Raw genomic sequence first — 55,912 nt, 5'->3', positions numbered from 1 at the left:
GCTGAGCGCGTCCGCCATCCGGAGAAGGCCCACCGGCCCGACACGGAAGTCCTGCGCAAGCCGGACTGGATCCGCGTGAAGGCGCCGACCTCGAAGGGCTACATGGAAACCCGTTCGATCGTGAAGGGCAACAAGCTCGTCACGGTCTGCGAGGAGGCAGGCTGCCCGAATATTGGCGAATGCTGGGACAAGAAGCACGCCACCTTCATGATCATGGGCGAGATCTGCACCCGCGCCTGTGCCTTCTGCAACGTGGCGACCGGCAAGCCGAATGCGCTCGACCCGGAAGAGCCTGAGAATGTCGCCAAGGCCGTCAAGCAGATGGGACTGAGCCACGTCGTCATCACCTCGGTCGACCGCGACGACCTCGACGACGGCGGCGCGGAACATTTCGAGAAGGTCATCTTCGCGATCCGCGAGGCGTCTCCCGCGACGACGATCGAAATCCTGACGCCCGATTTTTTGAGGAAGCCCGGCGCGCTGGAGCGCGTGGTCGCCGCCAAGCCGGACGTCTTCAACCACAATCTCGAGACCGTTCCCTCCAACTATCTGACGGTCAGGCCGGGCGCGCGCTACTTCCACTCGCTGCGCCTGCTGCAGCGGGTCAAGGAACTCGACCCGTCGATGTTCACCAAGTCCGGCATCATGGTCGGCCTCGGCGAGGAGCGGAACGAAGTCCTGCAACTGATGGACGACCTCAGAACCGCCGAGGTCGACTTCCTGACGATCGGCCAGTACCTGCAGCCGACCCGCAAGCATCACAAGGTCGAGAAATTCGTAACCCCCGACGAGTTCAAGTCCTACGAGACGGTCGCCTACACCAAGGGCTTCCTGATGGTGTCGTCGAGCCCGCTCACCCGCTCGTCGCACCATGCGGGTGACGATTTTGCCCGCCTGAGAGCGGCGCGGGAGCGGAAGCTCGCGGCGGAATAGCCCCGCCCGCTTGCGCGCCTCATCCCGCTGCCGCGAGTCCCTTCTCCCCGTTCAAACGGGGAGAAGGTCCCGGCAGGCGGATGAGGGGCCTTCGCGGCACTTTGCCAATCGCAAGCGGCTTGCGCCAACTACTTTGCGCCGGCCACGGGGCCCATGCTTTCGTTACTCCGCGAAGCGCTGCCACGCTCCGATCTCCCGCAAGAACCCGGGCACAAATGCGCGAACTCCTTGATCTTCTCGGCGCGCACCCTTAACTCAAAATCATGCCGCATTTCGAAACCAACCACGTCGTCAAGCATTCGGCCGAAGAGATGTTCGACCTCGTCGCCGATGTCGAGCGCTATCCGGAGTTCCTGCCGCTTTGCGAGGCGCTGAGCGTGCGCTCGCGCAAGGAGCGCGACGGCAAGGTGCTGCTGCTTGCGGACATGACGGTGGGTTACAAGGCGATCCGCGAAACCTTCACCACCCAGGTGCTGCTGAAGCGGGCGGAGCTGATGATCGATGTGAACTATATCGAGGGACCGTTCAAATATCTCGACAATGTCTGGCGATTCGAGCCGACGAGCGAGAGGCTGTCGATCGTGCATTTCTACATCGATTACGAGTTCAAGAGCCGGATTCTCGGCGCGCTGATGGGCACCATGTTCGACCGCGCCTTCCGGATGTTCTCGGAAGCCTTCGAGAAACGCGCCGACGCGGTCTACGGTACTTAGTCCACTTTCTTAGTTTTCCTCACGCCGCTCCGGCGATCTCCTCTATGAGGGCGAGAGCGGTCCTGACCGTTGCGAGCCGCACCCCGTCGCGACCGAGATCGCCGTAGCGCATCTCGCGATGCAGGAGCGCCCCGTTTCGGCCGGCCGCGGCGAGATGGACGAGCCCGACCGGCTTCTCCGCCGAGCCGCCGCTCGGGCCGGCGATCCCGGTGACCGCGACGGCAATGTCGGCGGCCGAGTGCGAAACCGCGCCGCGGGCCATTTCCAGAGCCGTCTCGCGCGAGACCGCGCCGTGCGCGGCAAGGGTCTCGGGCCCGACGCCGAGCATCGCGATCTTCGCGTCGTTGGAATAGGTGACGAAGCCGCGGTCAACCACGCAAGACGAGCCGGCGATCTCGGTCAGCGCCCCGGCGATCAGGCCGCCGGTGCAGGATTCGGCGGTGGCGAGTTTGAGGCCGCGCGCGGTGAAGTCTGTGATGATCGCCTGCGCCTTCTGCCCGATATCGGCGGGCCACATCAGTGCTCGCTCCTTGGTGAATAGACGACCGTCGCCGTGGCGATCGCCGCAATGCCCTCGTTGCGGCCGACAAAGCCGAGCTTCTCGTTGGTCGTCGCCTTGACCGAGCAGCGGTCGAGCGCGATGCCGAGCATTGCCGCGAGATTCTCGCGCATCTGCTGGCGATGCGGGCCGACCTTCGGCGCCTCGGCGATCAGCGAGACATCCGCATTGGTGATGGTGCCGCCGCGCTCGCGAACGATCCGCGCCGCATGTTCCAGGAAGATGCGCGACGGTGCGCCCTTCCATTGCGGGTCGGATGGCGGGAAGTGATCGCCGATATCGCCGGCGCCGCAAGTCGCGAGGAGCGCGTCGGTGAGCGCATGGAGCGCCACGTCCGCGTCGGAATGGCCGGAGAGCTTGCGGTCATGGGGAATGAACACGCCGCAAAGCGTGACGCCGTCGCCTTCGACGAGCTGGTGCACGTCATAGCCGTTGCCGGTGCGCACGTCCGGAACCGCCCGGCGCGTCAGCCTTTCGTCAGCCATCGCGATATCCCTCTGCAATGTCAGCTTGGTGTTGTCCGCCGATCCCTCCACCAGAACGACCGGGATGCCCGCCCATTCGGCAATCGATGCGTCATCGGTGAAATCCGTTCGGCCGCTCGCCGCCACGGAGCGATGGGCGGTGAGGATCGGCTCCAGCCGGAAACACTGCGGCGTCTGCGCCGCATGGAGATCGGTCCGCGGAACCGTCTCCTCGACTAGGCCTCCCGCTTTCGCCCGCTTCAGCGTGTCGGCAACCGCGACCGCCGGCAGCACGGCCTGCGCACCTCGCTCGAACGCTGCGCGGCAGCGGTCGAGCAGGGCATGGTCGAGAAACGGCCGCACGGCATCGTGGATCATCACGCATCCGACACCCGATCCGGCGATCGCCTCGAGGCCCGCGAGCACTGAGAGCTGGCGCGTGGCGCCGCCGTGAACCACCGTCAACTCGATCTGCCGCGCCATCCGCTTGCGTGCGGAGGCGAAAAGCTCTTCGTCATCGGGGTGAATGACGACGACGATCGGTCCCTTGCCCGGCCACGTCGCGAAAGTGTCAAGCGTATGTGCGATGACGGGGCGGTCGCCGATCGTGCGGTACTGCTTCGGACCTTCTGCCGACTGCCCGGCGCGCTCGCCTCGGCCGGCCGCGACGATGACGACACCACAGGAGAACTGTTCTTCGCGTTGCATTTTCTGTATGTGGTCCCGCCATTCGTCGATCTTCGCCGTGATGTACCGCGAAGCTCCAGCCATTGCCAGCCATCTCTGCACCCTCTGCCGGGAGACATGGGTGACAGAATTTTATCCGGCGCATCGAAATCGCTTGGCAAGTCCGCAATCAATGGCTAAAAATAGTGCAATCATACTATGTGCCCGAAAGATATGCATTTGCCAGCGCCGGCCCTCCCATCCTCGCTTCAGATCGGCAATATCGAAATCCGCAACCGGGTGGCGCTCGCGCCGATGTCCGGGGTGACGGATCTGCCGTTCCGCATGCTGGCCTGGCGCTTCGGCGCGGGCTTCGTCGTGACCGAGATGGTGGCAAGCCGGGAGCTGGTTGGCAATTCGGCCGAATCCTGGGCGAGGCTCAAGAATTCCGGCATTGACCCCCACATCGTCCAGCTCGCGGGGCGCGAGGCGCATTGGATGGCGGAGGCGGCGCGAATCGTCGAAGCCAATGGCGCGGACATCATCGACATCAATATGGGCTGCCCAGCGAAGAAGGTGACGGGAGGGTATTCCGGCTCCGCGCTGATGCGCGATCCCGATCATGCCCTGTCGCTCATCGAGGCGACGGTGAAGGCCGCGACCGTTCCGGTGACGCTGAAGATGCGGCTCGGCTGGGACGAGAATTCGTTGAATGCGCCGCTGATTGCCCGCCGGGCCGAGGAAGCGGGCGTCCAGGCCATCACCATCCACGGCCGCACGCGCATGCAGTTCTACAACGGCAAGGCGGATTGGGATGCGATCCGGGCCGTCCGCGAGGCGGTTTCCGTTCCGCTGATTGCCAATGGCGACGTCGACACGATGGCCGATGCGCTGGAGATCCTGCGCCGCTCCGGGGCAGATGCGGTCATGGTCGGCCGGTCCTGCCAGGGGCGGCCGTGGCATGCCGGCTACCTCGCCGGGGCTGCCGCCCGGCCGGACGCGTCGGCTATCGCCGGCCTCTTCGCCGAGCATTACGAGATGATGCTCGAATTCTATGGGACGGAAATCGGCCTCCGCGCCGCCCGCAAGCATGTGGGCTGGTATCTGGAGCGTTTCGCGCCCGACCTTCCGGCTGGCGAGAAGGCCGCAATCCTGACGTCGACGGACACGAATTTCGTCCGCAAGCGCGTGGCGACCGCAATCGCTTGCTCCGGCGGGGAGACGAGCATGGAGGAGATTGCAGCATGAGCGAAAAGGGTGCGGCACCGGCGTCGGCGGACGGCGCCAACGATCTCTCCATGGCGGTGCTCAACGCCATCCAGAATCCAGTCATCCTGGTCGATGAAAATGGCCACGTCGCCTTTGCCAACTGGGAGGCGGAGTCCTTCTTCGGAGCGAGCGCGAACCACCTGGCACGCCATGAAATCAGTGCCTTCATCCCCTTCGGCAGTCCGCTGCTGACCCTGATCGAGCAGGTGCGCGAGCGGCGGGCGCCGGTCAACGAATATCGTGTCGACCTGAGCTCCCCGCGGCTTGGCGCCGACAAGCTCGTCGATCTCTATGTGGCGCCGGTCCTGTCGCAGCCGGGGTCGGTGGTGATCGTCTTCCAGGAGCGGTCGATGGCCGACAAGATCGACCGGCAGCTGACGCACCGTGCCGCCGCGCGATCGGTCACGGGCCTCGCCTCGATGCTGGCGCATGAGATCAAGAACCCGCTCTCCGGCATCCGCGGCGCGGCGCAGCTCCTCGAGACCTCGGTCAATGACGAGGACCGCGCCCTGACACGGCTCATCTGCGACGAGACCGACCGCATCGTCTCGCTCGTCGATCGCATGGAGGTCTTCTCCGACGAGCGCCCGGTCGATCGCGTGCCGCTCAACATCCATTCCGTGCTCGACCATGTGAAAGCCATCGCCAAGGCCGGCTTTGCCCGCGCCATCAAGATCTCCGAGAACTACGACCCGTCGCTGCCGCCGGTCTTCGCCAACCGCGACCAGCTCGTCCAGGTTTTCCTCAACCTGGTCAAGAACGCCGCCGAGGCGATCGGCGACCGGCCCGAAGGCGAGATCATGCTGACGACGGCTTATCGACCAGGCATCCGGCTTTCGGTCGCTGGGACGCGCGAAAAGATTTCGCTGCCGCTGGAATTCTGTGTGCACGACAACGGCCCGGGCGTTCCGACCGACCTGCTGCCGCACCTTTTCGACCCGTTCATCACCACCAAGACGAATGGCTCCGGCCTCGGCCTTGCGCTCGTGGCCAAGATCATCGGCGGCCACGGCGGCATCGTCGAATGCGACAGCCAGCATAGCCGCACCACCTTCCGCGTCCTGATGCCGGCCTCCAAGGGCATGGCGGCGGACGATGAAACTCCCGTGACAAAAGGATTCCATGGATGACAGGCGCAACGATCCTCGTCGCGGATGACGACGCTGCCATTCGCACCGTGCTCAACCAGGCGCTGAGCCGCGCCGGATACGATGTGCGCATCACCTCCAATGCGGCCACCCTCTGGCGCTGGATCGCCGCCGGCGACGGCGACCTGGTCGTGACCGATGTCGTGATGCCGGACGAAAACGCCTTCGACCTCCTGCCTCGGATCAAGAAGGCCCGGCCGGACCTGCCGGTCCTGGTGATGAGCGCGCAGAACACCTTCATGACGGCGATCAAGGCGTCCGAGAAGGGGGCTTACGACTACCTGCCGAAGCCCTTCGATCTGACCGAACTCATCGGCATCATCGGCCGGGCGCTCGCCGAACCGAAGCGGCGGCCCTCCAAGCTCGACGACGACTCGCAGGACGGCATGCCGCTCGTCGGCCGCTCCGCCGCCATGCAGGAAATCTACCGGGTCCTCGCCCGTCTCATGCAGACCGACCTGACGCTGATGATCACCGGCGAATCCGGGACCGGCAAGGAACTGGTCGCACGCGCGCTGCACGACTACGGCAAGCGCAGGAACGGTCCCTTCGTCGCGATCAACATGGCGGCGATCCCGCGCGACCTGATCGAATCGGAACTGTTCGGTCACGAGAAGGGGGCCTTCACCGGCGCGCAGACCCGCTCCACCGGCCGCTTCGAGCAGGCCGAGGGCGGAACGCTCTTCCTCGACGAGATCGGCGACATGCCAATGGACGCGCAGACGCGGCTCTTGCGCGTGCTGCAGCAGGGCGAATACACGACCGTCGGTGGCCGGACGCCCATCCGCTCGGACGTGCGCATCGTCGCCGCGACCAACAAGGATCTGAAACAGTCGATCAATCAGGGGCTTTTCCGCGAGGACCTCTACTATCGCCTGAACGTGGTGCCGCTGCGCCTGCCGCCGCTCAGGGACCGGGCAGAGGATATTCCGGATCTCGTCCGCCACTTCGTCCAGCAGGCGGAAAAGGAAGGGCTCGACGCCAAGCGCTTCGACCAGGAGGCGCTGGAACTTATGAAGGCGCATCCCTGGCCGGGCAACGTGCGCGAGCTCGAGAACCTCGTTCGCCGGCTGACGGCACTTTATCCACAGGATGTGATCACCCGCGAAATCATCGAGAACGAGCTGCGTTCGGAGGTGCCGGACAGCCCGATCGAAAAGGCCGTGACGCGCAACGGCTCCATGTCCATCTCCCAGGCGGTCGAGGAGAACATGCGGCAGTATTTCGCGAGCTTCGGCGATGCTTTGCCGCCCTCCGGCCTCTATGACCGCGTCCTTGCGGAGATGGAATATCCGTTGATTCTGGCGGCGCTGACGGCAACCCGGGGCAACCAGATCAAGGCGGCCGACCTGCTCGGCCTCAACCGGAACACGCTGCGCAAGAAGATCCGCGAGCTCGGGGTCTCGGTCTACCGCAGCTCGCGCAGCGCTTGACTGCTTTGCAACACCGTTGCATTTTCGCCACAATGCGTTGGTTGAAGGTCCGATAGGCGTCGATTCGACAGCGCCGGCGGCGGCTGGCCGGTTCTAGCCGGACGCTGCGAGTGGCATTGCGGACCGATGCTGCATTTGTTTCGGTCCGGAAACGCAGGCATAGGCCGGTGTCGTCGGTGCGCCGGCTTGGGGGAAGCATTTTTCATGGTGGATGGGATGGCCTTGCCATTGGGCACGGAGGACGGTGTCACTGCTGCCCAGGATCGGCGAGCCTCCTTCGCGCTTCCCGGGCTGATGCTCGCCACCGGCGCGCTGGTCTGCGCCACCCTCTCGCTTCTCGTCCTTCTCGGCCTGACCCCGATCCGGCCCGAGAGGAACATCGTGATCGCCTGTGCGGGCATCAACGGCATCTTCGTCGTCGGCCTGATCTACCTCATCGCCCGCGAAATCCTGCGGCTGCTGAGGGCACGCAGCAAGGGAAGGGCGGCCGCACGGCTGCATGTGCGCATCGTCGCGCTGTTCTCGATCGTCGCGATCACGCCGGCCATTCTCGTTGCGATCTTCGCGAGCATCACGCTCGACGTCGGTCTCGACCGCTGGTTCTCTTTGCGCACGCAGGCGATCGTCAGTTCGTCTCTCAACGTCGCGCAGGCCTATGTGCTGGAGAATGCCAGCTATCTCCAGGGGCAGACGGTCTCGATGGCCAACGACCTCGAGCGCAACCGGCAGCTCTACAGCCTTGACCGCACCGGCTTCGTCGAGCTGATGACGCGCCAAGCGAGGGGCCGCGGCATGCTGGGCGCGTTCCTGGTCCGCGCCGACGGCAGCGCCATACTTCAGGCCAACATCTCGACCGACCGGCCGCTGCCGGCCATCCCGCAGGACGCGCTGAAAAGCACGGTTTCCGGCCAGCCGACCCTCATCCCGCCGGGCGTCACCAACCTCGTCGGCGCCGTCATCCCGCTCGAGAACATTCCGGGGACCTACCTCTACACGGTCCGCAATGTCGATCCGGAAGTCATGCGCTCCATGCGGCTGATGGAGGAGAATACCGCCGAGTACAAGGCGCTCGAGGCGGGTCGCACCTCGCTGCAGATCGCCTTCGGCGTCCTCTATATCGGCTTCGCCCTGATCGTGCTTCTCGCGGCGATCTGGACGGCGATCGCGGTCGCGGACCGCATCGTCCGGCCGATCCGGCAGCTGATCGGCGCGGCCGACAGCGTCGCCTCCGGCAATCTCGATGTGGTGGTGCCCGTGCGCGCCGTCGATGGCGACGTCGGCAACCTGTCGCGCACCTTCAACAAGATGGTGAGCGAAATCCGCACCCAGCAGGACCAGATCCTGGTGGCGAAGGACGAAGTCGACCAGCGCCGTCGCTTCATCGAAGCGGTGCTTTCGGGCGTTACCGCCGCCGTCATCGGCGTCGGCAGGGATCGCCGCATCACCATTTTCAATCCGTCGTCCGAGGGCATGCTCAAGAAGGCAGCCTCCGGGCTCATCGGCGCGAGCCTCAGCGAGGTTGCGCCGGAGATCGAGGCGGTGCTCGTCGAGGCCGAAAGCCGCTATCGCAACGATTACCGCAAGCAGATCAATATCATGCGCGGCGGGACCGAGCGCACCCTGAACGTCCAGGTGACCCGGGAGGAGGGCGACGAGTCGCACGGCTCCTACGTCATCACCATCGACGACATCACCGACCTGGTGATCGCGCAGCGCTCAACCGCCTGGGCGGACGTCGCCCGCCGCATCGCGCACGAGATCAAGAACCCGCTGACGCCGATCCAGCTCTCGGCCGAGCGGCTGAAGCGCCGTTACGGCAAGCAGATCGATCAGGAAGACCGGGCGGTCTTCGATCAATGCACCGATACGATCGTGCGCCAGGTCGAGGACATCGGCCGCATGGTCGATGAATTCTCCGCATTCGCGCGCATGCCGAAGCCGACGAAGGAGAAGTCGGACCTGCGCGCGATCCTCAAGGACGCGGTTTTCCTGCGCGAGATGGGCAACAGCCACATCACGTTCCTGCGCGATTTCGGCGATGAGCCGCTCGAGGGACAGTTCGACGGCCGCATGCTCGGCCAGGCCTTCGGCAACATCGTCAAGAATGCGGTGGAGGCGATCGAAGCGGTGCCGGCGGAGGCGGCGAGGGGCGCACCGACGATCGTCGTTCGCTCGCGTCGCGACGAGGCCACGGGACGTTACGTCGTCGACGTTATCGACAACGGCAAGGGCCTTCCGACCGAGAACCGGCACCGGATTCTGGAGCCGTACATGACGATGCGCGAGAAGGGCACGGGCCTGGGTCTCGCTATCGTCAAGAAGATCATCGAGGACCATGGCGGGCAACTGGAGCTGCACGATGCACCGGCGGATTTCGACGGCGGCGTAGGTGCGATGATCCGGGTGATCCTGCCGCCTGCCGGCGAAACCGGGGGCGAAGATACTTTGAAGGATAAGGGTAATACCAATGGCGGCTGATATTCTGGTTGTGGATGATGAGGAAGATATCCGCGAGATCGTCTCGGGCATCCTGTCGGACGAAGGCCATGAGACGCGGACCGCTTTCGACAGCGACAGCGCGCTCGCCGCGATCAACGACCGGGTGCCGCGTCTCATCTTCCTCGACATATGGATGCAGGGCAGCAAGCTCGACGGGCTTGCCCTTCTCGACGAGATCAAGAGCCGCCATCCCGAGCTGCCGGTGGTGATGATCTCGGGCCACGGCAACATCGAGACGGCCGTTTCCGCCATCAAGCGCGGCGCCTATGATTTCATCGAGAAGCCGTTCAAGGCGGACCGGCTGATCCTGATCGCCGAGCGGGCGCTCGAAAATTCCAAGCTCAGGCGCGAAGTCTCCGAGCTCAAGAAGAAGTCCGGCGATCCGGTGGAACTCATCGGCACCTCGGTTGCGGTGTCGCAGCTGCGCCAGATGATCGACAAGGTCGCCCCGACGAACAGCCGCATCATGATCCAGGGCCCTTCCGGTTCCGGCAAGGAGCTTGTCGCGCGGATGATCCATCGCAAGTCCGCCCGCGCCAACGGCCCCTTCGTCGCCTTGAACGCTGCCGCGATCACGCCGGACCGGATGGAGGTCGCCCTCTTCGGTACCGAAGGCACGGCCGGCCAGCCGCGCCGCACCGGCGCGCTGGAGGAGGCCCATGGCGGCATCCTCTATCTCGACGAAGTCGGCGAAATGCCGCGCGAGACGCAGAACAAGATTCTGCGCGTCCTCGTCGACCAGCAGTTCGAGCGCGTCGGCGGCTCGAAACGGGTCAAGGTGGACGTCCGCATCATCTCCTCGACCGCCTACAACCTGGAGAACATGATCGCCGAGGGCCTTTTCCGAGAGGACCTCTATCACCGGCTCGCCGTCATCCCGGTGCGCGTGCCGGCGCTTGCGGAGCGGCGGGAGGATATCCCCTTCCTCGTCGACATGTTCATGCGCCAGGTGAGCGAGCAGGCGGGCATCCGTCCGCGCAAGATCGGCGAGGATGCGCTCGCCGTGCTGCAGGCGCATGACTGGCCTGGAAATATCCGGCAATTGCGCAACAATATCGAGCGCCTGATGATTCTTGCCCGCAGCGACGGCCCGGATACGCCGATCACCGCCGACATGCTGCCGAACGAGGTTGGAGACACGTTGCCGAAGATCTCCGCCCAGGGCGATCAGCACATCATGACCTTGCCGCTGCGCGAGGCCCGGGAAATGTTCGAGCGCGATTATCTGATCGCCCAGATCAACCGGTTCGGCGGGAACATCTCGCGCACCGCCGAATTCGTCGGCATGGAGCGTTCTGCCCTTCACCGTAAACTGAAGTCTCTGGGTGTCTGATTCGAAAATCGTGATCGCGCGGATGCTTCCAACCGCATCCGCGGACGCGTTGTCGAGGCGAAGGAACGGCGATGAAGGTGGTCATATGCGGGGCGGGACAGGTCGGCTACGGCATCGCCGAACGGCTGTCGCGCGAGGACAACGACGTTTCGGTGATCGATACGTCGGCCGCGCTCATCGCCAACATCACCGAGACGCTCGACGTGCGCGGCTATGTGGGGCATGGGGCGCATCCGGATGTGCTGGCCAAGGCCGGCGCCGACCAGGCCGACATGCTCATCGCCGTAACCTTGTACGACGAGGTCAACATCGTTGCCTGCGAAGTGGCGCATGCGATCTTCAACGTCCCGACCAAGGTCGCCCGCATCCGCGCCCAGAGCTATCTCGCGCCGGAATATTCCGATCTCTTCTCGCGTGAGAACGTGCCGATCGACGTGACGATTTCGCCGGAGATCGAGGTGGGGCGGCTCGTGCTTCGTCGCATCTCCTTCCCCGGTGCGACCGACGTCGTGCGCTTCGCCGAGGACCGGATCGCGATGATCGCCATCGAGTGCATGGAGGATTGTCCGGTCGTCGGCACGCCGCTGCAGCAGCTGAGCGAACTTTTCCCCGACCTGCTCGCGACCGTGACCGGCATCTTCCGCGACGGCAAGCTCATCATTCCGCACTCGACCGACCAATTGCAGACCGGCGACCTCGCCTATGTCGTCTGCGATCGCGACCACGCCCGCCGCACGCTCGCGCTTTTCGGCCACGAGGAGCAGGAGGCGCGCCGGATCGTCATCCTCGGCGCCGGCAATGTCGGCTATTTCGTAGCCCGGACGATCGAGGAGCAGCAGCCGCGCATGCGGGTCAAGCTCATCGAAAGCGACCGCGATCGGGCCGTCCTCGTCGCCGACAAGCTCAACAGCGCGGTGGTCCTGCACGGTTCGGCCATGGACCAGCGCATCCTTTCGCAGGCGGACGTCCAGGACGCCGACCTCGTCGTCGCGCTGACGAACAACGACCAGATCAACATTCTCGGCAGCATGATGGCGAGACGGCTCGGCGCAAAATCGACGCTCGTGCTGATCAACGAACCGGCCTATCAGGACTTCGCCGGCACCGCCGGTATCGACGCCTATATCAACCCGCGCGCCGTCACGATCTCCCGGGTGCTGCAGCATGTGCGCAAGGGCCGCATCCGGTCGGTCTACGCCGTGCAGAACGGCCTGGCCGAAGTGATCGAGGCGGAGGCGCTCGAAACGTCGCCGCTCGTCGGCAAGGCGCTGCGTGAGCTCGAGTTGCCCGACGGCATCCGCATCGGCGCGCTCTATCGCGACAAGGCCTATGTCCGTCCGGACGGCGACACGCGGATCAAGGCGAAGGATCGCGTGGTTCTGCTTGCGATCGCCGAGGCGGTCCGCGACGTCGAACAGCTTTTCCGAGTCAGCATCCAATATTTCTGAGGCCCGAGCCATGCCGCGAATCGCCTATGTCAATGGCGCCTATGTCCCCCATGCCGAAGCCGCCATTCATGTGGAGGATCGCGGCTACCAGTTTGCCGATGGCGTCTACGAGGTCTGCGAGGTGCGTCACGGCTTCATCGTCGACCTCACCCGCCATCTCGATCGCCTCGACCGCTCCCTGCGCGAACTCAGGATAGGCTGGCCGATGAGCCGGGCGGCGCTGACGCTTGTCATTCGCGAGGTGCTGCGCCGGAACCGGGTGAGGAACGGCCTCTTCTACCTGCAGGTGACGCGCGGGGTCGCACGCCGGGATCACGTTTTTCCGAGGAGCGACACGCCGCCCTCGATCGTCGTCACGGCAAAACGCACGGACGCAGCGGCGATCGCTCGAAAGAATGCCGAGGGCATCGCGGCGATAACCGTGCCGGAAAACCGCTGGGATCGGGTCGACATCAAGACCGTCGGCCTGCTGCCGAACGTCCTTGCGCGCCAGCAGGCTAAGGAACTCGGCGCCCAGGAAGCGATCTTCGTCGACGCGGACGGCACCGTTAAAGAGGGGGCGGCGACCAACGTCTGGATCGTCGACGCCAACGGGACCTTGCGCACGCGCCCGGCCGAGCACGGCATCCTGCGCGGCGTGACCCGCACCACGCTGATGGACGTGGCCAGGCCGCTGGGCCTCGAGGTCGAGGAGAGGGCCTTCTCCGTCGAGGAGATGCTCGCCGCCCGCGAAGTCTTCGTCACCGCAGCCACCAGCATCTGCTTTCCGGTCGTTGCGATCGACGGAAAGACGATCGGCAACGGTCATCCGGGAAGCATAGCGCAGAACATTCGGGAAGCCTTTTTCGACATTGCGGAAAAGACATTCATTTGATACCAAACTTGGAGAGGTGTCGGGGACGGTACGTGACGCCTCGAAATCGCAGAATTTGACAAAAACCCCGGCGAAAAAGGCCGGCAAATAAGAAAGAAGCGGCGCGATGGCGGAACGTTCTCAAAACTTGCAGGATCTCTTTCTCAATACGGTCCGCAAGCAAAAGATTTCTTTGACCATTTTCCTCATCAACGGCGTCAAGTTGACGGGTGTCGTAACATCGTTTGACAATTTCTGTGTCCTGTTGCGCCGCGACGGCCATTCGCAGCTCGTCTACAAGCACGCCATCTCGACGATCATGCCGGGTCAGCCGCTGCAGATGTTCGAGAATGAGGAAGCGGCATCCTGACGGGACGTGAGGAACATTACCAAGCGGGATTCAAAATCGTCGTCGATCATTCCGGAGCTCGAAAGGCTCCGCGACGACATGCGCGCGGTCGTTGTCGTCCCGGTCCTGAAGAAGACGGCCAAGGCTTCCGCCGAGATCATGTCCTCGCCGGCGACGCGCTCGGATGAAAGCCGGCTGGAGGAGGCGACCGGGCTGGCGCTCGCCATCGATCTCGACGTTGTCCACGGCACGATCGTTCCCGTCGCCCAGCCGAAACCGGGCACCTTGCTCGGCAGCGGCAAGATCGAGGAGATCGGCCATATCCTGAACGAGAAGGATGCCGGGCTGGTGATCGTCGACCACCCGCTGACGCCGGTCCAGCAGCGCAATCTCGAGAAGGAGTGGAACGCCAAGGTCATCGACCGGACGGGGCTGATCCTCGAGATTTTCGGTCGCCGCGCCTCCACCAAGGAGGGCACGCTGCAGGTCGACCTCGCTCATCTCAACTATCAGAAGGGCCGTCTGGTCCGCAGTTGGACCCACCTCGAGCGCCAACGCGGCGGCGCGGGCTTCATGGGCGGCCCGGGTGAAACGCAGATCGAGGCCGACCGTCGCCTGCTGCAGGAGAGGATCGTGCGGCTGGAGCGCGAGCTGGAGCAGGTGCGGCGCACGCGCCAGCTGCATCGCTCGAAGCGCAAGAAGGTGCCGCATCCGATCGTGGCGCTCGTCGGCTACACCAACGCCGGCAAATCGACGCTCTTCAACCGCATGACCGGGGCCGGCGTGCTCGCCGAGGACATGCTGTTCGCGACGCTCGATCCGACGCTCCGGCGCCTGAAGCTGCCGCATGGGCGCATGGTCATCCTCTCCGACACGGTCGGATTCATCTCCGACCTTCCGACGCATCTCGTCGCGGCCTTCCGGGCGACGCTGGAAGAGGTGCTCGAAGCCGACCTGATCCTGCACGTGCGCGATCTTTCCGATCCGGACAACCAGGCGCAGGCAAGCGACGTGCTGCGCATCCTCGCGGATCTCGGCATTGACGAAAAGGAGAGTGCCGAGCGCATCGTCGAGGTCTGGAACAAGATCGACAAGCTCGAGCCGGAGGTGCGCGAGGCGCTGGTCAACAAGGCGGCGAGCGCCGGCGACACGGTTGCCGTTTCGGCGATAACCGGGGAGGGGGTCGACGCGCTGCTCGCGGAAATCGGCAGCCGCCTTTCCGGCGTCATGACCGAGTGCACCGTCGTCCTGGGGCTCGACCAGCTGCAATTGCTGCCCTGGGTTTACGAGCATGCGATGGTCGACGCTCGCGAGGACCTCGAGGACGGCCGCGTCAGCCTCGACCTGCGCCTGACGGAGGCCGAAGCCGCCGAACTCGAGAGGCGCCTGGGCAACGGCCCGAAGCCGGTCGAAGAGGATTGGTGAGAATCCAATCTCTCCGCGCATTCCATGGCGTTTTTTGCTTGGACGTCGTGTGCTTGGGGTGACGGCTCTTTCGACACTGCATCATGACGCTGCTGGCGGGCATCACCTAACGGCATGCCGTTACGTCAGCTGCCTTTCGATCGCCTTTGCCGCCTGCCAGAGCTCTTCCATGCGCTCCAGCGATGCGGCGTCGAGGGTTTCGCCGCCGGCTTCGAGCTCCTTTTCGATATGGCCGAAGCGGCGGCGGAACTTGGTGTTGGTGCCGCGCAGCGCCATCTCCGGATCGGTGCCGATATGGCGGCCGATATTGACGAGCGCGAAGATCAGATCACCGAGCTCGTCGGCGACCTTTCGCCGGTCGCCATCCTTGAGCGCGTGCCGCAGCTCGGCGATTTCCTCCTCGACCTTGTCGAGGATCGGCTCCGGCTCGGACCAGTCGAACCCGACCTTTGCCGCGCGCTCCTGCAGCTTCAGCGCCTCGACCAGGGCCGGGAAGCTGCGCTGGATGGAGCCGAGATGGCCGGAGGGATCCTCGTGCGCCAATCCGCGCCGCAGGCGCCTCTGCTTCCGGTCGGCTTTCTCCGCCTGCTTGATCTCTTCCCATTGCAGCTTGACCGCCTCCGGCGTGCCGGCGTCGGAGCGGGCGAAAACATGCGGGTGGCGGCGGATCATCTTGCGGGTGATCGCCTCGACCACGTCGCCGAAGGAAAACTCGCCTGCCTCCTCCGCCATGCGGGCGTGAAAGACGACCTGGAGGAGCAGGTCGCCGAGTTCGTCGCAGAGGTCGTCCATATCATGGCGCTCGATCGCATCGGCGACCTCGTAGGCTTCTTCGATCGTATAGGGTTTGATCGTCTCGAAGGTCTGGACGATATCCCAGGGACAGCCCGTCTCCGGCTGGCGGAGCGCGGCCATGATGTCGAGCAGGCTTTGAATGTCGCGAGAAGGTTCCATTGGCTCAGTTCAGCGGTATGGCGTTGTTGTCCTTGCCCGCCTGATAGCTGTCGGACAGGCGATCGTAGCGCGCGCGAATGCGCTTATCCTGGGCGGTGAGCCGCTTCTCGGTTTCCGGGTCGGCACCCTGGAGGAGAACCGCGATCGAGGCCGATTTCCAGAAGGCGTTCGCCCGGGCATAGCCGCCCGGTTCGAGCCGGAAGACCTCCTTGAGGATCCTCAGATCATGCGGGATCGAGAAACTGTCGCGTGAATCCTCGTGACTGAAAAGATAGTAGAAATTGTCGAAACCGGCCCAGGTGATCGCGGAGAGACACATGGAGCAGGGCTCGTGGGTCGAAAGGAAGATCAGGTCTTTCGTGTCCGGCTTCTCGGTCATTTCATAGAAGCGCTTGAGCGCGTGGACCTCGCCGTGCCACAGCGGGTTCTCCGTTTCGTTGTTGGTTTCGGCGAGCACCAGCGACAGATCGGACTTGCGCAGGATGGCGGCGCCGAAGACCTTGTTGCCGGTCGCCACGCCCTTTTCGGTCAACGGCAGGATGTCGTTCTCGATGACGGTCAACAGGCGCTCGGCCAGTTCGTACTGATTCATTCTGCGCTCTCCTGTCCGCCGGCATTTAACTGAGGTCTGAGCGTCCGCGCAATGGCTGGGCGGGCCGAGAGGCCCGTGGCCACCGGAGATATTTGCTCAAAAAGATTGGCTGTCGAGCAAAACAATACGTGGCCATAAAAGCATTGAAATTTCTGTTTCTTCAATTGTTGCCCCCTATAGGGGATATTCGCCGCAGCCTGTAGAAGGAGCCACCCTATCGCCATGTCGCAGCAACTGTCTCTTTTCCCGGCCTTCTTTCGCGTCGCGCAGAAAAGCGTGGCGGTGTTCGGCAACGGGGATGAGGCTTTTGCCAAGGTGCGGCTGCTTCTGAACACGGAGGCGCGCATCGTCGCCTATGCGGATCGGCCGGAGCCGGCCTTCGCCGCCTACCTGAGCGACAACCGCATTGAAACGGTCGGTCAACCCTTTGCCGCCCACCAGGTCGACGGCGCCGCGCTGGTCTTCGCCGCGACCGGTGACGCGCTCGCGGACCGGGTGATCGTCGCGGCCGCGCGCGAGCGGAAAATTCCGGCGAACGCCGTCGACCAGCCGGACTATTGCGATTTCCTGACGCCGGCGCTCGTCAACCGCGCCCCGGTCGCCGTCGCGATCGGCACCGAAGGGGCGGGGCCGGTGCTTGCCCAGATGATCCGTGCGCAGATCGACCAGTTGCTGTCGCCATCGCTTGGCCTCGTCGCCTCGCTCGCCGCGGGCTATCGCGAGGCGGTCGACCGCCTCGTGCCGCGGGGCGTCGCCCGCCGCGTCTTCTGGCGGCGCTTTTTCTCGGGTCCGGTGGCCGACCATGTCGCGCTCGGCGATCTCGCCTCGGCGCGACGCGAGGCTTCCCGCTTGCTCGACGCTGCCGACCGCGTCTCCGGGCATGTCTGGCTCGTCGGTGCCGGCCCTGGTGCCGAGGATCTGCTGACGCTTCGGGCGCAGCGGGTGATGATGGAGGCCGACGCCATCGTTTATGACGCGCTGGTGCCGCAAGCGATCGTCGACATGGGCCGTCGCGACGCCGAGCGCCTCTCCGTCGGCAAGCGCAAGGGCTGCCACACGAAATCGCAGGGCGAGATCAACCAGTTGCTGGTGCGGCTCGCCGGCGAAGGCAAGCGCGTCGTTCGCCTGAAGTCCGGCGATCCGCTGGTCTTCGGGCGCGCCGGCGAGGAGATGGCGGCGCTGCGCGAGGCGGGAATCAGCTATGAGATCGTGCCGGGCATCACCTCGGCCTTCGCGGCAGCCGCCGATTTCGAACTGCCGCTGACGCTGCGCGGCGTTGCGTCGTCGCTGGTCTTCACCACCGGACACGACCTCACCGGCGACGTGCTTCCCGATTGGGCGCGGCTTGCCGTTTCCGGCGCGACGATTGCGGTCTATATGGGACGCTCCGTCGCGGCTTCGGTCGCCGGGCGGCTGATCAAGGCGGGCCTGCCGCGGGAGACGACGGTCGCCGTGGTCGAGAATGCCAGCCGCGCCGGACGTCGGCTCTTGCATGGGACGCTCAGGGACCTGCCGGACCTCGAGGCGCGGAGCGAACTCGACGGGCCGGTCATGGTGATCATCGGCGACGCGGTGGCGGGTGCGAATTTCGAGCGATCGGAGCCGCTTGCGGCCGGCCGCCGTCAGGGCGCAGGGAAGACTTCGGGCGCCGAGCGCGCCGAACAGATTTTGAATTGAGGACGACGCGAATGGTGGACAAGGTTTTGACGGCGAATCGTCTGGCGGATGGCATATCCGTCTGGCTCGACGCCTCCGGCAATTGGGTGGAGTCGCTCCAGGACGCCTTCGTCGCCCGCCATGCCGAGGCCGTCGCGGCGCTGGAGGCAACCGGAAAGCGCGCGTTCGACGAGAATAAAGTCGTGGACGTCAACGTTGTCGACGTCGAGGAAGTCGACGGCACGCTTCGCCCGCTGCGCATGCGCGAGCGGATCCGGGCCGAGGGGCCGACGATCCCCTATGCGCCCGGATATCACGGGCTTGCCGGCCCCAAGAATTTTGCTGCCTGAGGACCTGAGAGCCCATGTACCGTTACGACGAATTCGACCACGCTTTCGTTTCCGCCCGTGTCGAGCAGTTCCGCGACCAGGTCCAGCGGCGGCTGTCCGGCGAACTGGCCGAGGACGCCTTCAAGCCGCTGCGACTGATGAACGGCGTCTATCTGCAATTGCACGCCTACATGCTCCGCGTCGCCGTTCCCTACGGCACGCTGTCGAGCCGCCAATTGCGGATGCTCGCGCATATCGCCCGCAAATACGACCGCGGCTACGGTCACTTCACCACGCGCCAGAACATCCAGTACAATTGGCCGCGCCTTTCCGACACGCCGGACATCCTCCAGGAACTGGCAAGCGTCGAGATGCACGCGCTGCAGACCTCGGGCAACTGCATTCGTAACGTGACCGCGGACCATTTTGCCGGCGCAGCGGCCGACGAGGTCGCCGATCCGCGTCCCTATGCCGAAATCCTCAGGCAGTGGTCGAGCGTCCACCCGGAATTCTCGTACCTGCCGCGCAAGTTCAAGATCGCGGTGACCGGCGCCGAGCGCGACCGCGCCGCGATCCAGGTGCACGACATCGGCCTGCACCTGAAGAAGGACGAGAACGGCAAGCTCGGCTTCGCCGTCTATGTCGGCGGCGGGCAGGGGCGCACGCCGCTGATAGCCAAGAAGATCCGCGACTTCCTGCCGGAGGAGGATCTGCTCTCCTACACCACCGCGATCGTGCGCGTTTACAATCTCTACGGCCGTCGCGACAACAAGTACAAGGCGCGCATCAAGATCCTCGTCCACGAAACCGGTGCGGAGGAAATGGCACGTCAGGTCGAAGCCGAATTCGCCAACCTCAAGGACACGGAACTGAAGCTGCCGGATACCGACATCCAGGCGATCGCCGCCTATTTCGCGCCGCCGGCGCTGACCAACCGCCCGGAAGGCTGGGGCAATCTCGCCGGCTGGAAGAAGGCCGACCCTGCCTTTGCCGCGTGGGTGCACCAGAACGTCCAGCCGCACAAGCACCCCGATTACGGCATGGTGACGATCTCGCTGAAGCCGATCGGCGGCATCCCGGGAGACGCGAGCCACGAGCAGATGGACGCGGTCGCCGATATTGCCGAGGAATACGCCTTCGACGAGATCCGCGTCAGCCACGAGCAGAACCTCATCCTGCCGCATGTCGCGCTTGCCGACCTGGAGCCGGTCTACCGCGCGCTGGTGGCGGCCGGGCTGGCGACCGCCAATGCCGGGCTGATCACCGACATCATTGCCTGCCCGGGGCTCGACTATTGCGCGCTTGCCAATGCGCGCTCCATTCCGGTCGCGCAGGAGATTTCCAGCCGTTTCGGCGACCCCGAGCGGCAAGCCGAGATCGGTGAGCTGAAGATCAAGATTTCCGGCTGCATCAATGCTTGCGGCCACCATCATGTCGGCCATATCGGCCTTCTCGGTGTCGAGAAGAAGGGCGAGGAGCTATATCAGATCACGCTCGGCGGTTCCGGCGACGAGAACACGTCGATCGGCGAGATCATCGGACGCGGCTTCGCACCGGAAAAGGTGACGGATGCGGTGGAGACGATCGTCGATACCTATCTTGGCCTGCGCCGGGACAAGTCGGAAACCTTCCTCGAGGCCTACCGGCGCGTCGGGCCGCAGCCTTTCAAGGATGCGCTCTACGGCGGCAATGCCCAGGCAGCCGCTTGACGCAGGAACAAGGACGCAGGGGACAAGCGCAGATGACGAAAATCTGGAAAGAAACCGGCTTCGTGAACGATGATCCCTGGGTCATTGAAACGGAGGAGACCAAGGCGGGATCGAACGAGAAGGCGATACTGGGGCTTGGCGCCTTCCTGGAGGCGGCCGCCGCCGGCGACGTCTCCGGCCTCGGCGTGCTGATCGCCCCCGCCGACGATGTGACCCGCATTGCGCCCTATCTCGATCGCGTGGCGCTCGTCGCCGTGGCGTTTCCGGCCTTCAACGACGGCCGGTCTTTCAGCCACGCTTCGCTGCTGCGCTCGCGCCTTGGCTTCGCCGGCGAGATCCGCGCCGTCGGCGACGTGCTGATCGACCAGATCCCGCTGATGCTGCGTTGCGGCATCGACAGCTTTGCCGTCACCAACGCTACGGCAATCAAGCGGCTTTCCGAGGGCCGCCTGCCGGGCATCGACAATCATTACCAGCCGACGGCAAAACCGTCTGCCAATACGAACTCTTATAGCTGGCGGCGCGTTTCGTAAAAGAGACGACCGCGACAGTGTGAAGCAAGCCGAAATCCTCGAAAGCGACTATATTTGGAAGGGATTTCCTTTCAATTCGGCGTGGGTTGGAATATCCGCTTGTACTTGATAAAAAGCGTCACCATTACAGGACTGCAGCCACGATGAATGCTCCGGCAAAAAAGGAAGATTTCGCGGTACAGGCACCGGCAGGCGTCTTCGTCGAAACGGTCACGAGCGTCACCCACTACACGGACCGGCTCTTCCGCTTCCGCATGACCCGCCCGCAGGAGTTCCGCTTCCGCTCCGGCGAGTTCGCGATGATCGGCCTGATGGTTGGCGACAAACCCGTCTATCGCGCCTACTCGATCGCTAGCCCGGCCTGGGATGAGGAACTGGAGTTCTTCTCCATCAAGGTGCCGGATGGCCCGCTGACGTCGCACCTGCAGAAGATCAAGCCGGGCGATCAGGTGCTGATGCGCAAGAAGCCGACCGGTACGCTGGTGCTCGACGCGCTCGTGCCCGGCCGCAGGCTCTACATGTTCTCGACCGGTACGGGCATCGCTCCCTTTGCGAGCCTTATCCGTGATCCGGAAACCTACGAGAAGTTCGAGGAGGTTATCCTCACCCATACCTGCCGGGACGTCGCGGAACTGAAATACGGCTTCGACCTGGTCGAGGAAATCCGCAGCCACGAGTTCCTGAACGAGATCGTCGGCGACAAGCTCCGCCACTATGCGACGGTGACGCGCGAGGAGTATCCGTTCAAGGGCCGGATCACCGACCTTATGACGAACGGCAAGTTCTTCGCCGACCTGGGCCTGCCGCCGCTCGATCCGGCGGTCGATCGCGGCATGATCTGCGGCTCGACCGCCATGCTGAAGGATACCAAGGAAATCCTCGAGGCCGCCGGCCTGACGGAAGGCGCCAACAACAAGCCGGCCGAATTCGTCATCGAGCGCGCCTTCGTCGGCTGAACCGCGCCGCCTCTGCACATTGAATGAATAGGATGAGAGGCACGCCGTCAGCGTGCCTCTTTCTCATTGGCGGACGGAGCTTCGGGTAGGGGGTGTCACGGTCATCCCTCCGCGAGATAGTCCATCAGCCGCGACATGGCCGCGGCTGCTTCCGAAGGGTCCGCCGCTTCGATGGCGCGCATCGCCTCGACATGGCGCTCGACCGACCCCCGCATCTTTTCCGGCGAGGCGGACGCGAACCAGATGCGGCGCGCGTGGGTCTGGAGCGGCGCGAGTGCGGCGGTCAGGAAACGGTTGGGACAGGCTTCCTCCATCACCTCGTCGAACATCTTGTCGGCCACGAGGAATTCCTCCAGGTCGCCGCGCTCGGCGCAGCCCATCATTTCCCGGGCGCAGTCGCCGATCGCCCTACGCGCTTCGGCACTTGCCTCATCCGCCACGAGGGCGGCGGCCAGCGGTTCCAGTCGCTTGCGGGTCTCCATCACATGCGCCCGGTCGTCGGGCCGGATGATCGTGATCTGCAGCCCGACGCGTGCGCGGATTTCGATCAGCCCCTGCCAGGCGAGCTTCTGGATCGCTTCGCGGACCGGCGTCCGGCCGCAATTGGCGCGTTCAAGGAGTTGCCGTTCGGTGACGAGCGCTCCCGGCTCCAGCTTCAATGTGACGATAAGACGTTCGAGCGCCAGGTAGGCGAGGTGGGCTTGCGATCGATTTTGCATGAGCATCGCCGAAACTGACATATCAGAGGTTGCCACCATCCAGGATGGCTGGCAAGCACATCGCCGGTGCCTGCAGCGCCGCGCGTCCGCGGAAATCTCGCTGTAGCGCTTTGAATTTGCTGCGTGTCTTCGTCCTTGAATCGGGGTCGATTTACGGAGACATGCAGTAGCGCAGCCGGGCCGGCTCCGGCCACGAATGGAAACGGCCCACCTTCAAGGTGGGCCGTGCCGGTTCGCGAAATGCGCTGCCGTGTCAGTGCAGGATCTGGCTCAGGAACAGCTTGGTGCGCTCGTGCTGCGGATTGTCGAAGAATTCGGCCGGCGAATTCTGTTCGACGATCTGGCCCTGGTCCATGAAGATCACGCGATTGGCAACCTGGCGCGCGAAGCCCATTTCGTGGGTCACGCACAGCATGGTCATGCCTTCCTCGGCGAGGCTGACCATGGTGTCCAGCACTTCCTTCACCATTTCCGGGTCGAGCGCGGAGGTCGGCTCGTCGAACAGCAGGATCTTCGGCCGCATGCACAGGGACCGCGCAATGGCGACGCGCTGCTGCTGGCCACCCGAGAGCTGCCCCGGATATTTGTGGGCCTGCTCGGGAATCTTGACGCGCTTCAGGAAGTGCATCGCGATTTCCTCGGCCTCCTTCTTCGGCATCTTGCGCACCCAGATCGGCGCGAGCGTGCAGTTTTCCAGGATCGTCAGATGCGGGAACAGGTTGAAGTGCTGGAAGACCATGCCGACCTCGCGGCGCACTTCGTCGATCTTCTTGAGGTCGTTTGTGAGTTCGATCCCGTCGACGACGATCTTGCCCTTCTGATGTTCCTCGAGACGGTTGATGCAGCGGATCATCGTCGATTTGCCGGAGCCCGACGGGCCGGCGATGACGATGCGCTCGCCGCGCATCACCTTGAGGTTGATGTCGCGCAGAACGTGGAAATCACCGTACCACTTGTTCATGTTGGTGATTTCGATAGCAACATCCGTCGTCGAGATGGTCATCTTCGATGCGGTGGCAGTGTTTGCCATGGTTTTTTCCCCTTTTTTTATCGTTGGCTTCTGTCGAGCACGCGTTCCATGAAGCCGGAATAGCGCGACATGCCGAAGCAGAAAAGCCAGAAGACGAAGCCCGCGAAAATCAGGCCGGTCAGCGGTGTTACGGCGGATGCCCAGTTCGTGTCGGTGAAGTTCAGCCGGACGATGCCGAGCAGGTCGAACATGCCGATGATCGAGACGAGGGAGGTGTCCTTGAACAGGCCGATGAAGGTGTTGACGATGCCCGGGATCACCAGCTTCAGCGCCTGCGGCAGAACGATGAGGTTCATCTTCTGCCAGTAGCTGAGGCCGAGCGAGTCGGCGCCTTCGTATTGACCCTTCGGGATCGCCTGCAGACCGCCGCGGACCACTTCCGCCATGTAGGCGGAGGCGAAGAGCGACACGCCGATGAGCGCCCGCAGGAACTTGTCGAAGGTGACACCCTGCGGCAGGAACAGCGGCAGCATCACGCTTGCCATGAACAGGACCGTGATCAGCGGAACGCCGCGCACCACCTCGATGAAGACGGTGCAGAGCATCTTGATCACCGGCATGTTCGACCGCCGCCCGAGTGCGAGCAGAATACCCAACGGCAGTGAAACGGCGATGCCGACGAACGACAGTGCCAGGGTGACCATCAGGCCGCCCCAGAGCGGCGTCTCGACGTAAGGAAGGCCAAGCCAGCCGCCGGGCAGCAGGATCGTGGCGATGATCGGCAGGACCACCAGCAGCAATACCGCGTTCAATCCCTTGTAGGGGATCTTGGGAATCAGCATCGGTACGAGGAACAGCACGAAGAGTATGCCGACGAGAGCCGGACGCCACCGTTCTTCGAGCGGATAGCGGCCGAAGATGAACTGGCCGAACTTGGCATTGACGAAGGCCCAGCATGCGCCGCTCCAGCCTTCGGGCTGCGTGCCGCCCTGCGCCAGCGTGGCACAGACGCCGCGGCCGCCGCCGGTCCAGGCGGCATCGATGAACAGCCAGTTTATCGCCGGCGGCACCAGCCATGCCAGGATGAGCAGGCTGATGATCGTCAGGACGGTGTCCTTTGGCGTCGCGAAGAGATTCTTCCTGAGCCAAAGCATGATGCCGGTGTCGAGCGCCGGGGCCGGTGAGGCTTCGATCATTGAAGCACGAACGAAACTTGCCTGATGCGTGCTCATTGTCTCACCTCTCCACCAGCGCCATACGGGCGTTGTACCAGTTCATGAACAGCGAGGTCGCGAGGCTCAGGCTGAGATAGACGATGAGCCAGATGCTGACCACTTCGATGGACTGCCCCGTCTGGTTGAGGATCGTGCCGCCGACGGCGACGAGATCCGCATAGCCGACCGCGACCGCCAGCGACGAGTTCTTGGTCAGGTTGAGATACTGGCTGGTCAATGGCGGAATGATGATGCGCATCGCCTGCGGCACGATGACGAGACGAGTCGTCAGCCGCGGCCGGATGCCAAGTGCATGGGCTGCCTCGGTCTGGCCCTTCGACACGCCGCGGATGCCGGCGCGTACGATCTCGGCGATGAAGGCGGCGGTGTAGAAGGACAGGGCGAGGAAAAGCGACATGAATTCCGGCCCGACGACCGAGCCGCCCGTCAGGTTGAACTTGCCCGCGACCGGCAGGTCGAAGGTGAGCGGCGCGCCTGCGGCAACGAAGGTGACCAGCGGCAGGCCGATGATGAGCCCGAGCACGGTCCAGAGCACGGGCAGCCGCTGGCCGGTCGCCTCCTGCCGCTTGCGCGCATAGCGGGCGAAAAACACGCTCGCGGCGATCGCGACGAGGAACGCCAGCAACGCATATTCCGCGCCTTCCCCGAAAATGGGCCTCGGGAAGGCGACGCCGCGATTGCTCACGAAGATATCGAAGGGCAGGGCGAGCGCGTCGCGCGCCTGCGGCAGGATCGCCAGCACGCCGCTGTACCAGAAGAAGATGACGAGCAGCGGCGGGATGTTGCGGAACACCTCGACATAGGTCAGCGACAGCTTGGCGATGATCCAGTTGTGCGAAAGGCGCCCGATGCCGACGAGAAAGCCGATGATCGTTGCCGTGACGATACCGGTGATCGCCACCAGCAGCGTGTTGACGAAGCCGACGACGAGCGCGCGGCCGTAGCTGGAATCGCTCGTGAACGCGATCAGCGACTGGCCGACATCGAATCCCGCCCGGCTGTTCAGAAATCCGTAGCCGGAGGCGATATTGGCGCGCCTCAGGTTCTCGACGGTGTTGTCGGCGATCCAGTAGACGAGGACCGCGAGTATGATGATGGTGACTGCCTGGTAGAATATTCCGCGCACCTGGGGATCGTTGATGATCGATCCCGAGGACTTGCTTTTTTCAGGCGCATTCGTGACGCCAATGGCCATGCAATGCCTCTTTCCCCAATCCGCCCTTTCCGGGCGTTCTTATTTTGGAACGGAGGAGCGGGTGAGCCGCTCCTCCGGTGGAGTCGGTTAGCGGACCGGCGGCGCGTACTGGATGCCGCCCTTGTTCCACAGGGCGTTCAGGCCGCGCTCGATCTTGAGCGGGCTGCCGGCGCCGATGTTGCGGTCGAAGACTTCGCCATAGTTGCCGACGGCCTTGATGATGTTCACGGCCCATTCGTTGGTCAGACCAAGGTCCGTGCCGATCTTGCTGTCGGCTTCAACGCCGAGGAAGCGCTGGACGTCGGGGTTCGTCGACTTCTTCATTTCCTCGACATTCGCCTGCGTGATGCCGAATTCCTCGGCCTGGATCAGCGCGAAGTGAACCCAGCTCACGATGTCGAACCACTGATCGTCGCCCTGGCGGACGGCCGGGCCGAGCGGCTCCTTGGAGATGATTTCCGGCAGGATCATGTGATCGTCCGGATTGGAGAGGGTCAGGCGCAGCGAATAGAGGCCGGACTGGTCGGTGGTGTAAACGTCGCAACGGCCGGCATCATAGGCCGCGTTGACTTCTTCGAGCTTCTCGAACACGACCGGATTGTACTGCAGGTTGTTCGTCTTGAAGTAGTCGGCGAGGTTGAGCTCGGTCGTGGTGCCGGTCTGCACGCAAACGGCCGCGCCGGAAAGTTCGAGGGCCGACTTCACGTTGAGGCTCTTGCGCACCATGAAGCCCTGGCCGTCATAGTAATTGACCGGGCGGAAGTTGAAGCCGAGAGCGGTGTCGCGGTTGATCGTCCAGGTCGTGTTGCGGGCGAGAACGTCCACTTCACCGGACTGCAGCGCCGGGAATCGCTCCTTTGCGGAGGTCGGCGTGTACTTGACCTTGGTCGCGTCGCCAAAAACCGCGGCGGCGATCGCCTTGCAGTAGTCGACGTCGAAACCGCTCCAATTGCCCGAGGCGTCGGGTGCCGCGAAACCGGCGAGGCCGGTGTTGACGCCGCACTGGACAAAGCCCTTGGCCTTCACGTCGTCAAGGGTCGCGGCGGAGGCCGCGTTTGCGCCAATCCCCATGACAGCAGCGCCAACAAGGGCTGTCAGAATTCTTCTTGCCATTTTTGTGAACCTTTTCGGTTGTTGTTAGTTCCCGTCTGCACCGTCGCGCGCATCGGCGCGTGCAGCCTCATGCCACCCTCCTGGCGTGAGTGCAATCTATCTCATGCTCAAAATGTATGAGGGTCAAGAGATGTTGCTGATTTTCTGGTTTTCCATGTGAAAAACCTGAAAGTCGGCGGAAATTTACGCAGAATTTGCGGGAAAACCGGCCGAACCTGAATAAAAAACCGCCAATTGCGCCTTTTCCGCGCGCCTTTGTCTGGGTAATGAATTTCCCCTTGACCTCGCCGGTTCGCCGTTCGATGACGAGCCAACGAGTTTTTAAGAGGCGGATTCCTTCTATGGCAGACAAGCTCAGCGCGCTCGGAAAAATTGGCGTCAACACGCGCCTCGCCCACAGCGGCAACAACCCTTCCGACTTCCATGGTTTCGTCAATCCGCCCGTGGTCCACGCCTCCACCGTGCTCTTTCCCAATGCGAGGACCATGGAGACCCGGGCGCAGAAATATACCTACGGCACGCGCGGCACGCCGACGACCGATGCCCTTTGCGAGGCGATCAACGAGCTCGAGGGGGCGGCCGGAACGATTCTCGTCCCATCCGGCCTCGCGGCGGTCACCGTGCCGTTCCTCGCCTATCTGTCGTCGGGAGATCACGCGCTCATCGTCGATTCGGTCTATTTCCCGACGCGACATTTCTGCGACACGATGCTCACCCGGCTGGGTGTGACGGTCGAATATTACGATCCGATGATCGGTGCCGGTATCGAGAACCTGATCAGGCCGAACACGCGACTAGTCCACACGGAAGCGCCGGGGTCCAATACGTTCGAGATGCAGGATATCCGGGCGATTGCCACGGCGGCGCATCGGCATGGATGCATCGTGACAATGGACAACACCTGGGCGACACCGGTCTATTTCCGGCCGCTCGAGCACGGCGTCGACATTTCCATCCATGCGGCGACCAAATATCCGTCCGGCCATTCGGACGTGCTGCTCGGCACGGTATCGGCCAATGAGAGGCATTGGCCGGCGCTCAGCGAAGCGATGGTGACGCTCGGCGTATGCGTCTCGCCGGATGACAGCTATCAGATTCTGCGCGGCCTGCGCACCATGGGCGTTCGGCTCGAGCGCCATCAGGCAAGCGCGCTGGAGATCGCCAAATGGCTCGAGAGCCGCGATGAGGTGGCGCGCGTGCTGCATCCGGGCTTGCCGAGCTTTCCGGGGCACGAGCTGTGGAAGCGCGATTTCGGCGGTGCGAGCGGCATCTTCTCCTTTGTCCTCAGCTCTGCGCCGGAAAAGAGCAAGGCGAAAGCGCATGCGTTCCTCGACGCGCTGTCGCTGTTCGGGCTCGGCTATTCCTGGGGCGGATTCGAAAGCCTTGCGGTCCATGTGAACCTAGCCGACCGCAAAGTCGCCAAGGCCCCGTCCGAGGGGCCGGTCATCCGGCTGCAGATCGGGCTCGAGGACGTTCCCGACATCCGCCGCGATATCGAGGCGGGACTCGCGGCTGCCAACGCGGTCTGATTTCTCGGGGCGCCGCGCTTCTACCGCCTTGGCGCGCCGTAGCCATAGAGCCAGTCGAGGTCGGCCGCGAGCGCTTCGGGGCCCTTGGTGGCGAGGACCAGGTTGCGGGCGATCCTCACCGGGCCGGCAGCATGGTAGGCGAACCGGTTGAAAGCGGCGCGCTTGCGCACCCGCTCGATCCGCGGCCTGCGGGCGGCGTCGTATCGAGCGAAGGCGGAGGGGATGTCGGAAGCGTCGGTGAGGCAGCGGGCCAGCTCGCGCGCATCCTCGATCGCCATCGCAGCGCCCTGGGCCGCGAAAGGCGTCATGGCATGGGCGGCATCGCCGATCAGGATCGTGTCGCGGCCGTTATGCCAGGAGCCGCCATCGACGGTGCAAAGCGGCCAGTAGGTTGCCGAGGCGGCAACCTCGAGCATGCGGCGCAAATCGGGATGCCAATCCTTGAATGCCGCCGCGAACTCCTGTCGCCTGTCTTCCGAATCGCGGCCCGCCCAGACACTGTCCGACGGCTTGCCGGCAACGATCGCGACCAGGTTGAAGCCGCCGCTTTCCCGGATCGGGTAGGCGACGAGATGCGCGTTCGGCGCCAGGAAGGCGGTGACCGGGTCGGCCGAGAGGCACCCGGCCGCCTGCGCACCGGGCAGCATCAGGCGCCAGGCGATGTTGCCGGAAAATCGGACGGCGGCGGCGCCGGGGATCGATGCGCGCATGCGCGACCAGATGCCGTCCGCGCCGACGATGATGCCTGGCCGGCGCCGGATCGCTTCCGTGATGACCTCTGACGGGTCGCGCTCGATGCGGTATCCGAGATGAAGGCGGCAGAGTGGTTCGGAGGCGACGGCGTCGAGCAGGATCTTCTGCAGACTGGCGCGATGCAGGACGCCGTAGGGTGCCGCCCACCGTTCGCGGGCCCGGGCGCCGGCCGGCACGCTTGCGAGCGGCCGCAGCGAGCGCCCGTCGACGAGCGAGATCGAATCGGGTTCGCTCCAGACGGCTTCGAGCGCCGGGCCCAGCCCGAGTTCGATCAGGATCCGCGAGGCGTTCGGCGAGAGCTGCAGTCCGGCGCCGACTTCCGTGAGCTCGCCGGCCTGCTCGAATACCTCCGTTGCGAGACCCTGCCGTGCAAGGCCGAGCGCCGTCGTCAGGCCGGCGACGCCGGCACCCACGATCGCGACCGGTTCAGCGTTCCGCATCGATGTTGCGCCGCCGACCGCGAAGGGTCAGGCGGCCTTGTTGGCGAACAGGCACCCCGGCGGAATCGTCTCGGTCGCCTTCAGCGAAGGATTGTAGCGGTAGAGCGTCGAGCAGTAGGAACAGACCTTTTCGTTGTCGTCGCCCATGTCGATGAAGATGTGCGGATGGTCGAACGGAACCGATGCGCCGGTGCACATGAATTCCTTCACGCCGATCTCGATGACCCGGTGCCCGCCGTCGTTCTGGAAATGGGGGATGCTGTGGCCGGCCATGTCGTACTCCGAATGGATGCAAGTCTCTGGTGTCGATTTTGCCGGCACCATAGTGAGCTTTAATGCAAATGTGTAGCAGCAAACATGCCGCGCCCCGCGGTTTTTGGACCCGAGCGGTTTTCGCCGTCGCCCCGGGGACTTGTTTTATCTGCGTCGTTGTCACAAAAACCGCTACACACTTCCGCGGCATGCATCAGTTTGCCGCGCAAATCAGGAAAACCAGGAACGCGAGATGGACCTCAACCCTCCGCCATTTTCCCGCTTTGTGCATGACGGACTGGAGATCGCCTTCTTCGACGAGGGCGATCCCTCGGGAGACCCGATTCTTCTCATCCACGGCTTCGCTTCGAGCGCCAACGTCAATTGGGTGTTTCCGGGTTGGCTGAAGACGCTCGGCGACGCCGGCTACAGGGTCATCGCCCTCGACAACCGCGGCCATGGGGCGAGCAGCAAGCCCTACAATCCCTCGCTCTACCATCCGCAAGAGATGGCCGGCGATGCGGCGGCGCTGCTGGTGCACCTCGGCATCGCCGAGGCGCACGTGATGGGCTATTCGATGGGTGCGCGCATTTCCGCTTTTCTCGCCCTGCACCACCCGGCCCGCGTGCGATCGCTGGTCTTCGGCGGCCTCGGCATAGGGATGGTAACGGGCGTGGGTGAGTGGGACCCGATCGCCGACGCGCTGGTGGCGCCGTCGCTCGAAGTCGTGACGCACCCGCGCGGACGGATGTTCCGCGCCTTTGCCGATCAGACGAAAAGCGACCGGCAGGCGCTCGCCGCCTGCATATCGACCTCGCGGGATCTGCTTTCGCCGGAGGAGGTGGCCCGCATCGAAGTGCCGGTCCTGATCGGCGTCGGCACCAAGGACGACATCGCGGGTTCGGCCGAGGAGCTTGCAGCATTGATGCCGCATGCGAGGGCGCTGGATATTCCCGGGCGCGACCATATGCTCGCGGTCGGCGATCGTGTCTTCAAGAGGGCCGTCCTGGAGTTTCTGGCCGAGGTGGGGTGAGCACTGGATCAAGCCACCGGGGGCGAAATGCGGCAAGGCCATTTATGTCGACCGGGATTTGCCCTATATATGAGCCAATGACGGCACAAGTCCTGTGACCGGCGTCCACGGACCGGCGACCAGACTGACCAGCCGAGGACCGACCAGGAAGGGAGAGCGACATGGTCGCCAAGACCGAACTTCGCCATACGGAAACGCTGAAGGCCGTCGATCCGATCTGGGACAGTTTGCGCGAGGAGGCGCGGGCGGCTGCAGAGCGTGACCCGATGCTCGCCGCCTTCCTCTATTCGACGATCGTCAACCAGCACTCGCTGGAAGAATGCGTCATCTACAGGATTTGCGAGCGGCTCGACCATCCCGATCTGCAGGCGAATCTGCTGCACCAGACCTTTGCCGAAATGATCGAGGATTGGCCCGAATGGGGCGCGATCCTGCGCGTCGACATCCAGGCGGTCTACGATCGCGATCCCGCCTGCACCCGCTTCCTCGAACCCGTGCTCTATTTCAAGGGCTTCCATGCCATTCAGACGCATCGTCTGGCCCATTGGCTGTGGAATCGCGGGCGGCGGGATTTCGCGCTTTATCTCCAGAGCCGTTCGTCGAGCGTCTTCCAGACCGATATCAATCCGGCCGCCCGCATCGGGCGCGGCATCTTCCTCGACCACGCGACCGGCCTCGTCGTCGGCGAGACGGCGGTGATCGGCGACAACGTGTCGATCTTGCATGGCGTGACGCTCGGCGGCACCGGCAAGGAGGGCAGCGACCGCCATCCGAAGATCGGCAACGGCGTGCTGATCGGAGCCGGCGCCAAGATTCTCGGCAATATCCATATCGGCCATTGCTCGCGCGTGGCTGCGGGCTCGGTGGTGCTGAAGCCCGTTCCTCCGAAGACGACGGTGGCCGGCGTTCCCGCAAGGGTCGTCGGCGAGGCCGGATGCTCGGAGCCCTCGCGTCAGATGGATCAGATCCTCGCGACCTTCGATATCTGAAACTGCAACTGCGGCGGCAGCGCCGGTTTCGCTCGAACACGAGGAGAAATTCAGGCGGCAATTTCATGTACTTGCGGCCGTTTCTGCATGTCTCCACGGGCGTCGGTGCCGTAATGGGTTTACACCCGGCAATCGCCCATGCGAGAAGCGCCGCAAATCAACCGGCTACGGAGAATAGATTTGAAGCCCGAAGAAATCCGCAAGCTTGAAGCCTATTTCAAGCGCACCCTCAATCAGTCGATGATCGTCAAGGCCCGCCCGAGAAAGGACGAGTCCGCCGAAGTCTATCTTGGCGACGAATTTCTCGGCGTGGTCTTCCGCGACGAGGAGGATGGCGAGCTTTCCTACAATTTCTCGATGGCGATTCTGGACGTCGATATCTAAGTCCGCAACACTTGCTTTCGGGGCCCGGCGCTGAGGATCAGCCCGGGCCTTTTTGTTATAAATCATACTTTTCCGAGAAATTCCGGGAAGGCTTTCCGCCTTTGCCAAGTCGTTGCAAGTGTTGTGCTTTATTGCAATGCACACCGAACTTGACTTTTTGTGTGCGGTGCACCTAAACTAAATTGTCGAGCCGAGCCGTCAAAAGGAGCACCCGATGTTTAACTTCGACGACGCCAACAAGAAGAGCAAGGAAGCCATGGATGTGGCGGTGAAGAGCTATTCCGCCCTGACCAAAGGCCTCCAGGCCATTGCGACAGAAACGGCGGACTACTCCAAGAAGACTTTCGAGGACAGCATTGCCCATCTCGAAAAGCTCGCGAGCACAAAGAGCCTCGAGGCTGCATTCGAGCTTCAGACGAACTATCTGAAGGCAAGCTATGAAGGCTTCGTCACCGAAGCGACGAAGATCGGCGAGATGTATGCGGATCTCGCCAAGGATGCCTACAAGCCCTATGAGGCGCCGGTTGCCAAGGCAGCGGGCCCGGTCAAGGCTGCCGCTGCCGCCTGACGATTTCATGAGATCGCCATCTTCGGAAGGCCGGCCGCGAAAACCGCGGCCGGCCTTTTGGCTTTGAATACCGGTTGTCTTCACGTCCCGGGGCGCGGCGCGCAAAAGTTGCGGCGGCGGCGGAAGAAAAATGATCAATCTTGTGCTTGGCCGTGCGAATATGATTGCAGTGCGTTGGTTCGGTCTTAAAATCCAAGAACGAACCATTAGATAAAGGCAAGCACGTCGTGGCCCGGCTCTCAGGAATCCGCGGCTGTCAAGGGAATGAAGAAGAATGATCGCCAAGTCGATCCGGATGCAGCAGGGAAGCGAAGGAGACAAGGGCGGCCCGGGTCGTGGCACGTCCGTCATCACACGCACCAAGCCGAAGACCAAGAAGCCGAGTTTGTACCGCGTCCTGCTTTTGAATGACGATTACACGCCGATGGAGTTTGTCGTTCATATTCTGGAGCGCTTCTTTCAGAAGAACCGGGAAGAGGCGACCCGCATAATGCTACATGTCCACAACCATGGCGTTGGGGAATGCGGCGTCTTCACCTACGAGGTCGCCGAAACCAAAGTGACGCAGGTGATGGATTTTGCCAGGGAGCATCAACATCCGTTGCAATGCGTCATGGAAAAGAAATGAGGAACTAACGTGCCAACATTTTCGCCCAGCCTCGAAAAGGCGCTGCATCAGGCACTGACTTATGCCAACGAGCGCCATCATGAATATGCGACGCTCGAGCACCTGCTGCTGGCATTGATCGACGATGCCGATGCGGCGGCCGTGATGGGCGCGTGCAACGTCAATCTCGATACGCTTCGCAAGACCGTGACCGATTACGTCGACAATGAATTGTCGAACCTGGTCACCGGCTACGACGAGGATTCGAAGCCGACGGCTGGCTTTCAGCGCGTGATCCAGCGCGCCGTCATCCATGTCCAGTCCTCTGGCCGCGAGGAGGTGACCGGCGCCAACGTGCTCGTCGCGATCTTCGCCGAGCGCGAGAGCCATGCCGCCTATTTCCTGCAGGAGCAGGAGATGACCCGTTACGACGCGGTCAATTTCATTTCGCACGGAATCGGCAAGCGGCCGGGCAGCTCCGAGTCGCGGCCCGTGCGCGGCGCTGAAGACCAGGAGTCCGAGCAGAAGCCATCACGCGAAAGCGAGGAGGCCGGTCCGAAGAAGCAGCAGGATGCGCTGACCGCCTATTGCGTCAACCTCAACGAGAAGGCGAAGTCCGGAAAGATCGATCCGTTGATCGGCCGTCATGCCGAGGTCAACCGGACGATCCAGGTGCTTTGCCGCCGGTCCAAGAACAACCCTCTCTATGTCGGCGACCCGGGCGTCGGAAAGACCGCGATCGCCGAGGGGCTCGCCAAGCGCATCGTCGAGAAGAAGGTGCCCGAGGCGCTTCAGGACGCCACGATCTTCGCGCTCGACATGGGGACGCTTCTGGCCGGAACGCGCTACCGCGGCGACTTCGAGGAACGCCTGAAGCAGGTGGTCAAGGAACTCGAGGACTATCCCGGCGCGGTGCTCTTCATCGACGAGGTCCACACCGTCATCGGCGCAGGCGCGACGTCTGGCGGAGCCATGGACGCGTCGAACCTGCTGAAGCCGGCGCTCTCCTCCGGCTCGATCCGCTGCATCGGATCGACGACCTACAAGGAGTATCGCCAGTTCTTCGAGAAGGACCGGGCGCTTGTCCGGCGCTTCCAGAAGATCGACGTCAACGAGCCGACGATTGCGGACACGATCGAGATCATGAAGGGCTTGAAGCCCTACTTCGAGGATTACCACCAGCTCAAGTACTCGAACGACGCCATCAAGGCGGCGGTCGAGCTCTCGGCCCGTTACATCAATGACCGGAAGCTGCCGGACAAGGCGATCGACGTCATCGACGAGTCCGGCGCCGCGCAAATGCTCCTGCCCCTCAACAAGCGCCGCAAGCTGATCACCGAAAAGGAGATCGAGGCGACGATCGCGACGATGGCACGCATTCCGCCGAAGACGGTTTCCAAGGACGATGAGGCGGTGCTCGCCAATCTGGAGAAGGAACTGCGGTCCGTCGTCTACGGTCAGGATCTGGCGATCGAGGCGCTCGCCTCGTCGATCAAGCTGGCGCGCGCGGGTCTAAGGGAACCCAACAAGCCGATCGGCTGCTATGTCTTCACCGGCCCGACCGGCGTCGGCAAGACGGAGGTGGCCAAGCAATTGGCGGCGTCCCTCGGCGTCGAACTGCTTCGCTTCGACATGTCGGAATACATGGAACGCCATACGGTCTCCAGGCTGATCGGCGCGCCGCCCGGCTATGTCGGCTTCGATCAGGGCGGCCTGCTCACCGACGGGGTCGACCAGCACCCGCACTGCGTGCTGCTGCTCGACGAGATCGAGAAGGCGCATCCGGACCTGTTCAACATTCTGTTGCAGGTGATGGACCATGGCTCGCTGACCGACCATAACGGCAAGAAGATCGACTTCCGCAACGTCATCCTCATCATGACCACCAATGCCGGTGCATCCGACATGGCGCGACCGGCGATCGGCTTCGGTTCGTCGAAGCGGACCGGTGAGGATGTCGAGGCGCTCAATCGGCTGTTCACGCCGGAGTTCCGCAACCGTCTCGATGCGGTCATTCCGTTCGCGTCGCTGCCGACCCCGGTCATCCACAAGGTCGTGCAGAAGTTCGTCATGCAGCTCGAGACGCAGCTTGCCGAACGCAACGTCACCTTCGACCTCGCGCCGGATGCCGTCGCCTGGCTCGCCGAGCAGGGTTATGATGAAAAGATGGGTGCGCGGCCGCTGGCCCGTGTCATCCAGGAAAACATCAAGAAGCCGCTTGCCGACGAAATCCTCTTCGGCAAGCTCAAGAAGGGCGGCGTCGTCAAGGTGACGATCGGGACGAAGGAGGACGGCTCCAAGGGCTTGATGCTCGAGGCCGTTCCGGAAACCGCACCGATCAAGCCGAAGGCCGAGGTGTCTCGCCCGGCAAGCAGGAGCGCCAAGCCCAGGAAGGGTGAGGCGAAGGAGCCTGTCGCTGCCGAGGCGGATCCGAAGGCCAAGCCGAAGAAGACGGCGGCGAAGGCCTCGAAGGACGATGCGGCTCCCCTCAAGGGGCGCACGGTCCCGAAGGTGCCGCGCAAGAAATAACGCAATCGCGACTGTGCCTGACAGTGCCGGGCGGCTCCGCCCGGCACTGTCGTGTTGAGCGGGGAGCGTAGAGTTCGCGTGACGTCCAAGAACCGTGCAAAAGAAGAACGATCCTCCCTCGGCTGGTTTCTGGCCGGTGCGCGCGGGATCGTCAGTCTCCCCGCCATCATTCTGATGCTTTCCTTCGTCGGCTTCTGTGCCCTGACCGTCCAGGCGGGAATCCCGCCGGAACAGGTCGTGTTCATGGTCGGTGCCGTATGGGCCTTGCCGGCAAAGGTCATCCTCGTGAGCTCGATCTTGAGCGGCGCCAGCCTCGCCACGGCCTTTCTTGCCGTGACGCTTTCGTCGGTCCGCCTGATGCCGATGGTCGCCGCGCTCGTTCCAGAACTGCGCACGCCGAAGACGCCGACCTGGCTGCTTCTCGTCTTGTCGCACTTCATCGCGATCACCGCCTGGGTCTTCGCCATGGAGCGTGTGCAGGATGTGCCGCGCCATCATCGCGTGACCTATTTCGCCGGTTTCGGCATCACGCTGGTCGCCACGAACATGATGCTCGTCGGCATCGTCTACCACGTCGTCGCCGAATTCCCGCCGATCATCGCCGGCTGCCTCTTTTTCCTGACGCCGGTCTATTTCCTCGCCTCGATCTGGCATTCGGCGCGCCATCCGGTGGTCTATCTGGCGCTCGCCACCGGCCTCGTCTCCGGGCCACTCTTCTACTGGATCGCACCGGAATTCGACATTCTGCTCGCCGGCGTCGTCGGCGGAACGCTCGCCTGGCTGGCCGAACGCCTGTGGCGCGGGCAGCGGAGGGCGGGCGCATGAGCTGGCAGGATGGATGGTGGGCCTATGCCTTCATCGCGATCGCCGGTTGGCTCGCGACCGACATCTGGCGTTGGCTGGGGGTGCTTGCGGGCAAGCGGCTTCGCGACGATTCCGAAGCCTTGAACTGGGTGAGGGCGGTGGCGACCGCCCTCGTCGCAGCCGTGATCGCGAAGCTCATCCTCTATCCGACGGGCGTTCTGGCGCAATCGCCCCTCGGGCTCCGTCTCGGCGCGGTCATCGTGGGTGCGGTCGCCTTCTTCCTCGCCCGCCAAAAGCCGGCCGCCGGCATCGCGACCGCAATCGCAACGCTGGCTGCAGGGCTCTGGTGGCTCGGCTTTTGAGAGCCCTCGGCGCGAGAACCCTCTTTCAGAGCGCCCGGCGGATCTTCTCCGCATTCGCCGCCAGCACCTCGCCATCCTCCGTTTTTCCGGAATGCGGCTTCAGTGGAACGCCGTCGCGGCGAGGGATGACATGGAAATGCAGGTGGAAAACCGATTGCCCGGCCGGTGGCTCGTTGAACTGCATGATGGTGACGCCGTCCGCGTCGAAGGCGGCCTTCGCCGCGATCGCGATCTTCTGGACCGTGGCGATCAGCGTCGGCAGGGTGGCGGGATCGGCATCGAGAATGTTGCGCGACGGCGCCTTCGGCAGCACGAGCACGTGTCCTTCCGCCTGCGGCATCACGTCCATGAACGCGACCGTCGCCTCGTCCTCGTAGACGCGGTGCGAGGGGATTTCGCCGCGCAATATCTTGGCAAAGATATTGTTGGTGTCATAAGCGCTCATGTCGTTTCCTCTCATTCGCTCGGCGCAGGTGGCCCCGCCGTCCGTCAATCGCTCTGGCGTTCACCTTTGCGGAAAGGTCCGTGCTCCGCAAGGAACTCGCCGGTTTCTTCCACATCCCGGCGTTCCCGTTCGAGATAGTCGGCGACGGCGCGCGCGAGCCCCGGATGGGTGATGAAATGCGCCGAATGCGTCGTCACCGGCATATAGCCGCGCGCGAGCTTGTGCTCCCCTTGCGCACCCGCCTCGACGCGCTGCAAGCCTTTCGCGATCGCGAAGTCGATGGCCTGATGGTAGCAGACCTCGAAATGCAGGAACGGGTGGTCCTCGATGCAGCCCCAATGCCGTCCGTAAAGCGCGTCGCCACCGATGAAATTGATCGCACCGGCGATGTAGCGGCCGCCGCGCCTGGCCATGACGAGCAATATGTCGTCGGCCATCCTCTCGCCGATCAGCGAATAGAACGCGCGCGTCAGGTAGGGGCGGCCCCATTTGCGTCCGCCGGTGTCCATATAGAAGGCGAAGAACTGATCCCAGATCGATTCCGTGAGGTCGTTGCCGGTCAGCCAGTCGATGGTGATCCCGTTGTCGAGGGCCGCCCGTCGCTCCTTCTTGAGCGCCTTGCGCTTTCTGGACGCAAGCGTCGCGAGAAAGTCGTCGTAGGAGCCGTAGCCCTGATTGGCGAAATGAAACTGCTGGTCGGTCCGGTGCAGAAATCCCGCCCGTGCCAAGGTCGGCATTTCCTCTGCCGGTACGAAGGTCACGTGCGCCGAGGAGAGCCGGTGGCGGCGGGCGAGCTCCTTGAGGCCGGCCGCGAGCGCCTCTTGAACTGGTTGCGGGTCGCTTCCTTCAACCGCAAGCAGCCGCGGCCCGGTCACCGGCGTAAAGGGCACGGAGCATTGCAGCTTGGGGTAATAGCGGCCGCCCGCGCGCTCGAAGGCGTCCGCCCAGCCGTGATCGAAGACATATTCTCCCTGGCTGTGGCTCTTGACGTAGCAGGCGAGTGCACCGCGCAGGAAACCGTCCGCATCCTCCAGCAAGAGATGCTGGCCGAGCCAACCGGTCTCCGCCGTTGCCGAACCCGATTCCTCCAGCGCCGACAGGTAGGCATGCGAGACGAAAGGATTGTAGGGCGTGCCGTCGTCACGCTTCGAGGCGCCGGCGAGCCTGTTCCAGCTTGCCGGCGCGATCGCGGTGAACGACTGCTCTATGCGGATGTTGATCGCGTCTGTCATGTCCCTAGGAAATCATGGTCTCCCGCGGATCGAAACCCTCGAAGGTCATCTGGTCGGCATGGGCGAAGGTGTGTTCCTGCGCCTGGCGATCGCGCACCGTCCAGGTGATGACCGTGCAGCCGAGTGCGCGCTCCTTGCCGATGAAGGCATTGGGCAGATCGCCGTAGTGATAGGAGATGAAATCGAGGCCCAGCTGCATGGCCTCCTCGTGCACGAAGAAAGTCTCCGGGTTGGAGCCTTCGGCGGTGAGGCCGAGAGGATAGGGGGCGTCGAGCGCCTTCAGGTCCTTGAGCAGCCAATGATCGAAGCTCATTAGCGCGACGTGCCCGTGGTAGCCTTCGAGCGTGTCGAGCACCGCCGCGGCAAACCCCTCGTCGTCGTCTTTACGGCCCTTGAGTTCGAGGATGATCGGCACACGGCCGTCGACGAGGCGCAGCATCTGCTTGAGGGTCGGCACCTTGTCCTTCGTGCCGCCGATCGAGAGCAGACCGAGTTCGGCCGCCGTCTTCGCTCGCACGTCACCCTTGATGCCGCACAACCGCTGCAGGTCATGGTCGTGAAAGACCACCGGAACGCTGTCGGCGGTGTATTGCAGGTCGCATTCGATGGCGAAACCCGCCTCGGCCGCGCGCGAGAAGGCCGAGAGGGTGTTTTCCCAGACCTCTCTATTCATGTCGTGGTAGCCGCGGTGGGCGATCGGCTGGGCCTTGAGCCAGGAGGTGTCCTTCATGAGAGGTCCCTGTTCACGCGATTTCAAGGATGGCGTCGATCTCGACGGCGGCGTTGAAGGGGAGGGCAGCCATGCCGACGGCTGCGCGCGCGTGCTTGCCGGACTCGCCGAGCACGTTGGCGAAAAAGTTCGAGGCGCCATTGATCACGAGGTGGTGCTCGGTGAAGTCAGGCGTGGAGGCGACGAAACCGTTGATCTTGACGAGGCGGCGGATGCGGCCGAGGTCGCCGCCGAGCGCGGCCTTGGCCTGCGCCAGGATGTTGATCGCGCAGAGCTGCGCGGCCCGCTGGGCGGCCGCGACATCGACGTCGCGGCCGACATGCCCGGTCACCGCGACCTTGCCGCCCTCCATCGGCAATTGCCCGGAAATATAGAGGATCGAACCGGTGACGACGTAGGGCACGTAGTTTGCGACGGGTGCGACCGCCTCGGGAATGACGACACCGAGTTCGGCAAGACGCGTTTCGATCTCTGCGGACATGGAGGGCTCCATTGTTGTCTTTTGTGATAAAATCCTGCATGCAAAGCAGGGGCATGACAGGCGCCAGCCGGAACGGATCTGCCGCGCTTCTGCCGCACGCTTGTTTATCGCATTGCCGGCGAGTCCAACAGGAGGAAACGGATGTTTCGTAAAGGCTTCGGTCTTGTCAGCGTGGGAAGCGTCTGTTTCGCCGTGATGACGGTTGCGGCGGCGGATGCGAGCACGCTCGTCCCCCACCGTGCCGTCTACGACCTGGAACTGAAGGACGCATCGGAACGCTCCGGCATCTCCGGCATGTACGGCCGCATGGTCTACGAGTTCAACGGCTCGGCCTGCGAAGGCTATACCGTGAGCTTCCGCTTCGTCACCCAGGTGGACACCGGCGAGGAGGTCCGCCTGACGGACCAGCAGACCACCACCTACGAGGATATGCGGAACGGCAATTTCCGCTTCCTGACCCGCTCCTTCACCGACGAGAAACTGGACAAGGAGGTGCGGGGCAGCGCGCACGACGAACAATCCGGGGTCAAGGTCGAGCTCACGGCCCCCGACAAGCGCGAGGTGGCGCTGGCGGCAAGCCGGTTCCCGACCGAGCACATGCTGGAAGTGATCGATCGCGCGAAGCGGGGCGAAAGCTTTTTCGAGGCGCGGATTTTCGACGGCTCCGATTCGGGCGACAAGACTCTGATCACATCGACATTCGTCGGCAAGCCGCGAAAACCTGCGCCGGACGACGCCGACGTCGGCAAGGCGGGCAGGCTTGCAGGCGAAAACTATTGGCCGGTGACGATTTCCTACTTCAACGACGATGCCAGTGGCGACGCGCTGCCCATCTACCGCATGTCCTTCAAACTGTACGAGAACGGCGTCACGCGCGACCTGACGATGGACTATGGGGACTTCGTCCTGACCGGCAAGCTCGCCAACCTCGAAGTCTTCAAGGCCGAGGAGTGCAAATAGGGCATTGCATGTCGTTGCCCCGGATTTGCGCAGACTTTCGGGCGATCTGCGCTCCGGCGGCGGTAAAAAACCCACGTTGAGTCTTGATTTGTCGGGCAGTTACGGCTAATGGGCTGCCCATTCCACACGTAAGGCATGGGATTTTCCGGGAGAAATCCGGATCGTTCCGCCGGTGGGCGCCATGCGCTCGACGCCTTGCGGAGGTTAAACCGGAAAAGGAGACAAGGCATGGCATTGCCTGATTTCACCATGCGCCAGCTGCTCGAAGCCGGCGTGCACTTCGGCCACCAGACGCACCGCTGGAACCCGAAGATGAAGCCGTACATCTTCGGCGACCGTAACAACGTTCACATCATCGACCTCGCCCAGACCGTGCCGATGCTGTCGCGCGCCCTCCAGGTCGTCAGCGACACCGTTGCTAGCGGAGGCCGCGTGCTCTTCGTCGGCACCAAGCGCCAGGCCTCGGAAATCATCGCCGACGCCGCCAAGCGCTCCGCCCAGTACTACGTCAATGCCCGCTGGCTCGGCGGCATGATGACCAACTGGAAGACGATCTCCAACTCGATCCAGCGCCTGCGCAAGCTCGACGAGATCCTCGCTTCGGAAGCGTCCGGCTTCACGAAGAAGGAACGCCTGAACCTCGAGCGCGAGCGTGAGAAGCTGAACCGTGCGCTCGGCGGCATCCGCGACATGGGCGGCACGCCGGACCTGATGTTCATCATCGACACCAACAAGGAATCGATTGCCATCGACGAAGCCAAGCGCCTTGGCATTCCGGTCGTTGCCGTCATCGACTCCAATTGCGATCCGGACCTGATCGACTATCCGATCCCGGGCAACGACGACGCATCGCGCGCGATCGCTCTCTACTGCGACCTCATCGCCCGCGCCGCCATTGACGGCATCGCCCGTCAGCAGGGCGCTGCCGGCCGCGACATCGGTGCGTCGGAAGAGGCTCCGGTCGAGCCGGCTCTCGAAGAATCGTCCGAAGCCTGATCGGGCCGCAGGGCAGCGGGATGCTGCCCTATGCATGAAATGTCGGGACGAGGCCGTTTGCGATCGAAAGCGGAACGGCCTTGTTCTTTATCAGCCGGAAATGGCCCGGCCAGCGGCGAGCAGCCGCCCGCACCGTTGCGATGATCGTCCATCGCGACGTCAGAGAGAAAGGCCATTTCCTGCAAAACTTGCTGGCGCCGCGCCGGTCGCGGTCGCCGCTGCCAGCCAAACTGACAAAGAGGCACGAAGATGACTGTTACTGCCGCAATGGTGAAGGATCTGCGCGAAAAGACCGGCGCAGGCATGATGGATTGCAAGAAGGCTCTTGCTGAGACCAATGGTGACATGGAAGCCGCCATCGACTGGCTGCGCGCCAAGGGCATTGCCAAGGCCGACAAGAAGTCCGGCCGCACGGCTGCCGAAGGCCTCATCGGCATCGCCAGCGCCGGCACCAGGGCCGTCGTCGTCGAGATCAACTCCGAGACCGACTTCGTTGCCCGCAACGATGCCTTCCAGGAGCTCGTTCGCGGCGTCGCCAATGTAGCGCTCGGCACCGAGGGTTCCGTCGAAGCCGTCGCCCAGGCGACCTACCCGGCGACCGGCAAGTCCGTCGAGGAATCGATCAAGGATGCGATCGCCACGATCGGCGAGAACATGACGCTGCGCCGTTCTGCCCTGCTCAAGGTCGAAGACGGCGTCGTCGCCACCTATGTGCATAACGCCGCCGGCGACGGCATCGGCAAGCTCGGCGTGCTTGTCGCGCTGAAGTCCACCGGCGACAAGGAAGCGCTGAACGCGATCGGTCGTCAGGTCGCCATGCACATCGCCGCCACCAACCCGCTGGCGATCCGCGCCGAGGAGGTCGACGCCGCCGTCGCCGAGCGTGAGCGCAACGTCTTCATCGAACAGTCGCGCGCCTCGGGCAAGCCGGACAACATCATCGAGAAGATGGTCGAAGGCCGCATGCGCAAGTTCTTCGAAGAGGTCGCGCTGCTGTCGCAGTCCTTCGTCATGAACCCGGACATCACCGTCGGCCAGGCCGTCAAGGATGCCGAGAAGACCGTCGGCGCGCCGATCGAGGTGACCGGCATGGCCCGCCTCCTGCTCGGCGAAGGCGTCGAGAAGGAAGAGACCGACTTCGCGGCGGAAGTGGCTGCAGCCGCAAAGGCTTGATTTCTTCACCCGGATTGGGAAAACGTTGGGGGCATCGCGTGACAACGCGGTGCCCTTCGTGTATCCGGCATGCGTCGATGCGTCGGACCCGCTGGAGCTCAGCCGGAGCGGTTGATACCACGCAACCGGATTTGTCCCCATGCGCTGTGCGCCGAAGTCCGCCCATGCGCGCCGATCTGTTCAGGAGTGATGATGTCGGCCAAGCCAGTCTACAAGCGCGTTCTTCTCAAGGCCTCCGGTGAAGCATTGATGGGGAGCCAGGGATTCGGCATCGATGTCGCCGTGGCCGACCGGATCGCCGCCGACATCGCGCAAGCGCGGGCAATGGGGGTCGAGGTCGGCGTGGTCGTCGGCGGCGGCAATATCTTCCGCGGCGTCGCGGTTGCCTCGAAGGGCGGCGACCGGGTCACGGGCGACCACATGGGCATGCTGGCGACGGTCATCAACGCGCTTGCTCTCGCGACGTCGCTGCGCAAGCTTGACATCGACACCGTGGTGCTTTCGGCCATTGCCATGCCGGAGATCTGCGAGAGCTTCTCGCAGCGCGCAACGCTCTATCATCTTTCGCTCGGCCGGGTCGTGATCTTTGCCGGGGGCACCGGCAATCCGTTCTTCACGACGGATTCCGCCGCGGCGCTGCGCGCGGCCGAGATGGGCGCCGAAGCGATCTTCAAGGGAACGCAGGTCGACGGCATCTATTCGGCCGATCCCAAGAAGGACCCCACGGCCACCCGTTTCGATCGCCTGACCCATAGCGAGGTCCTCGAAAAGGGACTGGCCGTGATGGATGTTGCCGCCGTGGCGCTGGCGCGGGAAAATGCCATTCCGATCATCGTCTTCTCGATCCATGAGAAAGGCGGTTTCGCCGAGATATTGACGGGTGGCGGCCATGCCACCATCGTGACCGACAATTGACAAGCTGCTGGGGCCCCGCAAGGGCCGTTATGTACAGAACGGGAGTGTTCAACCATGAGTGAAGGTGTGGATCTGAAGGAACTCAAGCGCCGCATGGACGGAGCGATCGCTGCCTTCAAGCACGACATCGCATCGCTTCGCACCGGCCGCGCCTCGGCCAATGTTCTCGATCCGGTGACCGTCGAAGCTTACGGTTCGCGCATGCCGCTGAACCAGGTGGCCAACGTCACGGTTCCGGAACCGCGGATGCTTTCGGTATCGGTGTGGGACAAGTCGATGGTCGGCGCCGTCGACCGGGCGATCCGGGAGGCCAATCTCGGCCTCAATCCGATCGTCGACGGACAGAACCTGCGCATTCCGCTGCCGGAACTGAACGAGGAGCGCCGCAAGTCGCTGGTCAAGGTCGCGCATGACTATGCCGAAAAGAGCAAGGTCGCCGTTCGGCATGTTCGCCGGGACGGGATGGACGGTCTGAAAAAAGCCGAAAAGGATGGGGAGATCAGCCAGGATGACAGCCGTGCCCAGTCGGAGCGCGTGCAAAAAATGACCGACGAGGTGATTTCCGAAATCGACCGCTTGCTCGCGGAGAAGGAAAAGGAAATCATGCACGTCTGACTGGCGGATACGTGAGTCTCAATTTTCGGGCGGCCCATGCAAGAATTCCTTCCCACTAACGTACCGACGCACGTCGCCATCATCATGGACGGCAACGGTCGCTGGGCGAATGCGCGTGGACTGCCCCGGACGATGGGACACCGCAAGGGCGTCGAGGCGGTGCGCGACGCGGTCAGGACGGCCACGGAGCTCGGCATTCGCTATCTGACGCTTTTCGCCTTTTCGTCGGAAAACTGGAGCAGGCCGGAGGATGAGGTCAGCGATCTCATGGGCTTGCTCAAGGCCTTCATAAGAAGGGATCTCGCCGATCTGCACCGCGAAAACGTCCGCATCCGCGTCATAGGCGACCGTGCGAACTTGAGCGGCGACATTCTCCCGCTGCTGATCGAGGCCGAGGAGACGACGAGCGCCAATACCGGAATCACCCTGGTGATCGCGTTCAATTACGGCGCACGCGACGAGCTTGCGCGGGCAATGCGCCGCCTGGCGGAGGAAGTGGCAGCCGGCCGGCTGCGCCCCGACGAAATCACAGCCGACCGGATTTCAGCGACGATCGACACGGCGGGCATTCCCGATCCGGATCTCATCCTCAGGACGAGCGGCGAGGAGCGTCTCTCCAATTTTCTGCTCTGGCAAGGAGCCTACTCCGAATTGCTGTTCATTCCTGAACTCTGGCCCGATTTCACCCGCGAGACTTTCCTCGCGGCCATTGAAAAATACGCCTGCCGCGAACGCCGCTTCGGCGGGCTGTCGCAACCGACTCTGGCGGTCGGTTCCTGATGCAAACCGAACTCAAACTTCGTATCGCGTCGGGCGTGGTGCTCGCGGCGATCGCCCTCGGTGCGACCTGGGCCGGCGGCTTCGCTTTCCAGCTTCTGTCCGTAGCGATCGGCCTGCTCGTTTACTATGAGTGGTCGACGATCACGAAGCTGCCCGAGCGGGATTTCCAGGGCAATGCGCTTGGATGGCTGTCGCAGGTCGTCATCGCCGGCCTGGTCCTTCTTGGCTACATGCATGTCAGCTTGCCGGCGCTCGCGGTCTGCGTTGCCGCCGCCGCGCTGTGGGTGGTGATCAGAGGGACCAGTTGGTGGCTGCCGGGCGGCATCGTCTATGCCGGTCTGACCGGCATATCGCTCGCGGCGATCCGCGGCGCGGACGATCTCGGCCTGATGGCGATGCTGTTCGTGTTCGCGGTCGTCTGGGCGACCGACATCTTCGCCTATTTCACCGGCCGGACGCTCGGCGGACCGAAGCTGGCGCCGGCGATCTCGCCGGGCAAGACCTGGTCGGGCGCGATCGGCGGGACCATTTGCGGCGTTCTCGCCGGTGTCGCTGTCTTCATGGCTCACTTCTCGCTCGAGGATCTGCGCATCCCGGCCATCGCCTTTGTGCTCTCGGTCGCGAGTCAGATCGGGGACCTGTTCGAATCCTACGTGAAGCGCCGCTTCGGCGTGAAAGATTCGAGCCGGCTGATTCCCGGTCATGGCGGGGTGATGGACCGGGTCGACGGTTTGATATTCGCCTGCATCGCCGCCTTGGCTCTCGTCCTGGGGCAGACGCTCGTCGCGGGCGGGCGGGAAGTGGTCTTCGGTTCGGTTCTGTTGGGTCCCTGATGGAGCCGCCCAAGGGCACAGCGGTACGGGAGATCGACACCGCTTTCCCTCTGCCGCTCACAAGTCACCGCATAGTTCCTTATATAGAGGTCGAATAAAGGGTAATATGCGGCAACTCGAATTGCGGCGACGGCCTCGATGCCTGACGAACAAGGGACGGCGTGGCGGCGGACGCGTTAGGAATGATCATGGGCCTTCTGCTTGACAATCTCCAGTACACCATCCCCACCTTTTTGTTTCTGTTGACCTTGCTGGTCTTCGTACATGAGATGGGGCACTACCTTGTCGGGCGCTGGTCCGGCATCCGCATCCTCGCCTTTTCCGTTGGCTTCGGCCCGGAGCTCTTCGGCTGGACCGATCGCCGCGGCACCCGCTGGAAGTTCTGCGCGATCCCGCTCGGGGGCTATGTGAAGTTCTTCGGCGACGAGGATGCCGCGAGCACCCCCGATCTTCGGCGCCTTGATACGATCGCGCCGGAAGAGCGCGGCCGCACCTTCCTGGGCGCCAAGCTGTGGAAAAGGGCGGCGACGGTCGCCGCTGGTCCGATCGCGAATTTCCTTCTGGCGATCGCGATCTTCGCGGTCCTCTTTTCCGTCTACGGCCGCGCCGTCGCCGATCCGGTGGTGGCCTTCGTGGCGCCCGGCAGCGCGGCGGAGAAGGCGGGCGTTCTGCCCGGGGACCGGCTGCTGTCGATCGATGGAAAGCCGATTACGACCTTCGATGACGTACGCCGTTATGTGAGCGTGCGCCCCGAATTGCCGATCACCGTTCGCATCGAGCGCGAAGGCGGTACGATCGACCTCCCGATGGTGCCGCAGCGAACCGAATCGGTCGATCCGCTGGGCAACAAGGTGGAAGAGGGCAAGATCGGCATCGGCACCAACCAGGAGGCCGGCAATTTCCGAATCGAGACCTACGGGCCGCTCGAAGCGGTCGGCCAGGGCGCCCTGCAGAGCTGGCACATCGTCACCGGCACCTTCGACTATCTCTCCAATCTGTTCGTAGGCCGCATGAAGGCCGACCAGCTGGGGGGGCCGATCCGTATCGCGCAGATGTCCGGCCAGATGGCGAAACTCGGCATTGCCGAAGTCCTGAATTTCGCCGCCGTCCTTTCGGTTTCCATAGGATTGCTTAACCTCATGCCCGTCCCGGTGCTTGATGGCGGCCATCTCATGTTCTATGCGGTCGAGGCGCTGCGCGGGAAGCCGGTCGGCCCCGCCGCGCAGGATCTCGCATTCCGCATCGGCTTCGCCATGGTGCTCATGCTGACCGCTTTTGCGGCGTGGAACGACATCAACTGGCTCTTCGGATGAAGGGTCGGCCGCCTTTGTGCGGGGATGCGAAGATCCTCATGATTTTGTGAAGGATCGGATTTCACGGGCTTGCTCTGCAACCATTTGTTTACGATAACGCGAAGCCGTAGTGGCTGTTAAGCCACGGTTCGAATTGAAGTAAACAGAAATTAACGAGCTGGCTTGCTTGTATGGCAAAAGCGGGTAAAACGGCAACCGTGACCGGAGTCGGCACGAAATTGCCGCGGGACGTTGGGAAAAGGTAAGATTTAAACATGAAAGCTGGTTCAAGGTTTTTGAACGCGGTGTCGGCGTTTGCGCTGTCAGCAAGCATGGTGGCCACGGGTACCGGTGTCGGGCTGATTGCAGGTACGTCGGTCGCACAGGCCGCGGTCATCAATCGGGTTGAAGTGCGGGGTGCGACGCGCGTGAGCGCCGAAACCGTTCGCGCCAACATCACGATCGTCCCCGGCAAGAGCTTCAGCAACGCGGATATCGACGCTTCCGTTAAGCGCCTTTATGCCACCGGCTATTTCTCCGATGTCAGCATCACGGTCTCCGGCGGCACGCTCCTCGTCAGCGTCAGCGAGAACCAGCTCGTCAACCAGGTCGTCTTCAACGGCAACCGCAAGATCAAGGACGACAAGCTCCAGGGAATCGTGCGCACCCAGCCGCTCGGCCCCTACAGCGAAGCGACCGTCGAGACCGACATCCAGGCCATCAAGGATGCCTACGCCGCCATCGGCCGCAGCGACGTGACGGTGACGACGCAGGTCGTTCCGATCGCCGAAGGCCGCGTCAACCTCGCCTTCGTCATCAATGAAGGCGAGCGCACGAAGATCACGCAGATCAACTTCGTCGGCAACGAAGTCTACAGCGACGGCCGCCTGCAGTCGGTGATCGCGACGAAGGAATCCGGCATCTTTTCGTTCCTGACGCGCAAGGACGTCTACAATCCGGACAAGCTCCGCGCCGACGAGGAACTGCTGAGGCAGTTCTACTACAACCGCGGTTTCGCGGATTTCCGCGTCATTTCCTCCGAGGCGGCGCTGAACGAGGCGACCAACGAATACACGGTGACGATCACCGTCGAGGAAGGTCCGCGTTACGATTTCGGCCCGGTCAATATCGAATCGACCGTTGAAGGTGTCGATGCGGAGGAGCTCAGGGGTCTCGTCCAGAGCCGCGAAGGTTCGGTTTACAAGGCCAAGGATATCCAGGACACGATGAGCGCGATTTCGAAGCGCGTCGCTTCGGAAGGGTATCCCTTCGCTCGCGTGACCCCGCGCGGCAATCGCGACCTCGCCAATCACACGATCGCCGTCGACTACCTCGTCGACCAGGGCGAGCGCGCCTATGTCGAGCGCATCGAGATCCGCGGCAACACCCGCACCCGCGACTACGTCATCCGTCGCGAGTTCGATGTCGGCGAGGGCGATGCCTTCAACCAGGAAATGGTCGCGCGCGCCAAGCGCCGGCTCGAGGCGCTCGGCTACTTCTCGTCCGTGAACATCACGACGCAGCCGGGCAGCGCGGCTGACCGCGTCATCATCATCGTTGACGTGCAGGACCAGTCGACGGGCTCCTTCGGCATCGGTGCCGGCTATGCGGCCGGCAGCGGCGGCGGCTTCCTCGTTGAAGCCTCGATCGAGGAAAAGAACTTCCTGGGTCGCGGCCAGTATATTCGCGTCGCCGCCGGCAAGGGCGAAGACAGCCAGACCTACAATATCTCGTTCACCGAGCCGTATTTCCTCGGCTACCGACTCGCGGCCGGTTTCGATCTCTTCAAAAACGAGAACGACTTCGACGACGACAACTACACCTACAACGACCAGGGCTTCAGCCTGCGCGTCACCGCGCCGATCACCGAGAGCCTGTCGACGACGCTGCGCTACAACTACACGGAACTCGAATATTCCGGCGACAAGGACGAGCTTTCGTCGCCCTATGACCGTGTGATCGACGGCAGCCCGTGGACGCGCTCGTCCGTATCGCACTCCTTCACCTTCAACACGCTCGACGATGCCCAGCTGCCGCATGAGGGCATTCTCGCGTCGGTCACGCAGGAATTCGCCGGTCTCGGCGGTACCTCCGATTTCTACAAGCTGACGGGCAAGGCCAAGTGGTATTACACGCTGCACGACGAGGCGGACATCATCGGCTCGCTCTCCGGCAGCGCCGGTCACCTGTTCAAGACGTCCGGCTCGATGGAGGTCTTCGACCAGTTCCAGCTGGGCAGCAACGATATCCGCGGCTTCGAGCGCAACGGTATCGGTCCGCGCGTCAACAACGGCGACGCTCTCGGCGGTACGACCTATTTCACCGCCTCGGCGGAAGCGACGTTCCCGCTGCCGGGTCTGCCGCGTGACAGCGGCTTCCGTGGTGCGTTGTTCGTCGATGCCGGTACGCTCTTCGGCAACGATGTGAAGTTGACCGGCGCGGGCGAATCCGTTCGCGGCGAAGACGCCTCGTTGCGCGCTTCCGTCGGCGTCAGCCTGATCTGGGCGTCGCCGTTCGGGCCGCTGCGCGTCGACTACGCCGTACCGGTGGCAAAGGAAGACTTCGACGAAATCCAGAACTTCAAGTTCGGTATCAACTCGTCGTTCTGACAAGCGCAGTCCAGAACTGCCAGAAGATTGTTCTGGAGTGTCCATGGAACAGAATTGGTTTTTTCCGCCCCACGAAGGGATTCGCCTGGGCGACCTGGCGGATCGGCTTGGGGCGGAATTGTCGGATGTAAGCGCAGCAGACCGCGCCATCCACGCGGTCGCACCGGTTTATCGCGCCAAGCCGGGCGACGTTTGCTACATGCTTTCCCGCAAGAATCGCGACGAACTGGAGACCTGTCAGGCCTCCGCGATCATCTGCGACAAGGCGATCGCCTCGATCGTTCCCCACACCATTCCAGTGCTGCTGGCGGCAAAGCCGCACACCGCTTTCGCGCTTGCCGGCGCGTTGCTTCATGAGAATGCAATGCGCCCATCGTACAACACGAGCGAAAGGGGCATAGCGCCGGGCGCCTTCGTCGATCCGACGGCACGGCTCGAGGCCGGTGTCGAGGTCGAACCGACGGCCGTCGTCGGCGCCGGAGCCGAGGTCGGCAGCGGCACGCGGATCGCGGCCGGAGCGGTGATCGGACCGGGCGTGCGGATCGGACGCGACTGCACGATCTCCGCGGGCGCGAGCATCCTGTGTGCGCTCGTCGGCAACAATGTCATCATTCATCCCGGCGCGCGCATAGGCCAGGACGGGTTCGGCTACGCACCGGGGCCCAGGGGCGGGATGATCAAGATCGTCCAGGTCGGGCGGGTGATCATCCAGGACCATGTCGAGATCGGGGCCAACACCACGATCGATCGTGGCACCATGGACGACACGGTGATCGGCGAGGGGACGAAGATCGACAATCTCGTGCAGATCGGCCACAACGTCCGCATCGGTCGCTATTGCGGCATCGTCAGCCAGGTCGGCATTGCCGGCAGTACGCGGATCGGCGATGGCGTGATGATCGGCGGCAATGCCGGGGTCAATGGCCATATCAGCATTGGTGATGGAGCGCAGATCGCCGCCATGAGCGGCGTGGCGAGCGATGTTCCGGCCGGCGAGCGCTACGGGGGGATCCCGGCGCGGCCGATGAAGGACTTCCTGCGCGATATCGCGGAGATGGCGATGCGAGCGAGCGAAAGGCAGAAGAAGAAGGGTGGCAAGGATGAATGAGGCTGCAACGGTTCTCGGTACGGCGGATATTCAGGAAATCCTGAAGCTTCTTCCCCACCGCTATCCGTTCCTGCTTGTCGATCGCATCATCGAGATCGATGACGACAATTCCGCGATCGGGATCAAGAACGTGACCGCGAACGAGCCGCACTTCACGGGACACTTCCCGGAAAAGCCGATCATGCCGGGCGTCCTCCTGATTGAAGGCATGGCCCAGACGGCCGGCGCGATCTGCGCGCGCAAGACGGGAATCGGCAGCAACCTCGTCTATTTCATGACGATCGACAATGCCCGCTTCCGCAAGCCCGTCGTGCCGGGCGATCGGGTCGAGTTCCATGTCACGAAGCAGAAGCAGCGCGGCAATATCTGGAAATTTCACTGTGATGCAAAAGTTGACGGGCAACTTGTTGCGGAAGCTGATATCGGCGCGATGATCGTCAGCAAGGAAGACGCCTGAGAATGATAGCATCAAGTGCGAAGATCCACCCGTCCTCGGTCATCGAGGACGGCGCGGTGATCGGCGAAAACGTGAAGATCGGCCCCTTTTGTCATATCGGGCCGAACGCCGTGCTGGCGGATGACGTCGAGCTCCTGAGCCACGTCATCGTCATCGGCCGCACGACCGTCGGCAAGGGGACGAAGATCTTTCCAAGCGCCGTCATCGGCGGCGACTCGCAGAGCGTCCACCACAGCGCCTTGAACACCACCCTGGTGATCGGCGAGAACTGCACGATCCGCGAAGGCGTGACGATGAATACCGGCACCGTCGAGCACGGCGGCACTACCATCGTCGGCAATAACAACCTGTTCCTTGCCTACTCGCACGTGGCGCATGATTGCCGCCTCGGCGACAATATCATCCTGTCCAACAACGTGATGCTCGCCGGCCACGTCACGGTCGGGGACCGCGCCATCCTCGGCGGCGGCTCGGCGGTCCACCAGTTCACCCGCATTGGCCGTCAGGCCTTCATCGGCGGGCTTTCCGCGGTGAGCTATGACGTCATTCCCTACGGCATGCTGAACGGCAATCCGGGCATCCTGGGTGGCCTCAACGTCGTCGGCATGACGCGTGCCGGGGTCGATCGCCAGACGATCCACAAGGTTCGGCGGTGCTACAAGCAGATCTTCGAGGGGCCGGAGTCGGTTCGCGCAAACGCAGCCGCCATCCGTGACGAGTACCTCGATTGCCCGCCGGCGATGGAGATCCTGGATTTCATCGCCGCAGAGAGCGATCGCGCCCTGTCCTCGCCGAAGCGCGGCAGCAAGGGGTGACAGCGATGGCGGTTCACGGCCTGCCGCAGTCGAAGGGCAGGCTGGCAATTATCGCCGGCGCCGGCGCACTTCCCCATCACGTCGCCGAGGCGGCGCGCCGACAGGGAGAAGATCCCTTCATCATCGCACTGTCGCGCGAGGCCGATGCCGACTGGACTGGCTTCGATCACACCGTCCTTGCGATCGGCGATTTCGCGGCGATCAGCCGAACCTTCGCGACGGAAGGCATCGATCGGGTCGTGCTTTCCGGCGCGGTGCGGCGGCGCCCCGAATGGCGCGATATCCGCCCGACCTTCCGGACGCTCGCCAAGGTGCCGAGCGTGCTGAAGACGCTCATGTCCGGCGGCGACGATGCGGTGTTGCGCATGGCGATGGACCTCATCGAGGCGAGCGGCGCCCGGGTCATCGGCGCCCATGAAGTCGTCCCTGATCTGCTCGCCGATCCCGGTCCCCTTGGAGCCCATTCGCCGACCGATGACGATCGTCGGGATATCGCAGCCGGCATCGCCGCCGCCAATGCGCTCGGCGCGCTTGACGTCGGCCAGGGCGCTGTCGCCGTCGGCGGCAGGGTGGTGGCGCTTGAGGGGGCCGAAGGCACCGATGCCATGCTGGCGAGAGTGGCTGACCTCAGGGCCGACGGCCGGATTTCGGCCCGCCGTCGCGGCGTTCTCGTCAAGCTCTGCAAGCCGCAGCAGGACGAGCGGGCGGACCTGCCCTCGATCGGCCCTTCGACGGTCGCAGGCGCCGAAGCGGCCGGTCTTGCCGGCATCGCCGTCGAGGCGGGGCGTGCCCTTGTTCTGGAGCGGCCGCGCCTCGTGGAGGCGGCGGACGAAAGCGGGCTCTTCATCCTCGGCATCGAACGCGATGCCTGGAAGGCAGGCCGATGACGGACCGGGTCTACAGGCTGGCGGTCATCGCCGGTGAAGTCTCGGGCGATCTGCTCGGCGCCGACCTTGTGCGCGCGCTCCGTCCCCGGGTCGAGGGGCGGGTCGAGCTTGTCGGCGTCGGCGGCGATGCGCTGGAGGCGGAGGGCCTCCGCTCGCTGTTCGACTATTCCGAACTCTCGATCATGGGCTTCTCCCAGGTGATCGCGAACCTGCCGAAACTCCTCTTGCGCATCCGGCAGACCGCGCAAGCGATCATTGCCGCGCGCCCCGATGCCCTCGTCATCATCGACAGTCCGGATTTCACCCATCGTGTCGCCCGGCGCGTGCGCGCCGCACTGCCGGAACTGCCGGTCATCAACTATGTCTGCCCGAGCGTCTGGGCGTGGAAGCCCGAACGGGCGCCGCGCATGCGCGCCTACGTCGATCACGTGCTCGCCGTCCTGCCGTTCGAACCGGAGGTGATGAAGCGCCTCGGGGGGCCGCCGACGACCTATGTCGGGCACCGGCTGGCCTCGGACGGCAACGTGCTTGCCGTTCGCGACCGGCAACGCCGGAGACGACAGGCGCCGGAGCGGCCGGGGCCCAGGACCTGCCTGCTGCTGCCGGGATCGCGCGCAAGCGAGATCAGCCGCTTGTTGCCGATCTTCCGCGACACCGTCGAGGAGCTTGCGGAGCGGCACGAGGGCATGCGCTTTCTCCTGCCCACGGTCCCGCGCCAGGAAAAGCTCGTCAGGGCGTTGACGTCCACCTGGAAGATCGTGCCGGAAATCTCGGTCGCCACCGAAAAAAAGTGGGAGGCCTTCGCCGAGGCCGATGCCGCCCTTGCCGCTTCGGGCACGGTGATCCTCGAACTGGCGCTTGCCGGCGTGCCGGTGGTCTCGACCTACTATGCCGATTGGCTCGTCAGCCTGCTGCATGCGCGCATCCGGATATGGACCGCCGCGCTTCCGAACCTCATCGCGGATTTTCCGGTCGTGCCGGAATATTTCAACAAGATGATCCGGCCGGCCGCGCTCACGCGGTGGGTCGAGCGCCTTTCGAGCGACACGGCGCAACGCCGTGCCATGCTCGACGGTTTCGCGATCGTGCAGCAGCGCATGGCGACGGAGCGGCCGCCCGGCGAAAGCGCGGCGGAGATCGTCCTCGCCTACCTCCAAGGAAAAAAGCCCGGCCATTTCTGACCGGGCTTCTTTGTCGGATAGGCTCTTCTCGACTCAGCGCTTGGAAAGCGGCACGTAATCGCGCAGCGGCGCGCCGACATAGAGCTGGCGCGGACGGCCGATTCGCTGTTCCGGATCCTCGATCATCTCGTTCCACTGGGCGATCCAGCCAACGGTGCGGGCGAGCGCGAAGAGCACGGTGAACATGGTCGTGGGGAAGCCCAGTGCCTTCAGCGTGATGCCGGAGTAGAAGTCGATGTTCGGGTAGAGCTTCTTCTCGATGAAGTACTCGTCCGTCAGCGCGATGCGTTCGAGCTCCATCGCCACTTCGAGCAGCGGATCGTCCTTGTGGCCGAGCTCGGCGAGAACCTCATGCGTGGTCTTCTGCATGATCTTCGCCCGCGGATCGTAGTGCTTGTAGACCCGGTGGCCGAAGCCCATCAGGCGGAACGGATCGTTCTTGTCCTTCGCCTTGGCGATATATTCCGGAATGCGGTCGACCGTTCCGATTTCGGCGAGCATGTTGAGCGCCGCTTCGTTGGCGCCGCCATGTGCCGGACCCCAGAGGCAGGCGATGCCGGCCGCGATGCAGGCGAAGGGGTTCGCGCCCGACGAGCCGGCGAGGCGCACCGTCGATGTCGAGGCGTTCTGCTCGTGATCGGCATGCAGGATGAAGATGCGGTCCATGGCGCGTGCAAGGACCGGGTTGACGACATATTCCTCGCACGGCACGGCAAAACACATGCGCAGGAAGTTGGAGGCGTAGTCGAGGTCGTTCTTCGGATAAACAAACGGCTGGCCGATATAGTACTTGTAGGCCATGGCGGCGATCGTCGGCATCTTCGCGATCATGCGCAGCGATGCGACCATGCGCTGATGCGGATCGGTGATGTCGGTCGAGTCGTGATAGAACGCCGAAAGGGCTCCGACGCAACCGCACATGACGGCCATCGGATGGGCGTCGCGACGGAAGCCGGTGAAGAAGCGCGTCATCTGCTCATGGACCATCGTGTGATGGGTGACACGATAGTCGAAGTCGGCCTTCTGGGCCTTGGTCGGCAGTTCGCCGTAAAGAAGCAGGTAGCAGACCTCGAGGAAGTCGCCGTGCTCGGCGAGCTGCT

At 63.6% G+C, this 55,912-nt stretch carries 55 protein-coding genes (2 of these 55 only partly in view); 39 read left to right on the top strand and 16 right to left on the bottom strand.

From position 1 onward, the window contains the following. Together lipA and ATB98_RS13255 are read left to right on the top strand one after the other, a co-directional pair. Positions 1–933, top strand: the 3' portion of a protein-coding gene (lipA, locus tag ATB98_RS13260; protein WP_066874315.1) for a lipoyl synthase. 33 nt of this gene lie to the left of the window's left edge; only the last 933 of its 966 coding nucleotides appear in the window; its start codon lies off the left edge, out of view; it ends in the stop codon at positions 931–933. Positions 934–1,196: 263 nt separating this feature from the next. Next, positions 1,197–1,646 (top strand): type II toxin-antitoxin system RatA family toxin, encoded by a 450-nt coding sequence (locus ATB98_RS13255; protein ID WP_066874313.1) that lies wholly within the window; start codon positions 1,197–1,199, stop codon positions 1,644–1,646. Positions 1,647–1,665: 19 nt separating this feature from the next. Here the strand turns inward: ATB98_RS13255 and ATB98_RS13250 are convergent, their stop codons facing one another. Then, positions 1,666–2,163 carry a CinA family protein gene (locus tag ATB98_RS13250; protein WP_066874311.1) on the bottom strand — a complete coding sequence of 166 codons (498 nt, stop codon included), beginning with the start codon at positions 2,161–2,163 and terminating at the stop codon, positions 1,666–1,668. Next, on the bottom strand, positions 2,163–3,377 hold the full coding sequence (locus tag ATB98_RS13245; RefSeq protein ID WP_066874403.1) for a bifunctional 2-C-methyl-D-erythritol 4-phosphate cytidylyltransferase/2-C-methyl-D-erythritol 2,4-cyclodiphosphate synthase: 1,215 nt from the start codon (positions 3,375–3,377) through the stop codon (positions 2,163–2,165). The genes ATB98_RS13250 and ATB98_RS13245 overlap by 1 nt, the downstream gene beginning before the upstream one ends. Before the next feature lie 177 nt (positions 3,378–3,554). On the opposite strand from ATB98_RS13245, the gene dusB reads away from it, so the two are divergent. The 9 genes from dusB to hflX all read left to right on the top strand — a co-directional run bounded on the left by dusB (position 3,555) and on the right by hflX (position 15,092). Further along, positions 3,555–4,583, top strand: coding sequence for a tRNA dihydrouridine synthase DusB (gene dusB, locus ATB98_RS13240; protein ID WP_066874309.1), 1,029 nt, complete (start codon positions 3,555–3,557; stop codon positions 4,581–4,583). After that, positions 4,580–5,734: a two-component system sensor histidine kinase NtrB gene (locus ATB98_RS13235; protein WP_066874307.1), complete on the top strand. Its 1,155-nt coding sequence runs from the start codon at positions 4,580–4,582 to the stop codon at positions 5,732–5,734. The genes dusB and ATB98_RS13235 overlap by 4 nt, the downstream gene beginning before the upstream one ends. Beyond that, positions 5,731–7,185, top strand: a complete 1,455-nt coding sequence (gene ntrC, locus ATB98_RS13230; RefSeq protein ID WP_066874305.1) for a nitrogen regulation protein NR(I) — start codon at positions 5,731–5,733, stop codon at positions 7,183–7,185. Before ATB98_RS13235 ends, ntrC begins: the two co-directional genes overlap by 4 nt. A gap of 204 nt (positions 7,186–7,389) precedes the next feature. Beyond that, positions 7,390–9,663, top strand: coding sequence for a two-component system sensor histidine kinase NtrY (gene ntrY, locus ATB98_RS13225; RefSeq protein ID WP_066874303.1), 2,274 nt, complete (start codon positions 7,390–7,392; stop codon positions 9,661–9,663). Then, positions 9,653–11,017, top strand: coding sequence for a two-component system response regulator NtrX (gene ntrX / locus ATB98_RS13220; protein ID WP_066874301.1), 1,365 nt, complete (start codon positions 9,653–9,655; stop codon positions 11,015–11,017). Before ntrY ends, ntrX begins: the two co-directional genes overlap by 11 nt. Before the next feature lie 71 nt (positions 11,018–11,088). After that, positions 11,089–12,465, top strand: coding sequence for a Trk system potassium transporter TrkA (gene trkA, locus ATB98_RS13215; RefSeq protein WP_066874299.1), 1,377 nt, complete (start codon positions 11,089–11,091; stop codon positions 12,463–12,465). A 10-nt stretch (positions 12,466–12,475) separates the two neighbouring features. Next, positions 12,476–13,339, top strand: a complete 864-nt coding sequence (locus tag ATB98_RS13210) for a D-amino-acid transaminase (RefSeq protein WP_066874297.1) — start codon at positions 12,476–12,478, stop codon at positions 13,337–13,339. A 106-nt stretch (positions 13,340–13,445) separates the two neighbouring features. Next, a complete protein-coding gene (hfq, locus tag ATB98_RS13205; protein ID WP_003535434.1) occupies positions 13,446–13,688 on the top strand; it encodes an RNA chaperone Hfq in 243 nt (80 codons plus the stop codon). Between the two features lie 78 nt (positions 13,689–13,766). Continuing rightward, positions 13,767–15,092: a GTPase HflX gene (hflX, locus tag ATB98_RS13200; RefSeq protein WP_066874401.1), complete on the top strand. Its 1,326-nt coding sequence runs from the start codon at positions 13,767–13,769 to the stop codon at positions 15,090–15,092. A gap of 120 nt (positions 15,093–15,212) precedes the next feature. On the opposite strand, the gene mazG is transcribed toward hflX, so the two are convergent. Both mazG and ATB98_RS13190 read right to left on the bottom strand, forming a co-directional pair. Beyond that, on the bottom strand, positions 15,213–16,046 hold the full coding sequence (mazG, locus tag ATB98_RS13195; RefSeq protein WP_066874295.1) for a nucleoside triphosphate pyrophosphohydrolase: 834 nt from the start codon (positions 16,044–16,046) through the stop codon (positions 15,213–15,215). Positions 16,047–16,050: 4 nt separating this feature from the next. Continuing rightward, on the bottom strand, positions 16,051–16,638 hold the full coding sequence (locus ATB98_RS13190; RefSeq protein ID WP_066874293.1) for a nucleoside deaminase: 588 nt from the start codon (positions 16,636–16,638) through the stop codon (positions 16,051–16,053). 222 nt (positions 16,639–16,860) lie between these two features. On the opposite strand from ATB98_RS13190, the gene cysG reads away from it, so the two are divergent. From cysG to ATB98_RS13165, 5 genes are all read left to right on the top strand, one after another. Continuing rightward, positions 16,861–18,315, top strand: a complete 1,455-nt coding sequence (gene cysG, locus ATB98_RS13185) for a siroheme synthase CysG (protein ID WP_066874291.1) — start codon at positions 16,861–16,863, stop codon at positions 18,313–18,315. Between the two features lie 11 nt (positions 18,316–18,326). Continuing rightward, positions 18,327–18,644, top strand: coding sequence for a DUF2849 domain-containing protein (locus tag ATB98_RS13180; RefSeq protein ID WP_066874288.1), 318 nt, complete (start codon positions 18,327–18,329; stop codon positions 18,642–18,644). Between the two features lie 14 nt (positions 18,645–18,658). Beyond that, positions 18,659–20,332, top strand: a complete 1,674-nt coding sequence (locus ATB98_RS13175) for a nitrite/sulfite reductase (protein WP_066874286.1) — start codon at positions 18,659–18,661, stop codon at positions 20,330–20,332. A gap of 32 nt (positions 20,333–20,364) precedes the next feature. Further along, positions 20,365–20,865 carry a DUF934 domain-containing protein gene (locus tag ATB98_RS13170; RefSeq protein WP_066874284.1) on the top strand — a complete coding sequence of 167 codons (501 nt, stop codon included), beginning with the start codon at positions 20,365–20,367 and terminating at the stop codon, positions 20,863–20,865. Between the two features lie 143 nt (positions 20,866–21,008). Continuing rightward, entirely contained in the window at positions 21,009–21,821 is an 813-nt protein-coding gene (locus tag ATB98_RS13165) for a ferredoxin--NADP reductase (RefSeq protein ID WP_066874282.1), read from the top strand. A 101-nt stretch (positions 21,822–21,922) separates the two neighbouring features. Here the strand turns inward: ATB98_RS13165 and ATB98_RS13160 are convergent, their stop codons facing one another. From ATB98_RS13160 to ATB98_RS13140, 5 genes are all read right to left on the bottom strand, one after another. Further along, positions 21,923–22,540, bottom strand: coding sequence for a GntR family transcriptional regulator (locus tag ATB98_RS13160; protein ID WP_066874399.1), 618 nt, complete (start codon positions 22,538–22,540; stop codon positions 21,923–21,925). 253 nt (positions 22,541–22,793) lie between these two features. Then, entirely contained in the window at positions 22,794–23,570 is a 777-nt protein-coding gene (locus ATB98_RS13155; protein ID WP_066874280.1) for an amino acid ABC transporter ATP-binding protein, read from the bottom strand. Between the two features lie 17 nt (positions 23,571–23,587). Further along, positions 23,588–24,742: an amino acid ABC transporter permease gene (locus tag ATB98_RS13150; RefSeq protein WP_066874278.1), complete on the bottom strand. Its 1,155-nt coding sequence runs from the start codon at positions 24,740–24,742 to the stop codon at positions 23,588–23,590. Between the two features lie 4 nt (positions 24,743–24,746). Further along, entirely contained in the window at positions 24,747–25,940 is a 1,194-nt protein-coding gene (locus ATB98_RS13145; protein ID WP_066874276.1) for an amino acid ABC transporter permease, read from the bottom strand. Positions 25,941–26,027: 87 nt separating this feature from the next. Next, the gene (locus tag ATB98_RS13140; protein WP_066874274.1) at positions 26,028–27,053 is read right to left on the bottom strand and encodes an amino acid ABC transporter substrate-binding protein; all 1,026 of its coding nucleotides are present in this window, start codon (positions 27,051–27,053) and stop codon (positions 26,028–26,030) included. A 341-nt stretch (positions 27,054–27,394) separates the two neighbouring features. Between ATB98_RS13140 and ATB98_RS13135 the strand changes: the two genes are divergently transcribed. Continuing rightward, positions 27,395–28,582, top strand: coding sequence for a cystathionine beta-lyase (locus tag ATB98_RS13135; protein ID WP_066874272.1), 1,188 nt, complete (start codon positions 27,395–27,397; stop codon positions 28,580–28,582). 20 nt (positions 28,583–28,602) lie between these two features. Here ATB98_RS13135 and ATB98_RS13130 read toward each other — a convergent pair whose 3' ends face one another. After that, positions 28,603–29,775 carry an FAD-dependent monooxygenase gene (locus ATB98_RS13130; RefSeq protein ID WP_066874270.1) on the bottom strand — a complete coding sequence of 391 codons (1,173 nt, stop codon included), beginning with the start codon at positions 29,773–29,775 and terminating at the stop codon, positions 28,603–28,605. Between the two features lie 27 nt (positions 29,776–29,802). Further along, on the bottom strand, positions 29,803–30,048 hold the full coding sequence (locus ATB98_RS13125; RefSeq protein WP_066874268.1) for a zinc-finger domain-containing protein: 246 nt from the start codon (positions 30,046–30,048) through the stop codon (positions 29,803–29,805). Positions 30,049–30,280: 232 nt separating this feature from the next. On the opposite strand from ATB98_RS13125, the gene ATB98_RS13120 reads away from it, so the two are divergent. The 8 genes from ATB98_RS13120 to ATB98_RS13085 all read left to right on the top strand — a co-directional run bounded on the left by ATB98_RS13120 (position 30,281) and on the right by ATB98_RS13085 (position 37,303). After that, entirely contained in the window at positions 30,281–31,060 is a 780-nt protein-coding gene (locus ATB98_RS13120) for an alpha/beta fold hydrolase (protein ID WP_066874266.1), read from the top strand. Positions 31,061–31,221: 161 nt separating this feature from the next. Then, the gene (cysE, locus tag ATB98_RS13115; RefSeq protein ID WP_066874264.1) at positions 31,222–32,049 is read left to right on the top strand and encodes a serine O-acetyltransferase; all 828 of its coding nucleotides are present in this window, start codon (positions 31,222–31,224) and stop codon (positions 32,047–32,049) included. Between the two features lie 180 nt (positions 32,050–32,229). Beyond that, positions 32,230–32,433, top strand: coding sequence for a DUF3126 family protein (locus ATB98_RS13110; RefSeq protein ID WP_066874262.1), 204 nt, complete (start codon positions 32,230–32,232; stop codon positions 32,431–32,433). A 214-nt stretch (positions 32,434–32,647) separates the two neighbouring features. Continuing rightward, positions 32,648–33,001: a phasin family protein gene (locus tag ATB98_RS13105; RefSeq protein WP_066874260.1), complete on the top strand. Its 354-nt coding sequence runs from the start codon at positions 32,648–32,650 to the stop codon at positions 32,999–33,001. Between the two features lie 274 nt (positions 33,002–33,275). After that, positions 33,276–33,629, top strand: coding sequence for an ATP-dependent Clp protease adapter ClpS (gene clpS, locus ATB98_RS13100; RefSeq protein ID WP_066874258.1), 354 nt, complete (start codon positions 33,276–33,278; stop codon positions 33,627–33,629). 9 nt (positions 33,630–33,638) lie between these two features. Beyond that, positions 33,639–36,137, top strand: a complete 2,499-nt coding sequence (gene clpA / locus ATB98_RS13095) for an ATP-dependent Clp protease ATP-binding subunit ClpA (protein ID WP_066874256.1) — start codon at positions 33,639–33,641, stop codon at positions 36,135–36,137. Positions 36,138–36,215: 78 nt separating this feature from the next. Further along, positions 36,216–36,962, top strand: a complete 747-nt coding sequence (locus ATB98_RS13090; protein WP_066874254.1) for an AzlC family ABC transporter permease — start codon at positions 36,216–36,218, stop codon at positions 36,960–36,962. Then, a complete protein-coding gene (locus ATB98_RS13085) occupies positions 36,959–37,303 on the top strand; it encodes an AzlD domain-containing protein (RefSeq protein WP_066874252.1) in 345 nt (114 codons plus the stop codon). The genes ATB98_RS13090 and ATB98_RS13085 overlap by 4 nt, the downstream gene beginning before the upstream one ends. A 25-nt stretch (positions 37,304–37,328) precedes the next feature. On the opposite strand, the gene ATB98_RS13080 is transcribed toward ATB98_RS13085, so the two are convergent. The 4 genes from ATB98_RS13080 to ATB98_RS13065 are packed head-to-tail and all read right to left on the bottom strand — an operon-like array spanning position 37,329 to position 40,191. Further along, a complete protein-coding gene (locus ATB98_RS13080; protein WP_066874250.1) occupies positions 37,329–37,748 on the bottom strand; it encodes an HIT domain-containing protein in 420 nt (139 codons plus the stop codon). Positions 37,749–37,792: 44 nt separating this feature from the next. Continuing rightward, entirely contained in the window at positions 37,793–38,980 is a 1,188-nt protein-coding gene (locus tag ATB98_RS13075; RefSeq protein WP_066874248.1) for a GNAT family N-acetyltransferase, read from the bottom strand. Positions 38,981–38,984: 4 nt separating this feature from the next. Next, on the bottom strand, positions 38,985–39,710 hold the full coding sequence (locus tag ATB98_RS13070) for a glycerophosphodiester phosphodiesterase (protein ID WP_066874247.1): 726 nt from the start codon (positions 39,708–39,710) through the stop codon (positions 38,985–38,987). Positions 39,711–39,723: 13 nt separating this feature from the next. After that, positions 39,724–40,191 (bottom strand): RidA family protein, encoded by a 468-nt coding sequence (locus ATB98_RS13065; protein ID WP_066874245.1) that lies wholly within the window; start codon positions 40,189–40,191, stop codon positions 39,724–39,726. A gap of 141 nt (positions 40,192–40,332) precedes the next feature. On the opposite strand from ATB98_RS13065, the gene ATB98_RS13060 reads away from it, so the two are divergent. The 14 genes from ATB98_RS13060 to lpxB all read left to right on the top strand — a co-directional run bounded on the left by ATB98_RS13060 (position 40,333) and on the right by lpxB (position 54,812). Then, positions 40,333–41,151 carry a cell envelope integrity EipB family protein gene (locus tag ATB98_RS13060; protein WP_066874243.1) on the top strand — a complete coding sequence of 273 codons (819 nt, stop codon included), beginning with the start codon at positions 40,333–40,335 and terminating at the stop codon, positions 41,149–41,151. A 228-nt stretch (positions 41,152–41,379) separates the two neighbouring features. Beyond that, the gene (gene rpsB / locus ATB98_RS13055) at positions 41,380–42,147 is read left to right on the top strand and encodes a 30S ribosomal protein S2 (protein ID WP_066874241.1); all 768 of its coding nucleotides are present in this window, start codon (positions 41,380–41,382) and stop codon (positions 42,145–42,147) included. Positions 42,148–42,396: 249 nt separating this feature from the next. Continuing rightward, positions 42,397–43,320, top strand: a complete 924-nt coding sequence (gene tsf, locus ATB98_RS13045) for a translation elongation factor Ts (protein ID WP_066874238.1) — start codon at positions 42,397–42,399, stop codon at positions 43,318–43,320. A gap of 192 nt (positions 43,321–43,512) precedes the next feature. Beyond that, a complete protein-coding gene (gene pyrH, locus ATB98_RS13040; RefSeq protein ID WP_066874236.1) occupies positions 43,513–44,235 on the top strand; it encodes a UMP kinase in 723 nt (240 codons plus the stop codon). A 54-nt stretch (positions 44,236–44,289) separates the two neighbouring features. Beyond that, complete coding sequence (frr, locus tag ATB98_RS13035) at positions 44,290–44,850, top strand: ribosome recycling factor (protein WP_066874233.1); 561 nt, start codon at positions 44,290–44,292, stop codon at positions 44,848–44,850. Positions 44,851–44,886: 36 nt separating this feature from the next. Then, positions 44,887–45,630, top strand: coding sequence for an isoprenyl transferase (locus ATB98_RS13030; protein WP_066874231.1), 744 nt, complete (start codon positions 44,887–44,889; stop codon positions 45,628–45,630). After that, complete coding sequence (locus ATB98_RS13025; RefSeq protein ID WP_066874229.1) at positions 45,630–46,463, top strand: phosphatidate cytidylyltransferase; 834 nt, start codon at positions 45,630–45,632, stop codon at positions 46,461–46,463. Before ATB98_RS13030 ends, ATB98_RS13025 begins: the two co-directional genes overlap by 1 nt. Positions 46,464–46,651: 188 nt before the next feature. After that, positions 46,652–47,776 (top strand): RIP metalloprotease RseP, encoded by a 1,125-nt coding sequence (gene rseP, locus ATB98_RS13020; RefSeq protein WP_066874227.1) that lies wholly within the window; start codon positions 46,652–46,654, stop codon positions 47,774–47,776. A gap of 254 nt (positions 47,777–48,030) precedes the next feature. Continuing rightward, positions 48,031–50,364: an outer membrane protein assembly factor BamA gene (bamA, locus tag ATB98_RS13015; protein ID WP_066874225.1), complete on the top strand. Its 2,334-nt coding sequence runs from the start codon at positions 48,031–48,033 to the stop codon at positions 50,362–50,364. A gap of 43 nt (positions 50,365–50,407) precedes the next feature. Then, positions 50,408–51,472, top strand: coding sequence for a UDP-3-O-(3-hydroxymyristoyl)glucosamine N-acyltransferase (lpxD, locus tag ATB98_RS13010; protein ID WP_066874223.1), 1,065 nt, complete (start codon positions 50,408–50,410; stop codon positions 51,470–51,472). After that, complete coding sequence (fabZ, locus tag ATB98_RS13005; protein ID WP_066874221.1) at positions 51,465–51,929, top strand: 3-hydroxyacyl-ACP dehydratase FabZ; 465 nt, start codon at positions 51,465–51,467, stop codon at positions 51,927–51,929. The genes lpxD and fabZ overlap by 8 nt, the downstream gene beginning before the upstream one ends. Further along, entirely contained in the window at positions 51,926–52,744 is an 819-nt protein-coding gene (lpxA, locus tag ATB98_RS13000; protein ID WP_167354074.1) for an acyl-ACP--UDP-N-acetylglucosamine O-acyltransferase, read from the top strand. The genes fabZ and lpxA overlap by 4 nt, the downstream gene beginning before the upstream one ends. A 5-nt stretch (positions 52,745–52,749) precedes the next feature. Continuing rightward, positions 52,750–53,631, top strand: coding sequence for an LpxI family protein (locus tag ATB98_RS12995; protein WP_066874216.1), 882 nt, complete (start codon positions 52,750–52,752; stop codon positions 53,629–53,631). After that, the gene (lpxB, locus tag ATB98_RS12990) at positions 53,628–54,812 is read left to right on the top strand and encodes a lipid-A-disaccharide synthase (protein WP_066874214.1); all 1,185 of its coding nucleotides are present in this window, start codon (positions 53,628–53,630) and stop codon (positions 54,810–54,812) included. The genes ATB98_RS12995 and lpxB overlap by 4 nt, the downstream gene beginning before the upstream one ends. A gap of 33 nt (positions 54,813–54,845) precedes the next feature. Here the strand turns inward: lpxB and gltA are convergent, their stop codons facing one another. Further along, on the bottom strand, positions 54,846–55,912 hold the 3' portion of the coding sequence (gltA, locus tag ATB98_RS12985; RefSeq protein WP_066874212.1) for a citrate synthase. 223 nt of this gene lie beyond the right edge of the window; 1,067 of the gene's 1,290 nt are visible here — the last part of the coding sequence; the start codon falls outside the window, past its right edge; it ends in the stop codon at positions 54,846–54,848.

It is taken from the genome of Sinorhizobium saheli, assembly GCF_001651875.1.
Classification (GTDB): Bacteria; Pseudomonadota; Alphaproteobacteria; order Rhizobiales; family Rhizobiaceae; genus Sinorhizobium; species Sinorhizobium saheli.
Note: the sequence above shows the minus strand (reverse complement) of the source record. Positions and strands in the feature narration are given on the sequence as shown.

Coding starts and splice junctions, on each gene's coding strand:
- ATB98_RS13255 (WP_066874313.1), top strand. CDS start 1,197: ATGCCGCATTTCGAAACCAACCACGTCGTCAAGCATTCGGCCGAAGAG.
- ATB98_RS13250 (WP_066874311.1), bottom strand. CDS start 2,163: ATGTGGCCCGCCGATATCGGGCAGAAGGCGCAGGCGATCATCACAGAC.
- ATB98_RS13245 (WP_066874403.1), bottom strand. CDS start 3,377: ATGCAACGCGAAGAACAGTTCTCCTGTGGTGTCGTCATCGTCGCGGCC.
- dusB (WP_066874309.1), top strand. CDS start 3,555: ATGTGCCCGAAAGATATGCATTTGCCAGCGCCGGCCCTCCCATCCTCG.
- ATB98_RS13235 (WP_066874307.1), top strand. CDS start 4,580: ATGAGCGAAAAGGGTGCGGCACCGGCGTCGGCGGACGGCGCCAACGAT.
- ntrC (WP_066874305.1), top strand. CDS start 5,731: ATGACAGGCGCAACGATCCTCGTCGCGGATGACGACGCTGCCATTCGC.
- ntrY (WP_066874303.1), top strand. CDS start 7,390: ATGGTGGATGGGATGGCCTTGCCATTGGGCACGGAGGACGGTGTCACT.
- ntrX (WP_066874301.1), top strand. CDS start 9,653: ATGGCGGCTGATATTCTGGTTGTGGATGATGAGGAAGATATCCGCGAG.
- trkA (WP_066874299.1), top strand. CDS start 11,089: ATGAAGGTGGTCATATGCGGGGCGGGACAGGTCGGCTACGGCATCGCC.
- ATB98_RS13210 (WP_066874297.1), top strand. CDS start 12,476: ATGCCGCGAATCGCCTATGTCAATGGCGCCTATGTCCCCCATGCCGAA.
- hfq (WP_003535434.1), top strand. CDS start 13,446: ATGGCGGAACGTTCTCAAAACTTGCAGGATCTCTTTCTCAATACGGTC.
- hflX (WP_066874401.1), top strand. CDS start 13,767: ATGCGCGCGGTCGTTGTCGTCCCGGTCCTGAAGAAGACGGCCAAGGCT.
- mazG (WP_066874295.1), bottom strand. CDS start 16,046: ATGGAACCTTCTCGCGACATTCAAAGCCTGCTCGACATCATGGCCGCG.
- ATB98_RS13190 (WP_066874293.1), bottom strand. CDS start 16,638: ATGAATCAGTACGAACTGGCCGAGCGCCTGTTGACCGTCATCGAGAAC.
- cysG (WP_066874291.1), top strand. CDS start 16,861: ATGTCGCAGCAACTGTCTCTTTTCCCGGCCTTCTTTCGCGTCGCGCAG.
- ATB98_RS13180 (WP_066874288.1), top strand. CDS start 18,327: ATGGTGGACAAGGTTTTGACGGCGAATCGTCTGGCGGATGGCATATCC.
- ATB98_RS13175 (WP_066874286.1), top strand. CDS start 18,659: ATGTACCGTTACGACGAATTCGACCACGCTTTCGTTTCCGCCCGTGTC.
- ATB98_RS13170 (WP_066874284.1), top strand. CDS start 20,365: ATGACGAAAATCTGGAAAGAAACCGGCTTCGTGAACGATGATCCCTGG.
- ATB98_RS13165 (WP_066874282.1), top strand. CDS start 21,009: ATGAATGCTCCGGCAAAAAAGGAAGATTTCGCGGTACAGGCACCGGCA.
- ATB98_RS13160 (WP_066874399.1), bottom strand. CDS start 22,540: ATGCAAAATCGATCGCAAGCCCACCTCGCCTACCTGGCGCTCGAACGT.
- ATB98_RS13155 (WP_066874280.1), bottom strand. CDS start 23,570: ATGGCAAACACTGCCACCGCATCGAAGATGACCATCTCGACGACGGAT.
- ATB98_RS13150 (WP_066874278.1), bottom strand. CDS start 24,742: ATGAGCACGCATCAGGCAAGTTTCGTTCGTGCTTCAATGATCGAAGCC.
- ATB98_RS13145 (WP_066874276.1), bottom strand. CDS start 25,940: ATGGCCATTGGCGTCACGAATGCGCCTGAAAAAAGCAAGTCCTCGGGA.
- ATB98_RS13140 (WP_066874274.1), bottom strand. CDS start 27,053: ATGGCAAGAAGAATTCTGACAGCCCTTGTTGGCGCTGCTGTCATGGGG.
- ATB98_RS13135 (WP_066874272.1), top strand. CDS start 27,395: ATGGCAGACAAGCTCAGCGCGCTCGGAAAAATTGGCGTCAACACGCGC.
- ATB98_RS13130 (WP_066874270.1), bottom strand. CDS start 29,775: ATGCGGAACGCTGAACCGGTCGCGATCGTGGGTGCCGGCGTCGCCGGC.
- ATB98_RS13125 (WP_066874268.1), bottom strand. CDS start 30,048: ATGGCCGGCCACAGCATCCCCCATTTCCAGAACGACGGCGGGCACCGG.
- ATB98_RS13120 (WP_066874266.1), top strand. CDS start 30,281: ATGGACCTCAACCCTCCGCCATTTTCCCGCTTTGTGCATGACGGACTG.
- cysE (WP_066874264.1), top strand. CDS start 31,222: ATGGTCGCCAAGACCGAACTTCGCCATACGGAAACGCTGAAGGCCGTC.
- ATB98_RS13105 (WP_066874260.1), top strand. CDS start 32,648: ATGTTTAACTTCGACGACGCCAACAAGAAGAGCAAGGAAGCCATGGAT.
- clpS (WP_066874258.1), top strand. CDS start 33,276: ATGATCGCCAAGTCGATCCGGATGCAGCAGGGAAGCGAAGGAGACAAG.
- ATB98_RS13085 (WP_066874252.1), top strand. CDS start 36,959: ATGAGCTGGCAGGATGGATGGTGGGCCTATGCCTTCATCGCGATCGCC.
- ATB98_RS13080 (WP_066874250.1), bottom strand. CDS start 37,748: ATGAGCGCTTATGACACCAACAATATCTTTGCCAAGATATTGCGCGGC.
- ATB98_RS13075 (WP_066874248.1), bottom strand. CDS start 38,980: ATGACAGACGCGATCAACATCCGCATAGAGCAGTCGTTCACCGCGATC.
- ATB98_RS13070 (WP_066874247.1), bottom strand. CDS start 39,710: ATGAAGGACACCTCCTGGCTCAAGGCCCAGCCGATCGCCCACCGCGGC.
- ATB98_RS13065 (WP_066874245.1), bottom strand. CDS start 40,191: ATGTCCGCAGAGATCGAAACGCGTCTTGCCGAACTCGGTGTCGTCATT.
- ATB98_RS13060 (WP_066874243.1), top strand. CDS start 40,333: ATGTTTCGTAAAGGCTTCGGTCTTGTCAGCGTGGGAAGCGTCTGTTTC.
- rpsB (WP_066874241.1), top strand. CDS start 41,380: ATGGCATTGCCTGATTTCACCATGCGCCAGCTGCTCGAAGCCGGCGTG.
- tsf (WP_066874238.1), top strand. CDS start 42,397: ATGACTGTTACTGCCGCAATGGTGAAGGATCTGCGCGAAAAGACCGGC.
- pyrH (WP_066874236.1), top strand. CDS start 43,513: ATGTCGGCCAAGCCAGTCTACAAGCGCGTTCTTCTCAAGGCCTCCGGT.
- frr (WP_066874233.1), top strand. CDS start 44,290: ATGAGTGAAGGTGTGGATCTGAAGGAACTCAAGCGCCGCATGGACGGA.
- ATB98_RS13030 (WP_066874231.1), top strand. CDS start 44,887: ATGCAAGAATTCCTTCCCACTAACGTACCGACGCACGTCGCCATCATC.
- ATB98_RS13025 (WP_066874229.1), top strand. CDS start 45,630: ATGCAAACCGAACTCAAACTTCGTATCGCGTCGGGCGTGGTGCTCGCG.
- rseP (WP_066874227.1), top strand. CDS start 46,652: ATGGGCCTTCTGCTTGACAATCTCCAGTACACCATCCCCACCTTTTTG.
- bamA (WP_066874225.1), top strand. CDS start 48,031: ATGAAAGCTGGTTCAAGGTTTTTGAACGCGGTGTCGGCGTTTGCGCTG.
- lpxD (WP_066874223.1), top strand. CDS start 50,408: ATGGAACAGAATTGGTTTTTTCCGCCCCACGAAGGGATTCGCCTGGGC.
- fabZ (WP_066874221.1), top strand. CDS start 51,465: ATGAATGAGGCTGCAACGGTTCTCGGTACGGCGGATATTCAGGAAATC.
- ATB98_RS12995 (WP_066874216.1), top strand. CDS start 52,750: ATGGCGGTTCACGGCCTGCCGCAGTCGAAGGGCAGGCTGGCAATTATC.
- lpxB (WP_066874214.1), top strand. CDS start 53,628: ATGACGGACCGGGTCTACAGGCTGGCGGTCATCGCCGGTGAAGTCTCG.